Below are 56248 nucleotides of genomic sequence, written 5' to 3' on the forward strand. Positions count from 1 at the left end.
GGCCGTGCTGCATGTGGGAGCCGGTGTTCATCACGAAGGCACCGAACTGGAGGCGGGAGGGCTGAGCGGCGGTCATCCCCTCACGCTACCGGCAGGGGCTCAACCGAAGGTGCCCTCCAGGTAGACGTCCCCCTCGGGGCCGGAGGTGTGGATCTGGTAGTCGGCGGGGTACCCCGATGGACTCGTTCCGGCGAGCGCCGGGTCCTGCAGGATGGCGACGATCGCTGCGGCCTCCTCCGGGGTCACGTCGTTCACGTAGAGCTTCGGTTGGGCGTTGACCTCGATCTCGACATCGGGGTAGGCCTCGACGACGGCGAGGATGGCGTCGACCATCGGCACGCTCAGCCCGGCCGGGTCGTCCGCCATGGAGAAGCGTTCCGGCACACGGTAGTGCGCGCCGTCCGGGTAGATCCCGCGGAGTTCCCGGACCGCCGCGGGAAGGGCATCCATGGAGAAGACGGTGATGAGCGGTGCCCCCTCCGTGACGGCGATCGACACCTGCAGCCGCTCCGTCAGCATCAGCCGCTGCAGTTCGTCGGCGATCTCGTCCATGCTCTGATCGCTCGGCACGAGCTGCACCCGCCACGGTCCCCGTGGTGGATCCTGTTGCTGGGCGGCCGACGTCGGGTCCGGCTCGCGCTGGATGACGACGATCGCGATGCCCTCGAGGTCCTCCCCGGCACGCTTCGCCGCGTCGGCCGCGCCGAGCACCTGCCCGACGCCGGCATCGAGCGACATCGTCACCGTCGCGCCGTGACCGACGACCTCGATGTCGGCGATCCCGTCGATGTCCGCGAGCGCCCGAGTGAATCCGTCCTCGGCTTCGGACCGTTGCGCCGCGGCGACCTCACACGCGGGTGGCGGGCGGAACGCACCGGTCGACGCCACGATGACGGCGACGACGATGAGACCGGCGAGCACCGCAGTGACGACCCGTACCCGTCGCCGACCGATGGCGAAGGAGAGGAGCATGATGAGCGCGGCGACGATCAGCACGGGGGCTCCGTAGACGACGAGTCCGAAGACGAGTATCGCGAGTGCTGATCCGAGATTGCTCATCAGCCCACCAGCGGCTCCGCTGGCGATCAACCCCACGGGCGGTATCCCGAAGACCACCAGGACACCGAAGCCGATCCCGGCGACCGTGACCGCCGTCAGGCCGCTCACGTAGGCGAGCCCACGCGAGGGGGTCCTCCGACGGACGACCTCCATCACCGGTTGGACGATCACGAGCATGACGCCGACGGCGAGGAGGATCCACCCGCCGAGCGAGCCGAGCATCTGGTACCAGAGCTCCGCCCCCGACGGCCCGCCGAGCACGAGCGGCGCGTCGGGGCCGTACGACCCGGTCGACTGATCGACACGCATGGCGGCACCGACGATGTTGAACAGCGTCATGACGACGCCCCCGATGGCGATGATGAGGACGGCCGAGACGACGAGGTCGACGGAGCGGATGAGATACGCGATCAGGAACGCGACTCGGGGCGACCGGCGGGCAGGATCCTGGGGATCCGCGGATGCGTCGTCGGGGTCGGGCGAGGTCGCCACGGTCGAGGTCGCGTGGACGGATCCGGCGGCGCTGGCCTCGGCGTCATCGCGCTCAGGCGATGTCCCGGCTGCGCCCCCGTCGCTCATGGCTCCCCACTTCCGATGCGTCTCGATGACGCTCCCCCGGTCGTCAGTCTGGCACGACCCTTTCGAGATGCTGCCGCGACCGGGCCCGTCCCGGGTCAGCGCGCGTCGAGCGCCCGGAGCTGCCGCTGGAGGGCGACCTGCCGGTACGAGGTGTCGATCAACTCAGCGATGAGTGCCCAGTCGACGTCGTCGAGCGTGCGGCTGTCGTCGCCGTCGAGACCGGCGTCGAACGCGAGCTTGCCCGACGGGCCGTCGTACTTCGGCGACCAGAACCGGTCGTCCTCGAGCCAGGCGCCGCGCTCCTCCTCGGCCGGCGTGAACGTGATGCTGTGCGGGATGCGCATCTCCGACCCGACGGTCACGAACACGCGCTTGCCCGCCTTGAACCGCGGGCGTCCGTGGCCGAACGTCTCGACGGCCTCCGGATAGGCGAGGCACAACCGCCTGACGCGTTCGACGAACGGATCGTCGGGATCATGCACGATCGGATGCTCCATGCGCCGACGCTACTCCGCGCGGGCGTCACGCGACAGTGCTCACCGGATGGTATGCCCCGGGTGGGCGGCGTCGTACGCCGAACGCGACGCCGCGATCACCGGCCGCTGCTCGAGCGACCAGTCGGCGAGCGTCTTGATCAGGTGGGAGAGCCCAGCACCGGACGAGGTGAGCGCGTAGGACACCTGCGCGGGAACCGTCGGGTACACGGTCCGGTCGACGAGGCCGTCGCGTTCGAGGCGGCGGAGGGTCAGCGTCAGCATGCGTTGGGAGATCCCGTCGATCGCCCGCTGGAGCTCGCGGAACCGGCGGTCGCCCGACGCGAGCTCGACGACGACGAGGACCGACCAGGTGTCGCCGATGCGGTCGAGGACATCCCGGATGCCGCAGTCCGGGTGGTCCTCCTTGCCGCAGGGTTCGAGGTCGGCGGTTACCGCGGTGTGCGTGAGTGACATGGAAGTGCCTTCTTGTGGGGCCGGAACAGGGGACGCAGACTCGTCCGAGTCATCAGTCCGAACACCGAAAGGCCCTGAAATGATCCTCGTCACCGGAACCACCGGCCAACTCGGCGGCGCGATCCTCGATGCGCTCACCACCCGTGGGCCTGCACCGCTCGCGAGCAACCGCAGCGGACAGGACGGCGCGCGACGGATCGACTTCGACGACCCCGACACCGTCTCCTTCGTCGGGGTCGACACGCTCGTCCTCGTGTCGGCGGGTGAGGCCGAGGACGACATCGTGATCGCCCGACACGAGACGGCGATCTCCGCGGCTGAGCGGGACGGGGTACAGCACGTCGTGTACACGAGCCTCGCCTCGGCGGGAGACCACCTCGCGTTCGCGCTCGCGCACCGGTGGACCGAGCGTCGGCTGCAGCACAGCAGCCTGGCCTGGACGATCCTGCGGAACGGCCTGTACGCCGAACTGTTCGGGTCGCTCCTGGCGTGGTCGGGCGACTCGCTCGGTTCGGCGTTCGGCGACGGCGCGCTCGCCGCCGTCGCACGAGCCGACCTCGCCGAGGCCGCGGCCGTCGTCGCAGAGTCACCGTCGGACCACGTCGGTCGCAGTTACGACCTCGTGGGCGAACCGATCACGGCCGCGCAGGTGGCCGATCGGCTGGGCCTCCCACTCCATTCCGTCTCCCTCGCCGAGCAGCGGTCGACGCTGGCTGAGGCCGCGCTCAAGCCGTTCCAGCCCGCCATGCTCATGTCGATCTTCACCAGCGTCCGGCACGGATTCCTCGACGGCACGGGTGACGACCTCCGAACCCTGCTCGGACGCGAACCAGCGGACACGGTCGCGGTCGCTGCCGCCGCCGCCTCGCTCCCGCCCCGCTGAGTCGCCCGGATCTGCACGAATCCGAGCCGAAACCGTGCAGTTCCGGGCGACTCAGCGCTCAGGCGGCCGGCAGCGCAGCACCCCGCAACGGAACGACGCGACGCCAGGTGGCCATCCGCCAGACCCACTCGACCGGCCCGTAGCGGAAGTGCTGCAGCCAGAGGCGGCTGAGTACCGACTGCACCGCGATGAGCGCGGCCGCTGCGACGCTCACCGCGGCCAGGTCGTCGATCTCCCGGAAGGGGACGACCAGCCCGACGACCGCGAACACGGCGCTCGCGGCGAGGTAGTTGGTGAGGGCCATGCGACCGAGAGGTTCGAAGACGGCCGCGAGCACCCGACGCACCGGCGTCTGCCAGAGCAGCGCGAATCCGGTGACGTACACGACGGCGAGGATCCCGCCCGCGATCCCTCCGGCGGTCGTGAACCGTGGGTCGCCGGGTTCGGTGGTCTGCCAGACGACGGCCGGGACGGCGAGGGCCGCCGCCACGAGGAAGGTGATCCACACGGGCCGCCGCCCGGCGTCGAGCACCTTCGGCAAGCCGTACGCCGCCGCCCCCGCACCGGCGAGGAACAGTCCGGGCAGGGTCGCGAGGCCACCGCCCGTGAGCGCGTAGGCGGCGATCGTGAGCACGACACCGGACCCGAGCAGCGCCCAGCGCGGCAACCACAGCATGAGGGGGAGCATGAGGATCCCGCAGATCGCGTACTCGCGGAGGATCTCGCCCGGGTAGAGGAACCCGTGCGCGACACCGATCAGGAGCAACGCTCCGAGACGCAGCAGCATCGGGACGAGCGCGCCGGTGCCGCGACGGCGGGCGCCCTGGATCACGAGCATCGCGCTCAGCCCGAAGAGGAAGGCGAAGATGGGGACGAACCGCGTCTGCACCGCGAACTCGAGCACGGTGTCCATGAGCGTGGACTGTCGCTGGTCGAACGGGATGTCGCTACCGAGCCGGGTGATGTCGGGGACGTTGACGAAGAGGATGCCGACGAGCGCGAACCCGCGGAGGGCGTCGATGAGGTGCCAGCGACGCGAGGTGGCGTCGCCGGCGGACGAGACCGGCGGCGTGGAAGAAATGCTGACCTGAGGCATATCACCAGTTCAGCAGGCGTGGCGGAAGCCCGCATGCACCTGGAGGATGACGTCCTGCCACCCGGGATGGAGATCATCCTCAGGCGGCCGGCGCCTTCGGGCAGTGCAGCTGCGTGCGCGGGCCGGTCGTGCGATCGACGATGTGCTCGGACATGGCGTGGCCGCAGATCGGGCACCCCGACTGCGCGGCCGGAGGCAACGGCTCCTCGTTGTACGGACCGAGGGGCGGCGGACCGAGCACCTTCCACATGCGGCCGTTCACCCAACCGTACAGACCACCGGCCTCGCGCACGGACTCCCGGAAGGATCGTTTCTCGCTCATATTGATGAGTGTACTAATCATTTGGGTACGATGGGACCGTGACCGCCAACGAATCCACCACCGTCGCCACGGCCGACGACCTGCTCCAGCTCGAGAACCAGGTCTGCTTCGCGCTCGCCGTCGCGTCGCGCAGCGTCATCTCGCTCTACAGGCCGATCCTCGAACCGCTCGGTCTCACCCATCCGCAGTACCTCGTGATGCTCGCCCTCTGGCAGCACAGCCCGCGCTCGGTCAAGGACCTCGGCGGAGCGCTGCAGCTCGAGCCGGCGACGTTGTCCCCGCTCCTCAAGCGCCTCGAGACCGCCGGGCTCGTCCGACGCGACCGCAGCCGACTCGACGAACGCGTGCTCGACGTCTCACTCACCACCGCCGGCCGTGAGCTGCGCACCCAGGCGGAGGCCATCCCGCACCGGGTCATGAACGAGCTCCGGATGGACGCCGAGCACCTCACCCAGCTCCGCGAGATGCTCCACGCGGTGATCGGGGCGGCCACCACCGCGCCCGCCGTCACGGGTGTCGACCCGCGCTGACCGAGGGCTCGCCGCCAGGCGACAGCGTCAGGCCGGCGACGAGGCCGTCGTCTCCGGCGCGGTCGCGGTCCGCGGATTCCGGATGCCGACGAACGACACCACACCGCCGACGAACATGAACACGGCGGTCGCCAGGACCACCCGTGGGAACCCGTCGACGCCGAGCGCGCCACCGGCGATGATGCCGACCAGGGCGATCGAAACCAGGCCGGCCACGCGCGACACCGCGTTGTTGACCGCCGATCCGATGCCGGCATGGGCCGGGTCGATCGATCCGAGGATGCCCGCGGTGAGCGGCGCGACCGTGATCGCGAGGCCGAGACCGACGAGCAGGATGCCCGGGAACAGCTGCACCCAGTAGTTCAGGTCCTGCTGCGCACCCATCATCAGCAGGAAGCCGACGCCGGCGACGATCGGCCCGACCGTCATGAACAGCCGCGATCCGTGCTTGCCGGCCAGCTTGCCGAACCACGACGACAACGCGAGCATGACGAGCGTCGGCGGCAGCGTCGCGATGCCGGCCAGCGTGGCGCTGAAGCCCGCCGTCTGCTGGATGAAGACCGCGATGGCGAAGAAGCCGAGCGAGAGGGCGCCGTAGATGAAGACGGTCGCGATGTTGCCGTAGCCGAAGTTCCGCACGCGGAAGAGCGACAGCGGCAGCATCGGGTCGGGGTGGCGGCGCTCCCACCAGAGGAACGCGACGAAGGACACGACCCCGCCGATGAGCGGCACGAGCAGCATCGGGCTCGACCAGCTGTAGCGCTCCTGCTCGATGAGCGCGAAGACGGGACCACCCAGCCCGACGGCGCCGAGCACCGCACCGACGACGTCGATCCGGGGGCGGTGTTCGGGCTCGGGCACGCGGTCAGTACGCATCATGAGCCACAGGGTGACGAGGATCGGGATGATGTTGATGGCGAAGATGAGGCGCCAGGACAGCGTGTCGACGAGCACCCCGCCGAGCAGCGGGCCGGTGATGCCCGCGGCCCCCGTCCATGCCGTCCAGGTGCCGATCGCCTTGCCCTGCGCGACGCCGCTGAACGTCGAGATGATGATGGCGAGCGAACTCGGCACGAGCAGCGCGGCCGCGCCACCCTGGAGCAGCCGGGCGATGATGAGCACCTCGGCGGTCGGTGCGACCGCGCACAGGATCGAGGTGACGCCGAAGCCGATGAGCCCGATGCGGAGGATGCGGATGCGCCCGAACGCGTCGGAGAGCGAGCCCGCGAGCAGGATGAGCGAACCGAGGGTGATCAGGTAGGCGTCGACCACCCACTGCTGCACGATGAGGCCGCCGCCGAGTTCCTTCGTCATCGCGGGGAGCGCGACGTTCACGACCGAGCCGTCGAGGAACGCCACGAACGAGGAGAGGATCGCGATCGTGAGCACGAGGCGCTGCTGGCGGGTCATGGGTTCAGGGTAGCCCCGCGGACCGACGCGTCGAACGCGATCCCGAGGAAGCTCGACAGGCGTCGAAAAGCCGTCGACGCCCGACGCCCGACGCCACGTCCTTCCCAGCCGATCCCCGCTCCGCGTTCGTAGACTGGAGCCCATGGACGACCTGTGGTGGCTCCCCTCGCTGATCGTGTTCGGGGGCGTCGGCATCATCGTCTGGTTGCTCGTCACCCTGCTGCGTCGGCGCAACCCGAAGACCCCTGTCGCCTCCATCGACGACCTCCACCGCCGCGCGGGCATCGCCCTCGTCCGCACCGACGACGCGGTCCGCGAGGCCGAGGACGAGGTCGGATTCGCCGAAGCGGAGTTCGGACGCGAAGCCGCCCGAGGGTATGCGGCCGACGTCGCCTCGGCACGCTCGGCACTCGGGGAGGCGTTCCGGCTCCGCCAGTCGCTCGAGGACGAGATCGCCGACACGGAGGCGCAGCGTCGCACCTGGAACGAGCGGATCATCAGCGTCTGCGAGGACGTCGAGCGCACGCTGAGCGCCCGACTGCGCGGCTTCGACGAGCGGCGTGGAGCGGAGCGTTCAGCCCCCGACCTCCTCGACCAGCTCGAGCGACGCATCGACCGCGCGCGCGAACGACTCACCACCACCGGCCTCGCGATCGCCTCGGCCGCCGAGCGCTATGCGGCGAGCGCCGTCGAGGACGCCCGGGTGCTCCGCCGGACCGCGCAGGACGCAGTCGACCAGGCGACGGCCGATGCGGCGAAGACGAAGGATCGGATCGGCACCGCCCAGCCGGCCGCCGCGTCACTGCACGCCCTGGGGCGCGAGCTGCAGCAGGCGGAGGACCGGCTGGACGCCGTCGAGCGTTCGCTCGCGGGCATCGCTGCGGCGGAGACCGAACTCGCCGCAGCGGGGCGGGAGCTCCGCACGGTGATCGCCGAAGCGGAGGCATTGGGCGCGACGGTGGAACGCGCGGAGACGGCCGCCGTCATCGCGGCTGCCGTCGAGCGGGCGAACCGCGCGCTCCTGGAGGCGGAGTCGACCACGTCCACGGACGGCGACCGCGTCCTGCCCGATCCGATGCGACGCCTGGAGGCGGTTCGCGCCGCCGACATCGATCTCGACGCGGCCCTCGCGACCGCCCGGAGCGCACAGCAGCGCCTCGACAACGCACGCGAGGCGATGCGCGGGGCACTGTTCACCGCGGACAGCAACATCCGCGTCGCCGTCGACGTCATCTCCGCGCACCGAGGGAGGGTGGGTGCCGACGCGAGGACGCGCCTCGCCGAGGCACAGCGGCAGCTCGCGCTCGCGGAGGCGGCAGCGGTCGACGATCCGGTCGAGGCGCTCGACGCCGCCCGCCGGGCATCGCGGATCGCCCAGGACGCCGATGCATTGGCGCGATACGACGTCGGGTGACGGTGGCCACCTGACAGGTGGCGGCCGACACTCAGCATTCATGTTCTAGAATACGAGCACTGCTGTCGCGACGTACTCACCGTGATCGCGAAGCCCTCGCCGCCGACTCCCGAGAGGACCCCGTGCCCAGCTCGTCCGCGCGCCCGCCGCGCTCCGCGTCCCCGATCTTCACGACGCTCACCCACGGGTTCGACGCGCGGGCGGCGTCCTCTCCTCCGGAACAGGCCCCTCTGGCCGGAGCACCGACCCACCACGGGTCGCCGATCCCCTCACCCGACTGCCCGATCTTCGATCAGCTCGCGGGCCGACGCCTCGCCCGCCGCCGGAGCAACGTCGTCCACCCCTCCTGACCCCGCCCTTCGACAGGCTCAGGGACCGCAGGTGCGGAGCGCCGGTCGACGCGCCGCAGTGTAGGGACGATCGCCCGCCCGTGCAGCGCGTTTACGTTTCATCTCGAACGGTGACGGTCCGCGGTAACGCAACGGGCGTCCGTCCGCGTGCCTGTGGAAACTGGCTCCGTGCACGCACCAGTGCACCCACAGACAGAGCCGAGGACCATCATGAGTGAGCACACGGGACCAGAACCGAGCGAATTGCGGGCGTCGATCGCCTCCGGCAAACGGAAGCGCCGGAACCTGCTGATCGGCGGTGTCGCGGTCGTCGCCGTCGCCGCGATCGCCGTCGTCGTCTCGGTCGTCGTCGGTGGCCAGAACGGGGCAGCCGACGCGGCGACCGGTTCCGGTGCGCCCGCCGAGCGCCTCAGCGTGAAGATCGCGGTGTCGGAGGACACGCAGTTCCAGGACGCCGTCAAGGAGGTCGCCGCCGAGAAGGGCCTCGACGTCGAGTGGGTGAACGTGAAGGACTGGGTACTCCCGAACACCGAACTCGTCGCCGGCACCGTCGACGCGAACGCCTTCCAGCACATCCTCTACCTCTCGGCCTTCAACGCGGAGAACGACGCCGATCTGACGCCGGTGTTCTCGACCGTCATCACGCAGTGGGGGATCTTCTCGAAGACGCTCACCGACGTCAATGACCTCGCCGACGGCGCGCGCATCGCGATCCCGGACGACCCGTCCAACGGCGGTCGTGCGCTGAACATCCTGGCTGCGGCCGGACTCATCGAGATCGCGGCGGACGCGGGGAACTTCCCGACCGTCGAGGACGTCACCGCGAACGACAAGAACCTCCAGTTCGTGCCGCTGCCGGCGACGAGCATCCCGCAGCAGTTCGACGACCCGTCGCTCGCGGCCGTCGTCGTCGGGACCTCCTACTTCGACCCGAGCCAGGGCATCACGAAGGACGACGCACTCTTCCTCGACGACTCGCTCTCCGAGAAGAACCTGCCCTACGTCAACGTCATCGCCACCCGCGAGGAGGACAAGGACAACCCGGCCTGGAAGATCCTCGAGGACACCTACGCCGACCCGCGCGTCGCCGAGGCGCTCGACGACGAGTTCGCCGGGAACTCGATCCTCGTGAAGGTTCCGGTGAAGGACCTCCGCGACAAACTCGCCGAGCTCCAAGCCGAAGCCGAGTAGGACGACGGCGGCCGATCATCGCCTCCCGCGATGATCGGCCGCCACCACGCAGTGGCCGTCCGGGGTCTCCTGGACGGCCCTCCCGCGAGAGGAGCAGGTGATGAACACAGCAATCGTCTTCGAGGACGTCAGCAAGACGTTCGAGGTGAAGGGCCGTGCCTTCGAGGCGCTGCGCCGCGTCGACCTGACGGTCGAGCGGGGTGAGATCTTCGGCATCGTCGGATACTCCGGCGCCGGGAAGTCGACGCTCCTGCGCACCGTCAACGCCCTCGAGCGGCCGACGAGCGGGCGGGTGGTCGTCGAGGGGCTCGAGATCTCCGCACTCGCCGGGCAGGCGCTCTACGCCGCGCGTCAGCGGATCGGCATGATCTTCCAGCAGTTCAACCTCCTGGAGTCCCGGACCGTCTACAAGAACATCGCCTACCCGCTCAAACTCGCGAAGGTGCCGGACGCCGAGATCGTCGACCGCGTCGAAGAACTGCTCGCGTTCGTCGGGCTGAGCGACAAAGCGCTCGCCTACCCGTCGCAACTCTCCGGCGGGCAGAAGCAGCGGGTCGGCATCGCCCGCGCCCTCGCCACCCGCCCGGAGATCCTCATCTCCGACGAGGCCACCAGCGCCCTCGACCCGCAGACGACCGGCGAGGTCCTCGAGCTCCTCCGGCGCGTGAACGAGGAGTACGGCGTCACGATCCTGCTCGTCACCCACGAGATCGACGTCATCCGCGAACTCGCCGACCGGGTCGCCGTCATGGAGGACGGCGAGGTCGTGGAGCAGGGCAGTGTGTACGAGGTGTTCTCGGCACCACGCACCGCGACCGCGCGACGCTTCGTCTCGTCGGTGCTCCACCACATCCCCTCCGACGACGTGCTCGCGAAGATCCGGGCCGTCCACCACGGCCGCCTGGTCCAGCTGCACGTCGAGGACCGCGACACCAACCACCCGTTCCTCTCGCGGGTCGCACGCGACAACGACATCGACTTCAACGTCGTGTTCGGCGGCGTCGACGAACTCCAGGGGCGACTGTTCGGCAGTCTCACGGTCGAGCTGCTCGGACCGGACGACCGCGTGGACGCCGCCATCGCGGGGCTCCGAGCCACGGCGACCGTCACCGCGATCGACCCTGCGCCGACCGCGTCGTTCCCTAAGCCTGCACCGATTCCTGAGCCCACGCCGGTCCCTGAGCCTGCACCGGTCCCTGAGCCTGTCGAAGGGCATGAACCGCTCGCCGAGGACCCCACCACGCTGAAGGAGCACACCCATGCGTGACTTCGATCCCGACGCGTTCTTCCCGCGTCTCCTCAAGGCCATCGGGGAGACCGGCCTCATGGTCTCCGTGTCCTTCGCCGTCGCGACGGTCATCGGGATCCTGCTGGGCCTCCTGCTCTACGCGAGCCGGCCCGGCAACCTCCTGCAGAACCGCGTCGTGTTCGGCGTCCTCAACTTCGTCATCAACGTCATCCGACCGGTGCCCTTCCTCATCGTCGCGATCGCGCTCATCCCGCTCACGCGGCTCGTGTTCGGCACCGGCCTCGGACCGCTTCCGGCGACGATCCCGCTCATCCTCGTCGCGAGCGTCGCCATCGGTCGCGTCTCCGAGTCGAACCTCGTCGCCGTCTCACCGGGTGCCATCGAGGCAGGTGCGGCCATGGGGGCGAGCCCCGTGCGGGTGCTGTTCACGATCGTCGTGCCCGAGGCGCTCGGCCCACTCATCCTCGGACTGACCTACATCCTCGTCGCCCTCGTCGATGCGACGGCCGTGGCCGGTGTGCTCGGCGGCGGCGGCCTCGGCGACCTCGCCATGACCTACGGTTACCAGCGGTTCGACTGGATCGTCGTCGGGCTCGTGGTCGTCACGCTCGTCCTGCTCGTGCAGCTCGCCCAGTTGCTCGGCAACGTGCTGGCGAAGCGGGTGCTGCACCGATGAGCGCCGACGACTTCGACTCGTTCCTCTCCTCCATCCGCGGCGGCGCCGTGTCGCGCGAGACCGACCGGCGGCTCCTGTTCGACGAGGTCACCGAGCTCAAGCACCTGGGCTTCGCCGCAGCCAGAGTCCCCGTCGCGTCCGGCGGCGACGGGCTCACGCTCGAGCAGCTGTTCGCGCGACTCATCGCGCTCTCGGCGGCGGACTCGAGCCTCGGGCACGTCTGGCGGGGACACATTCTGTTCGTCGAGGCGCTGCTCGCTTCGCCCGACGCCGCCTATCGGGAGCACTGGTTCACCCGGCTGAGCGCCGGCGACCTCGTCGGGAACGCACAGTCGGAGCGGCACGCGACCGCGCACCTCGAGACCGTCCTCGACCGCGACGGCGAACTCCTCACGGTGACCGGCACGAAGTACTACACGACCGGCAGCATCTACGCCGACTGGATCTACCTGTCCGCGCTCGACGGGACCGACCGCGTCGCCGTGACCGTCTCCGCGCACGATCCTGGCACCCGCTCGGTGGACGACTGGGACGGCTTCGGACAACCGTTGACCGGAAGCGGGACGACCACCTTCGACCGCGTACCGGTGGACCCGCGCGACCTCGTCGTCCACAGCGGCGACGCGGCGGGGTGGCACCGGACGGGAGCCCTCCAACAGCTCATCCTGCTCGGTGTGGTGGCGGGCATCGCGCAACGTGCCCTCGAGGACACCGTCGACTACGTGCGTGCCAGGCGACGGACCGTCGGCCACGCGGGCGAGCACCTGCCGCGGGAGGATCCGCTCGTGCAGTCGATCGTGGGTCAGCTGAGCAGCGTCGTGCACACGGCCCGCGCGCTCGTCCTCGCGTCCGCTCGAACCTTGGACGGGCCGGCCACCGATCCCGACGCCGTGCGTTCGGCGCTCCTGGAGGTCTTCCGCGTCCAGCAGGTCGTCCTCCCGCTCGTCCTCGATGCGCTCAGTCGCCTGTTCGAGGTCGGTGGTGCCTCCGCCGTCGGCCGGTCGACCGCGCTGGACCGGCACTGGCGGAACGTCCGGACGATCGCCTCCCACAATCCCGCCGTGCAGCGTTCGGCGGCACTCGGGCAGTTCGAACTCAACGGCACCCTGCCCGAGTGGCAGGCTCCGGGGGCGCGGCCCGAGACCGAGTCCGTTCCGGCGGATGGAGAGCAGGCATGAGCGAGACGGCGACGATCGACCGGGACCTGGCGCAGCGGTTCGCACCGCTCTTCGACGAGCTCGGGCGGGACACCGTCGAGCGGGAGCACGAGCGCCGTCTGCCGTATGCCGAGGTGGAGGCACTGCGGCAAGCAGGCTTCACCCGAGTGACGCTGCCACGACGATATGGTGGCGAGGAGGCCACGCACGGCGAGCTGTTCGAGCTGCTCGCCGAGCTGGCCAGACGCGACCCGAACCTCGCGCAGCTGTTCCGCTCCCACTTCTCCTACATCGACCGCACCCTGCACGCGCCGGCGTCTGCGGACCGCGAGGCGCGCCTGGCCCGGCTGGCCGACGGAGCCATCGTCGGCAACGCGAGCCACGAGCGGTCGACCGCGAAGGTGGGATCCCTCGCCACCCGACTCACCGAGACGCCGGGCGGTCTCCGACTGAACGGCACCAAGTTCTACAGCACGGGCACCCTGTTCGCCGACCTCGTCGGGGTCGCCGCCGAACAGGACGGCGAGTTCGTCTCGGTGCTCGTGGAGACGGACGCCACGGGTGTCGATCGGATCGACGATTGGACCGGGTTCGGACAACGACTGACGGGCAGCGGGACCACCGTCTTCACGGAGGTCGCCGTCGACGCGTCGGCGGTGACCCGGCGCGAGCCGGAACGCCCCTCGCACGGCGGCGCGTTCGTGCAGTTGGTCCTGCTGGCGGCGGTGACGGGCATCGGCCGCGCCATCGTCGACGACGCCGGTGTGTTCGTCCGCACGCGGACCAGGACCTACAGCCACGGTGCGGCGTCGACCGCCCAGGCCGACCCGATCGTGCAGGAGGTCGTCGGTGAGCTGTCGGCGAAGTCGTTCGCCGCCGATGCCGCGCTGGCCGCCGCGACGACCGCACTGGGGCGTTCGAGCGCGGCGATCCTCGGTGCCGAACCGGATCTCGTCCAGGAACGGATCGCCGCCGTCGAACTCGCGACGGCGCGCGCGCAGCTCGTGATCCTGCCCGCCGTGCTCGACGCCGCGACCGCCCTGTTCGACGTCGGCGGTGCGAGCGCCGTCGAGACGCACCGGGCGCTCGACCGGCACTGGCGGAACGCCCGCACGATCGCCTCGCACAACCCGTCCCGCTTCAAGGCCAGGTCGATCGGCGACCACGTCGTGAACGGGACGCCGATCGCCTCCTGGTGGAGCACCGGCGAGGCCTGACGCCCCGCCGGTCACACCCGTCGACAAGCGGTTCCTGAGCCTGTCGAAGGGCAGGAACCACTTGTCGAGGGGCTACTTCAGCCCGGAGAACGCCAGCCCGTCGATCACCCGGCGCTGGAGCACGATGAACAGGATGAGTACCGGTGCCATCGCGAGGATCGACGCCGCCATCATCACCGGGTAGTCCGTCGTCTTGTCGCTCGAGAGCGTCGCGAGACCGGCGGCGAGCGGCATCGAGTTCGCGTACGTGGAGACCACGAGCGGCCAGAGCAGTTCGTTCCACGACCAGAGCACGGTCGTGATCGCGAGGACGCTGATGCTGGGCCTCGCGAGCGGCAGCATGATCTTCCAGAAGATCTGGAAGGGCCCGGCGCCGTCGATCCGCGCCGCCTCCTCGAGCTCCGTCGGCAGGTTCAGGAACGCCGTCCGCATGAGGAACGTGCCGAACGCGCTGAACAGGCCGGGTGCGACGATGCCGAGCGTGGTGTTCAGCCAGCCGAAGCCCTGCACGATCTGGTACTGCGAGATGAGATACGCCTGCGACGGCACCATGAGGATCGACAGCGTCACGGCGAGCAGCACCGCGCGCCCGCGGAACCGCATCCGCGCGAACGCGTACCCCGCCATCGTGCAGAGGACGATCTGCGCGAGCGTCCTGATCACGGTGATGACGATCGACGTGCGCAGCTGGTCGAGGAACGGGAGGCGCTCGAACACCGCGGCGTAGTTCTGCCACTGCAGTTCGGCCGGCCAGAACGTGGGGACCACGCTCTGCACCTCCGCGTTCGTCGACAGCGACATGATGATCTGCCAGATGAACGGGAACGCCATGATGAGGCCACCGACGCCGAGCACGATGTGGGCGACGACGTGCGACCCGCGACGCTGGCCGGGGCGACCGGCCTCGCGGCGTCGCGCGGACGCAGCGGACGGACGACCCGAACCCGGAACGGTGACGGCACGGGTGGTGAGCGGTGCTGTGGCCGTGAGTTGCTCAGTCATTGTTCACCCATCGTTTCTGGAGCCGGAACTGGAGGAGCGTCACGAGTCCGATGATCAGGAAGATCACGATCGCGATCGCCGCCGCGTACCCCTTGTCGTTCTGGACGAAGCCCTGGTCGTAGAAGAAGTAGACGAGCGACATGCTCTTCGGGAGCACCGGGTTGGTGCTGCCGAGGATCGCGTACAGCAGGTCGAAGAGCTGGAAGCTCGAGATGACCGTGATGATCGTGACGAAGAAGATGCTCGGAGTGAGCAGCGGCACCGTGATCGAGCGGAACTGCCGCCACCGGGTGGCGCCGTCGAGCTCGGCCGCCTCGTAGAGCTCCGGTGCGATGTTCTTGAGTCCAGACGCCAGGATGATCATCGAGAAGCCGAGCGACGACCAGAGGCCGACGATCGCCACGGCGAACATCGCGGTGCCCGGCGTGCTGATCCAGTAGGGGCCGTCGATGCCGACGAGCGACAGCGTGTAGTTGAGGATGCCGAAGTCACCGTTGAAGATGATCCGCCAGACGATGGCCACGGCGGTCGGCATCGCGACGTACGGCAGGAAGAACAGCACCCGGTAGAAACTCGCGAACCGCAGGCCGGGGAGGTTCAACAGGCTCGCGAGGTAGACGGCGATCGGAATGCCGAGGAGGACCACCGCCGTGTAGATCAGCGTGTTGCCGAGGGAGGCGTAGAGCCGCGGGTCGGCGAACAACCGGACGTAGTTCTCGACACCCGTGAAGGTGGTTCCGCCGAAGACGCCCCACTCGGTGAACGAGTAGTAGGCGGTCTGGATCATCGGCCAGATGAAGAAGACGCCGATGCCGGTGAGGAGCGGGAGGACGAAGACCCACGGCCAGGCACCCTCGCCCCGGGCGGCACCCCGCCGGGCCACTCTCCGTGAGGAGAGCGGCGCCGACGGGGTGCGCAGCACGGTCTGACCGGTCACTTCTTGGCCAGCGCTGCGTTCATCTGCTCGGCGATGTCCTTCGCCACATCGGCGACGGGCTTGTCGCCGCTGAACGCGTCGGGCAGGAGCTCGACCTCGAGCGCGTTCCACGCGGCGGTGTTCTCCGACACCGGCAGCGGCTTGGCGTAGTCGAGGGCGTCGAGGAAGACCTGCAGGTTCATCGTCGGGTAGGAGTCGACGAAGGACTGCTGCGTGCCGGTGAAGGCGGGGATGACGGCGCCGAGGTCGCCCTGCTGCTGCTGGGCATCCTCGCTCGCCAGGAACACCTGCAGTGCCTGAGCGGCCTGCTTGTTTTTGCTCGCCGCCGCGACGACGTTCGAGACGCCGTGGATGACCGTCGCCTGCTCCTTGCCGGTGGGCAGCGGGAAGGCCTGCGTGGTGGCGGCGACATCGGACTCACCGACGAGGGGTCGCAGCCAGCTGCCGCCCCAGTACATGGCGACCTTGCCCGAGGTGAACCACTGGTCGGCCGGCGTGTCCGTCAGCTGCTGCATGCTGGGCGAGGAGCCGTTCGCGATGAGGTCGGTCCAGAACTGGAGCCCTTCCTGGGCCTCGGGGCTGTCGTACTCGGACTCGGTCTGGTCGGCGTTGATGACCTCGCCGCCGGCCTGCAGGATCGTGTTGTAGTAGGTGGTTTGTCCGTCCATGCCGCCGGCGGCACCGTAGACGCCCTGGTCCTTGAGGTTCGTCGAGATCGTCTGCGCGGCGGTGTCGAAGTCGTCCCAGGTCCAGTCGTCGGCGGGCAGCGCGACGCCGGCCTGCTCGAAGAGCGCCGTGTTGACCCAGACGCCGACGGTGTCGAAGTCCTTCGGCACGCCGTACTGGGTGTCGTCGAGCGAGTACAGCTCGTTCAGGGCCTCGGGGTAGTTCTTCGGGTCGATGTCGCCCGCCTTCACGGCGCCGGTGATCGGCTCGATCTTGCCGTTCGCCGCGTAGACCTGGAAGTTCGGCCCGTTCAACCAGAAGAGGTCGGGCAGGGTGTCGCTCGAGGCCTGCGTCTGGAGCTTCGACCAGTACGAGGCCCAGGGCGTGACGTTCACGTTGACGGTGATGTCGGGGTAGACCTTGTTGAAGGCCTCGATGTTGGCGTCGATCGCCTCGACCTGGGCCTGATCCCAGACACCGTAGGTGATCTCGGCCTTGAGGTCCTTCGGGGCGGCGGCGTACTCGCCACCGGTGGCGCCCCCTCCCCCGGTGCTGCAGCCGGCGGTGAGCGCGGCGGCGGCGAGGAGGCCGATGCCGCTGAGGATGGCACGGCGTCGGTTGCGACCGCCGGGTGCGGCGTTGCGGTTCATGAACGGCGAAGGCATGACTGGAGTCCTTTCGAGGTGCGCTACCGGGCGGCGGCGTCGAGGGAGTGCGGTGCGGTGCGGGCGGTGAGGGAGGAGAAGTACTCGACGAGTGCGGGGTCGAGTGGCGGGACGTCGAGCGGGATCGAACCGTTGCGGAGGGAGTGTGCGGCGAGGGCACCGGCGGCGACGGCCTGGCGTGCGGCGACCGGCGACAAGGTGGTCGGGGTGCCGTCGGCGACGAAGGCGAGGAACTCGTTCATCGTGTCGAGATCGGCGTCGGCGTGCCCCTCCTCGACGCCCGCGATCGGGTACTCGACGTCGCCCTCGGTGCTCCAGGTGCGACGACGGTTCCAGACCTTGACGGTGCCACCGGCGGTGTCGCCGATGTTCTCGAGCCGGCCGTGCGTCCCGATGACAGTGTAGTTCCGCCAGTAGTCGGGGGTGAAGTGGCACTGCTCGTAGCTGGCGGTGATCCCGTGCTCGAGGGTCATGAGCATCATCGAGACGTCTTCGACGTCGACCACGGGGTTCAGGCCTCGCTGCGCCTCGGGCGGCCAGTTGTCGTACGAGAACCAGTCGGCCATGGTCTGGCCGCTGCGGTCCTCGTGATCGTCGATGTCGCCGTAGACCGCGAGGTCGCCCATCGCGACGACGCGCTGCGTGTACGCGCCGGCGAGGAAGTGGACGACGTCGATGTCGTGGCTCGCCTTCTGCAGGAGCAGGGTGTTCACGCGCGAGCGGTCGGCGTGCCAGTCCTTGAAGTAGTAGTCGCCGCCGTTGCCGACGAAGTGGCGCACCCAGACGGACTTGACCGCGCCGATCTCGCCGCGCTCGATGACCTCGTGCATGAGCCGGACGACCGCCGCATGCCGGAAGTTGTGCCCGACGTAGAGCGGCGTCCGCGACTCGTAGGCGGCCTGGAGGACCGCGTCGGCGTCGTCGAGCGTGATCGCGAGCGGCTTCTCCAAGTAGACCGCGATGCCGGCGCGCAGCAGGTCGACCGCGATCTCCTTGTGGGTCCAGTCGGGCGTCGTCACGATCGCCGCGTCGACACCGCCCTGCGCGATGAGCGCCTCGTGGGAGTCGAACACCTCGATGTCGTCGCCGAACAGCTGCCGTGCCCGACCGCGACCGATCTCGGTGGTGTCGACCGCCGCGACGACCGATGCGGACGTGGGGCTCGTGGCGACGTGTTCGGCGATGTAGGCCCGCTGGCCGGTGCCGATGACGGCGACCCGGAGGCCTTCTGGGGTGGTGGCTGGTGCAGTGCTCACTCGATCACATCCGCTTCCTTGCGTGAAGTTGATTCATATGATGCCAAAACGATCATGAAATGACAATAGGCGATCACAGCGCCGACGCAAGTGCTGGGCGGCCGATGTGGAGAGGTTTTACCGCGCGGAAACATGGGGAGCGGAGTCGCACTTCGACAGACTCAGTGACCGGGAGGGGATGGCTCAGCGGCCGAGAGGGGGCTCAACGAGCGGGAGGGTGGGGCACTTCGACAGGCTCAGTGACCGGGAGGGGCCGCTCAGTGACCGGGAAGGGGCGGCTCAGCGACCGGAAGGAGAGGACTCAGGCGGCGATGATGAGCTCGACGCCGGCCGCGGCCAGGGCGTCGGCGAGTGTCGGATCCACCGGCTGGTCGGTGACGAGCACGTCGATGCGGTCGAGCGGGCAGATGCGAGCGAAGGTCGCCTTCGTCATCTTGGTGCTGTCGGCGACCACGATGACCCGCTTCGCGACCTTGACGAACTCCTGACTCACCGAGGCCTCACCCTCGTGGAGGGTGGTGGCGCCGAACTGCGCGCTCAGGCCGTCGACGCCCAGGATCGCGACGTCGAGGGCGATCTCGGCGAGCGCCCCAGCGACGAGCGATCCCACGAGTTCATAGGACTGGCGTCGTGCGACGCCACCCGTCACGACGATCTTCACGTGCGAGCGCACGGACAGTTCGAAGGCGATGTTGAGCGCGTTCGTCACGATCGTGACCGAAGCGTCGCCGTCCGAACGGACGAGGTGCTCACTCCGCCCGATCACGCGCGCGACCTCACTCGTGGTGGTGCCGCCGTTGAGTCCGACGGCGTCGCCGACGTTGATCAGGGCGGCCGTGGCCTTCGCGATGGCCATCTTGGCGTCGGCCTGGCGGGCGATCTTGTACTGCAGCGGCAGCTCGTAGCCGGTGCCGAGGGCGGCGGCACCGCCGTGGGTCCGCGTGACGAGTCGCTGTTCGGCGAGCGCCGTCAGGTCGCGGCGGGCGGTGGCCGCGGAGATGCCGAGCGCTTCGCCGATCTCGGCGATCGTCACGTTGCCGCGTTCGCTCACGAGCTCGAGCAGGGCGTTGAGTCGCTGTTGCTGCGTCATCTGTCCTGCTTTTCCGGTCGGGTCGGGCGTACTGTGACCATCATATGGGCGCCCAGCTAGCGTCCGTCTGATTGATTCTGACGATTTGCACTGGTATCGATCAGATTCGATCCGGTATGGTTGCGGCAATGCATCGCCACGCTGCGATCGCGTCCCCTCACGTGAAAGGCACGTCATGCCCGAGACCTTCGTCGCCGCCGAACTGGCGTCGCAGCCCGAATCCTGGCGCACCGCCGCCGCCCTCGTGCCGGAGGCCGCCGCCGTACTGCCGCAGCCAGGTGAGCGCGTCGCGGTGGTCGGGTGCGGCACCAGCTGGTTCATCGCGATGAGCTACGCCGTGCTGCGCGAACAGGCGGGGCTCGGCATCACGGACGCGTTCGCGGGCTCGGAGTTCCCCGGCATCCGCGACTACGACCGTATCGTCGCCATCTCACGCTCCGGCACGACCACGGAGATCGTGCACCTGCTGGAGGCGGTGGGCGACTCGGTCACCACCGTCCTCATCACCGCGGTCGACGACTCCCCCGCGACCGTTCCGGCGGCACACGTCATCGCCCTCCCCTTCGCCGACGAGCGTTCCGTGGTCCAGACCCGCTTCGCCACGACGACGCTCGCGCTCCTCCGCGGCTCGCTCGGCCACGACGTCGAGGCACTCGCTGTGGAAGCCGAGCGGGCGCTGCAGATCCCGATCGACGAGTACCTCGCCGCCGACCAGGTCTCCTTCATCGGACTCGGGCACGCCGTGGGCCTCACCTTCGAGGCCGCGCTCAAGACCCGGGAGGCGGCACAGTTCTGGGCGGAGTCCTACCCCGCCATGGACTACCGCCACGGTCCTATCGCGATCGCGCAGCCCGGCCGACTCGTCTGGTCCCTCGGTCCGACGCCCGCCGGCCTGCCGGAGGACGTCGCGGCCACTGGAGCGGCCTTCGTGCAGCACGACCTCGACCCCATCGCCGGGCTCGTCGTCGCCCAGCGCTTCGCGGTCGCGTTGGCTGAGGCCCGCGGCCTCGACGCCGACCACCCCCGTTCGCTCACGCGCTCCGTCATCCTGACGCCGTGACCGAGCGGGCGGTCCTCGGCATCGACGTCGGCGGGACCGGGATCAAAGCCGCATTGACGGATGCCGACGGCACGGTCCTCGGGCGCTGGCGCGAGGCGACGCCTTCGGGCGACACCTCGGGTGTCCTGACTCGCGACATCGTCCTCGGACTCGTCGCCGCCGCGAGCCGCGTCGCAGCCCCAGCGGCCGTCGGGGTGGTCGTGCCCGGCGTCGTCGACGAGGAGCACGGCGTCTGCATCCACGCGGTCAACCTCGGTTGGCGCGACCTCGCCTTCCCCGAGCTCCTCCGTCCCGCGCTCGAGGTGCCGCTCGCCTTCGGGCAGGACGTCCGCGCCGGGGCGCTGGCGGAGGCGGTCTCGGGCGCTGCAGCCGACGTCACGGGCACGATCGCGTTCGTACCGGTCGGAACCGGTCTGGCCTCGGCGCTGGTCATCGACGGCATCCCCTTCGCCGGCGGCGGCTGGGCCGGCGAGATCGGCCAGCGCGTGATCCAGGACGGCCCGCATCGCGGGCTCCGGGTCGAGGAACTCGCTTCAGCGGGCGGCATCGCACGACGCGCGGGCGCCCGCGACGCGAAGACCGTCGCCGACGCCGTCGCCAGCGGTGACGCCGCCGCCATCGTCATCTGGAACGACGCCGTCGATGCACTCGCCGAGGCCCTCGCCGGCATCACCGTCGTCGTCGCACCCACCGCCATCGTGATCGGCGGTGGGCTCGCCCTCGCCGGAGCCGCCCTCTTCGAGCCACTCGAGCACGGACTCCGCGAGCGGCTCGACGTGGTCCGCGTCCCGCAGCTCCTGCCCGCTCGTCACGGCGACGAGGCGGCCACGGTCGGTGCGGGGATCCTCGCTCGCCGACTGGTGGCAGCCCGATGACGACCGCCCCCGCACAGCGTCGCGTCGTGGTCGTGACGCCGAACCCCGCCGTCGACATCACCTACGCGGTCGCCGAGCAGCAGCTCGGGGTCACGCAACGCGTCCACTCCGTCGTGCGGCGTGCCGGCGGGAAGGGCGTGAACGTCGCTCGCGTCCTCGAGTCGCTCAGCGTCCCGACCCTGCAGGTGCTCCCCCTCGGTGGCGCCTCCGGCACCTGGCTCGCGGACGCCCTCGCGGCCGACGACCTCCCCACCCGGGTCGTGGAGCTCCGCGCCGAGACACGCTCGACGGTCGCGGTCGTCGACGGCATCCACCATCCGACCCTCTTCGCCGAGGCCGGTCCGGTCGTGACGACCGAGGAGTGGACCACCGTGACGACCGAGCTCCGGCGCGCCCTCAGCGACGCGAGCGCCCTCGTCATCTCGGGCTCACTCCCGCCGGCCACGCCCGACACCGTCGTCGAAGCCCTCGTCCGAACCGGGCACGACGCCGGCGTCCCGGTGATCGTCGACGTCAGCGGCACGGCGCTCCTCGCCGCGGCCCGCGCCGGTGCGACGATCCTCAAACCCAACCTCGACGAGGCCCTCGAGGCGACTGGCGCGGCCGACCTCGCATCCGCTCGCGCAGCACTCCTCGCGCTCGGGGCCCGCGCGGTCGTCATCTCCCGTGGGGCCGACGGCCTCACCGCCGGCGACGCCGATGGTGCCCACGAGGTCCCGGCCGTCCCCGGCGTCAGCGGCAACCCGACCGGCGCCGGCGATGCCGCCACGGCCGGCCTGGTCGCAGCACTCCGCGCGGGAGCCACACTTCCCGAGGCACTCCGCACGGCGGCGGCCGCAGGCGCGGCGGCCGTGCTCGAACCGATCGCCGGCGCGATCGACCTCGCCGCCTTCCACCGATTCATCGACGCACCCGCCGCACCCGACCCCATTGGAGCAACCGAATGACCACCGCCCTCGACTTGACCGCGCTCCTCGCCAACGCCTCGGCCTCGAACGCCGGCATCGCGGCGTGCAACGTGGTCCTCCTCGAACACGCGGAGGCGATCGTCGCCGGCGCCGAGGAGGCCGGGCTGCCGGTCATCCTGCAGATCAGCGAGAACTGCGTGCGGTACCACGGGTCGCTCGCCCCCATCACGCTCGCCTCGCTGGCCATCGCCCGCGCAGCGACGGTCCCGGTCCTCGTCCACCTCGACCACGTGGAGTCGGCCGAGCTCGTTCGTGAGGGCGTCGAGCTCGGCGTGGACAGCGTGATGTTCGACGCCTCGACCCTGCCGTACGACGAGAACGTCCGCGCGACGAAGGAGATCGTGGACTTCTGCCACGCGCGCGGCGTGGCCGTCGAAGCGGAGCTCGGCGAGGTAGGCGGGAAGGACGGCGTCCACGCTCCGGGCGCACGCACGGTGCCGGCAGAGGCCGTCGCGTTCGTCGCAGCGACCGGCATCGACGCCCTGGCCGTGGCCGTCGGCACCTCGCACGCGATGACGAGCCGGGAGGCCGCCGTCGACCACGCGCTGATCGCGCAGCTCCGCCGCGAGGTGCCCGTTCCGCTCGTGCTGCACGGCTCCTCCGGGCTCCCCGACGACGAGCTCCGCGCGGCGGTCCGTTCCGGGATGACGAAGATCAACCTCTCGACGCACCTCAACGGCTTGTTCACCCGGGCGGTGCGCGACGTCCTCGACGAGCAGCCGAAGCTCGTCGACCCCCGCACCTACGTCCGGGCCGGTCGCAGCGCGATCGCGGCCGAGACCGCTCGGATCCTGCGCCTCCTTGCGACCGATTGAGCACTCCCAGCAATCCCACAGCAACACGCAACGCTGAGCTGTTAATATATATTGTGTTGGAGTTCTTCCAGCGCCTCCACCGGTAACCGATCGTCCCCCGCGATCACCCTCCGGCCTCCCGAGCCCGATATCCCTTCGGGTGCGCGGGAGATACGGCCACCCCTCCCCTAGGTGCGGTGGCCCGAAGCTCTGCGACACCGCCGGTCGATGCTCGGGTCCAATCTCGGGCATCGACCCGCGCAAGCACTGAAGTCTGGCGTTCCCAGGTCGTTCTCAGCTTGGTCGCGTACGTTCGCTCCCCGAGTGCCGATGTCACAACCGGCTTCCGTGTGCAGAGTCCACACCTCCACGGATACGCCGATGCTCCCGACACGACACCACCAGCCGTCATCCAGAACGGCGAAGAACGATCCACCGGACGGCCCCAGCCGACCAGCGCAGCCGAATCTCGGCGCAGCTGCACTCCGGACGGTCTCGTCGCTCCATCCATGCGACCAGCACCGATCGTCATCGCATTCCCCCTCTGGAACCGGCCCATCCATCATCCGCAACACCAGAATCGAGAACCACCATGTCCATCACTCAGACTCGGACCCCAGCGTCCTCCAACCGTTCCGCGGGCACCGCCGTCCACGGCCGCGGTCACTCCACCGAGAAGCTCACCTACCGCTTCGGTCTCCGCACCCGGGAGACCGGAGCGGAGCAGCGCGGATCCAGCAGCACGGCCAACCGCCGCGGCTGAGCTCCCTCGCCGTTCCAACCGACGCCCCCGCACAGCTTGACCATGCGGGGGCGTCGTGCGTCCGGAACCGGCGCCGATCCCGGCCGCTCCGGAGTTCGGACGATCGTACGGACGACCACGGCCTCCCAGGTGGGAGAATCCCCACATGGATCCCGTCGCGCTCATCTCGTGGATCGTCGTGTTCGTCGTCGTCACCGTCATCGTCTCCGGCCTGTCCGGCCGAGCGGGCGTCTCCGCCCCGGTGGCCCTGGTGCTCGTCGGCGGCGTCGCGTCGTTCATCCCCGCCGTCCCGACCGTCGAGATCGAACCCGACCTGATCCTCTACGGACTGTTGCCGCCGCTGCTCTTCGCGTCGGCGATCCGGATCTCCCTCATCGACATCCGTGCCCGTAACGACGGCATCATCCTGCTCTCGGTGGGAGCGGTCGCGTTCACCGTCGTGTCGGTCGGGTTCGCCAGTTGGCTCCTCATCCCGTCGATCACCCTCGCGGCGGCGTTCGCGTTCGCAGCGGTCATCGCTCCGACCGACGCCGTCGCCGTGAGCGCGATCGCCGGACGACTCGGCCTCCCCCGCCGCGTGCTGACGATCCTCGAGGGCGAGAGCCTGCTCAACGACGCCACCGCACTCGTGGCACTCAACGCCTCGATCCTCGCCATCACGAGCGTCGTCAACCCGGTCATGATCGCCGGCGAGTTCGTCATCGAGGTCGTCGCCGGTGTCGGCGTCGGTCTCGCGGTCGGCTGGGTGCTGTCCGAGGTCCGCCGACGCCTGCGCGCCCCAGTCCTCGACACCTGCCTCTCCCTCATCACCCCGTTCCTCGCGTTCCTCCTGGCGCAGGCGATCCACGGTTCGGGCGTCCTCGCGGTGGTCACCGCCGGGCTACTGCTCGGCTATCGGGCGCCCATCGTGCAGTCGGCCGAGGCGCGCATCGCCGAGTCGCTCAACTGGCGCACCATCCAGTTCCTCCTCGAGAACGCCGTCTTCCTGTTCATCGGGCTCAACCTGGCCGGCATCCTCGAGGGGGCGATCCAGACCGGTCCGGGGCTCTGGCCGACCGTGTTCATCAGCGTCGGGGTCCTCGCGGCGCTCATCGTCTCGCGGTTCGTGTGGGAGATGACGGTCACGGCGATCTACCGGCTCGGGCCGAGACGGCTCCGTGAGCGGAGCTGGTCGTGGGGCAACGGGATAGCCGTCTCCGCAGCCGGCGTCCGCGGCGTGGTGACCCTGGCGGCCGTGTTCCTGCTGCCCGAGGACACCCCGTCGCGCGAGTTCCTGCAGTTCCTGGCGTTCGTCGTCGTGGTCGGCACGCTCCTCTCGGGGCTCGCGCTCCCCCGGATCATCCGCGCACTGCACCTCCCGCCGCCGAACCACAGCCAGGAGCGCGTCGAACAACTGATGCTCATGGCGGAGGTCCAGACGGCCGGCCTGGACCGCCTCGACGAACTGACGACCGAGGCGGACGAGGAACAGGTGCTCAACCGTCTGCGGACCAATGCGAGCTTCGTGGCCAACGCCCTCGAGCAGTACACGGGTGACGGCTCCGAACTCCGCACGGTCGCGTTCGCCCGGCTCCGCCGCCAGATGATCGCGGCGGAACGCGAGGCGCTCCTCTCGGCGCGCGCCGAGGGTCGCTACCAGGAACCGGCGGTCGCCGCGGTCCTGGCGGCGATCGACGCCGAGGAGGCGACACTCAAGGCGATGACGCCGAAGCCGCCGCGGTCATAGCACCCCGGACGCGCTGCCCGCATGCCCCATCCGAACGACCGGTACAGGACGATCGGTCGGGCAGGATGAGGGCATGATCATGTTGTTCCCGGCCGCCGTCTTCGCGGTGCTCTACGTCGCGAGCCGACGCCGCGACGCCCGCCGCCTGCGCAACGGGGTCTTTCTGGTCTCCGCGATCGCCTGCGGGCTGGTGGCGCTCCTCTCGGAGGCGTCCCGCACGACGCCGTTCACCGTGCTCCTCGCCGCGTTCGGCACGGTCCTGCTGGTGGGCGTGCTCGGGGTCCTCCTCATCGGCAACGGCATCACGATGCTCCGGCTCGAAGGACGCAGCCTGGGCAACCTGCTCTCGCTGTTCGCCGGGGTCGCGATCCTCGTCCTGCCCGTGCTGGCCGTGCTGCTGGTCCTCGGAGCGCACCCGCAGTCCCTGCCCTCCTGGCTGACGATCGTCCTCGTCGCGCTGGGTCTCCTGCTCGGGTTCGCGTGCTTCTACGCGGCGGCGACCTTCGCGGCCTTCGGCGTCTACTCACTCGTCTACAGCCGCTACCGTCACACCCAGACGCCCGACGCCCTCGTCGTCCTCGGTTCCGGCCTCATCCACGGCGAGGTCCCGCCGTTACTGCGCAGTCGCCTGGACCTGGCACTCCGCATCTACCGGGCGACAGCACCGGGGACGACGCGACCGATCCTGATCCCGTCCGGCGGCCAGGGCGACGACGAACCGCGCCCGGAGGGGACGGCCATGGCCGAGTACCTCGTCGCGAACGGCGCGGACCCGACGGACGTGCTCCCGGAGACCGCGTCCACGAGCACGCGCGAGAACCTGTTGCTCTCCCGGGACCTGCAGCAGTCGGCCGGGCGGGACGGCGAGACGATCGTGGTGACGAACAACTACCACGTCCTCCGCGCGGCGCTCCTCGCACGTTCGATCGGGAGCGAGGCACAGGTCATCGGCTCCCCGACGGCGGCCTACTACGTGCCGAGCGCGTTCCTCCGCGAGTACGTCGCCATCATGGTCGAGCACCGTCAGCTGAACGCGCTGGCGATCGCGGGCGTCGCGGGCCTGATCGCCCTCGCCGTGGTCTGGTCGCTCCTGCCGATCTGAGCCGCCGTCTCACTCGAACACGGCGACCGCAACGCGCGACGGGCCGTCGTCCGAGTGGATCGGAGGACGGCCCGTCGGTCGTGTGGTGTCCGACTCAGTCGGGTGCGGTGTCGTAGACCTCGCGGGCGTCGTCGGTGGCCTCGGAGGCCGGACCGGAGTCGGGCTGGTGGTCGGCCGAGCCGTCGGCGTCGCCACCCTCGCCCTCGGCCAGCGGTGCGTCGAGTTCGGTCGAGGGCTCCGGGGTCTCGACGGCCTCCTCGGTCGCCTGCTCCTCGTCGGGAGCCGCGTCCTCCGAGCCGGTGCCGTCGACGGTCTGACTCGACCCGTCCGAGCCCGGTCCGGCGGTCGTCTGGTCGGAGCTCACGAGCTCTGCGGTGTCGATGTCGGCACCCTCCCAGGCTTCCTGGTCCGCTCCGGCCGCACCGGTCGCGAGGTCGTCGCTTGAACGCTGGTCCTGCTGATCCGTCATGATGCACTCCTCTCCGCGGAACGCGTCGCGCTCCGTGTCCTCGGACTCTACGTCGTGATCCTCCACGGTCTCCCGGGGTTGACAGCCACCGACGGGCGCCCGAGCCGGTCGCGATAGCGTGGGGACATGAGCCTCCCCGTCACGGACACGCGCGTCACCTATCCCTCCGGAGCCCTCGTCTCGACGGGCACGGTGCTGCACGTCGAACCCGCCGGCGACCACCTCGCCGTCGTGCTCGACGAGACGGCCTGCCACCCGGTCGACGCCGCGTGGCCCGACCAGCCCGCCGACACGGCGACCATCACCTTCGGTGCGGGCACGAGTGCCGTGGAGGTCGCCGTGACGGACTGCGTCGTCGCCGCGACCGACGGCACTCAGTTGTACCTCGGCGCCAACATCCCCGTGAAGAAGGGCACCGAGGGGTGGGCCTTCCTCGTCGCCCACCTGGTCTCCGCCGAGGCGACCCCGAGCGCCGTCGAGGGCGAGACGGCCCGCGTCGAGGTGGACGCGTCCACCCGACACGCGCTCTCCGCCGGACACACCGGTTGCCACCTCGCATCACTCGCCCTGAACGCCGCGCTCGCCGACGCCTGGCGCAAGGAGGTCGTCCCCGACGCCCTCGGGGCTCCGGATTTCGACGCGCTCGCCTGCGAGTCGTCGCGGATCGCTCCGAACGCGTCGACCGACCGTTACCGCATCGGCAAGTCGCTTCGACGGAAGGGGTTCGACCCGGCCGCCCTCGACGACCTCGACGCGCTCGGGTCACGCATCCGGAACACCCTCGACGGTTGGTTGGACAGCGGCGCCGCCGTCCGGATCGATCGCGAGGGTGAGCTGCTCACCGATCGGCGCAGCTGGCACTGCGAGCTGCCGGGCGGCCCCGCGGTCATCGCCTGCGGCGGCACCCACGCGGCGTCGTTGGGCGAGTTCTCGAACATCGCCGTCTGGCTGGAACGTGAAGACGTCGACGGCGCCGTGGTGCTGTCGATGGTCAGCACGGTCGTCCCGGCCGGCTGACCGGCGGCTCGGCGGTTGACCGGCGACTAGGCGGCGATGCCGGTGGAGGCCGCGCTGCCGACGCCGGCGAGCAGGCCACCCATGACGAACACCCAGAGCAGCACGAGCGCCGCCCAGCCGAGCAGGAACAGCCCGTTGAGCACGACGCCCGTGATGGCCATCGCGCGACCGGCGGGCTCGCGGCGGAGCCCCATGAGGCCGAGGACGAATCCGACGACCGGGAGCACGAAGGTGAACCCGAAGAACAGCGACACCAGGCCGATGACCATGCTGGAGATGCTGAGCCCCTTCGGCGGCGACGCCGGGTACGGGTACGGCGCGGGGTACACGGGCGCATACGGCTGCGCGTACGGCTGCATGCCGTACTGCGGCGGGTAGGGCTGCTGCTGCGGGTAGGGCGCCTGCTGGGCGTACGGCTGCACCCCGTACTGCTGCGGCTGGAGCTGCTGTTGCGGGTACGGCTGCGGCGGAACCGAATGCTGCGAGTACGCCTGCTGCGGCGCAGAGGGCTGCGGCTTGGATCCGTCCGGTGTGCTCATGCCCGTCAGCCTACCGACCGGCCCGCGCTCGATGCCCGACCCCTCGCCCCGACGGCAGCCTCCAGCTCTCTGGGAGCTCACGCTCAAGGGCGGTGAGGGGCCCGGAAAGCGACTACCGTATTCGTGCGGTCCTCGCAGTGAACCCGGAACACGGACCGCGCCACACCCAGAAGGAGCACCGTGCAGAACGACGCGATCGCCGAGGAACAGGACCATCTCGATCGGCTGCACGACGTGATCCGGTCGCAGTCGGACCTCGAGGAACGACGCTCCGAACTCGCCCTCCGCGCCTTCGACGGCGACGACGACTCGAGCTTCTCGGAACGCGACGCCCTGGTCGCCCACCACCGCCAGCGGATGGTCGAGCTGCGTTCGTCCAGCTACGGACTCCTCTTCGGCCTCCTCGAACGCGAGACCGACGAACGGCACCACATCGGGCGCATCGGCCTGCGCGACCCGGAGAGCGGCGACCAGCTCCTGTTGGACTGGCGCGCACCGGCCTCGCGCCCGTTCTACACTGCGACGCCACTCCGACCCGAAGGCCTCCGCCTACGCCGCCGCATCGGCACGGCCGGTCGCCGCGTCACGGAAGTGCACGACGAGGTCCTCGACACGACCATGCTCAGCGACGACGAGCCGAGCGGCATCGGCGAGTCCGGTGCGCTGCTGGCGGCCCTCGGTCGCGCCCGGACCAAGCACATGGCGGACATCGTCGACACCATCCAAGCCGAGCAGGATGCGATCATCCGCGCGCCGCTCCCCGGCACGCTCCTCGTCCAGGGCGGTCCGGGCACCGGGAAGACCGCCGTCGCGCTGCACCGCGCCGCCTACCTCCTCTACGAGCACCGCGAGCGGCTCATGCGCAGTGTCGTGCTCATCGTCGGACCGAACTCGACCTTCCTCGACTACATCAGCCGCGTGCTGCCGTCGCTCGGCGAGACCGCCGTCGTCCTCGTCACGCCCGCGACCCTCGTGCCCGGACTCGACGCACACGCGGAGGACTCGCTCGAGGCCGCCGAACTCAAGGGTCGACTGCGGATGGCCGACGTCGTCGCCCGGGCCGTCCGCGAGCGCCAGGTGCCGCTCGACGAGCCGGTCACGATCCGCATCGCCGGTGACGGCCCGCTCCGCGTCACGCCGGGCGTCCTGCGCCGGATCAAGGCCGGCATCGAGCGCTCGGGCACGCCGCACAACGAGGCGAAGCTGCGGTTCGACCGCGCCGTGCTGACGCACCTCATCGGGCTCGAGGCGAAGCGCGACGGCTTCGAGCCCCGCACGGGCGAGGACGCCGACGAGCGTCGACAGGAGCTGAGCGAGGAGCCCGAGGTCGAGGAGCTGCTCGACACGATGTGGCCGATCCTCGAGCCGGCCGAGATCATCGACCGCCTCTTCACCGATCCAGAGCTGCTCACTCGCGTCGCGCCCGACCACACCGAGGAGGAGCGTCGCCTCCTGCTCCGCGAACCCGTCGCCGGAACGGACGGCGCAGGTGAGACCGACTGGGCGGCCCGGCTCACGCCCGGCGACATCGCCCTCGTCGACGAGGCCGCCGAGCTCATCGGCGAGGACCAGCGTCCCGAGCTGGAACGCCAGCGCCGCGCCGCCTACGAGCGCCGGCACGACGTCGAGTACGCGCGCAGTGTGCTCGAGATGATCGGTGACATCAGCATCGACGACGAGGCCCAGGACGACGACTACCTCCGTTCCGCCCAGGACCTCGCCGACCGCCAGACCGTGGAGGACGACCGCAGCCCCGCGGAACGCGCCGCGAGCGACCGTACCTGGGTCTACGGGCACGTCATCATCGACGAGGCGCAGGAGCTCACCCCCATGCTGCTGCGGGCCGTCCTGCGACGCGGTCCCAACCGCTCGATGACGCTCGTCGGCGACATCAACCAGCAGAGCACCTCCGCCACCCGCTCCAGCTGGCAGGAGCTGCTCGGCCCCCAGCTCCCGCGCTGGACCGAGGAGCTGCTCACCGTCAACTACCGGACGCCCGAGCAGATCATGGCGCTCGCCGATCCCGTCCGGCTCGAACTCGACCCGGACTCCCCGGCGCCCGTGTCGATCCGACGCGGCGAGGAGGAGCCCGTGCAACTCACGGTCGAACCCGCCGCGCTGGCCCCGACGGCGGTCCGCGCCGCCGTCGACGCGATCACCGCACACGCCGGTATCGCGGGCGTCATCGCACCCCGCGCGCTCCTGGCGGAGATCGACACCCTCCTCGCCGACGCCGGAGCCGATCGCGCGCGGGTGTGGACCGGCACCGCGCGTGAGAGCAAGGGCCTCGAGTTCGACAGCGTCGTCCTCGTGCAGCCCGACGCGCTGGGCGGGACGGGCCACGCGGCCCTGTCACTCCGGTACGTCGCGCTCACCCGTGCCACCCAACGGCTCACGGTCGTCGACTCGTCGAGCTGATCGTGGGCAACCGGCGACGCACCGTCGTCCGGACCCCTCCAGAGCACCGGGCGACGGGAAGGACCGTAGGCTTGGGCTCTGCCAACAGAATGTGAGGCTGGGATGAAGGTCATCAGCTACAACCTCCGCAAGAACAAGGCCAGCGGCGAGCTCGTCGCACTCACCGAAGAGTTCGGCCCGGACGTCCTCGCGTTGCAGGAGGCCGACACCCTGCAGCTGCCCGCCGAGCTCGGCGGCCTGCACCTCGCCGACAGCACCCACCGCAACCGGCTCGGCCTCGCGATCTACTACCGCCGCGACCGGTTCACCGCCGAGTCGACGCAGACGTTCGCGCTGAAGAAGTCGCTGCACGACATGGTGCTCGCGCCGGCGCACGAGCGGCTCATCGGCACTCGCCTCACCGATGTCGAGGCCGGGCGCGAACTCATCGTCGCCTCGTTCCACGCGGCCCCGCTCACCGCGCTCAACTCACTGCGTCGGCACCAGATCAAGGCCGCGCATGAGCAGCTGCACGCGATGGGCGACGTCCCGACGCTCATGGTCGGCGACTACAACTACCCGCTCTTCCAGAAGGGCCTCGGCACCAAGATGCAGGAGAGCGGCTATGACCTGAGCCTCAGCGACCGCAGCACCTACACCCGCTACAAGATGTTCCGTGGGCACTTCGACTTCGCGACGTCCGTGGGCCTGAAGATCGACCGGGTGCAGACGCTCCGCCGCGGTATCTCGGACCACCTGCCGATCCTCGTGGACGCGAGCTACGGGTTCGCCGTGCCCGAGGACGACGACGCGCCGGAGTCCGCCGCCCGCTGACCCGGTCGCCTGCCCCTGCGCGCGCCCCATCCGGTTCGTAATTCAGGATGCGCTCGGCGCGGCGCCCTCTTTCCGCGGCGTGTCACGCGGGAAACGCCGCGCTCGTCCTGAGTTGTGAACTCGGAAGCGACGTCAGATGAGGCCGCGGAGGAACTCCTGGACGCTCGTCCCGGCCTCGCGGGCGCGACGGACCAGGCGCTCGTGCTCGTCGGACGTGAGGTCGAGGGTGAGCTGGTGCCACGTCGGTTCGACGTCGAGCGAGAACAGCGCGCCGTCGTCCTCCGCGTCGAACACGGGGGCGGTGCGTTCCTCCTCGACCTCGAGGTCGGCGAACAGCTCCGGCTCGGTCGTCTCGGGAGCGTCTTCAGCGTCGGCATCAGCCTCGGGGATCGACGGGGTCACCGCAGCTCCGGCGCCGGTCCACCCTGGTCCCTCCGGCACCGGCGTCTTGCGCTGGAACGCCTCGGCGGCCGTCCGCGCCCGGATGTCGGCGGCCTCGTTGAGTCGGTGACCGACGTGCCCCTTCACCCACTCGAACCGGTAGCGCCGCCCGGCGATGGCGGCGTCGATCTCCTGCATGAGCTCGAGGTTCATGACGGGCTTGCCGTCGCCCTTCTTCCAACCCTTCTTCTTCCAGCCCGGCATCCACTTCGTGATCGAGTCGATGACGTACTTGCTGTCGCAGAGGATGTGCAGGTCCTCGTCGAGGTGCTCGGTGGCGCGGAACAGCTCGAGGACGGCGCGCAGCTCGCCCATGTTGTTCGTGCCGTGCGGCCATCCCCCGGCTGCCCAGCAATCGTCGTCGACATACCAGGCCCAGCCTGCGGGTCCGGGGTTGCCGAGGGCGGAGCCGTCTGCGGCAGCGGTGATCGTCATGAGCGCCTTTCGATGAGTGCCCTCCATCGTATCGACGCACCACCGACGCCCCGACGCCGGTCCCGTGGTGCCGCTGTCGGGCTGGCCCGGCGTCGGGCGGGCGACGTCAGGCGGGCGCGAAGACGCTGAGCGTGACGGCGACCGTGACCGTCGTGTAGCCGGGCAGGTCGGCGATCGCCTGTTCGAAGACGTCGTCGTCGAGGTGGTGGGCGCTCGGCCCCATGCGGACCTCGTCGCGCACCTCCTCCGGCATGAGTTCGACGGCGTAGTCGAGCGTGTCGCGGGAGCGGAGCTCGAACCCGTCGAGCTGCGCGTCGAGGCGGGCGTCCTTGCGCTCGGCGATCCCGATCATGCCGAGCCGGTCGCGCAGCTCTGCCAGGTGACCGGATTGCGGCGTCACGACGGTGAGCAGGCCGTCCGGGCGGAGCACCCGACGCATCTCGGGACCGTTGCGTGGGCCGAAGATGCTCAACAGGTGGTCGACCGAGGCGGTCCGGAGCGGGAAGGGTGCCCAGGCGTCGGCCGTGGCGGCTGCCGCTCGTCCGTGCGCGCGGGCGGCGCGACGTGCAGCGAGCGGCGACAGGTCGAACCCGAACCCGCGCCAGGCCGGCCGGGCGTCGAGGATCCGGCCCAGGTAGTAGCCGGTCCCGCCGGCGATGTCCACGACGAGCGGGGCGCTGTCGTCGTCGACCGAGCCGTCCGGGAGGAAGCGCGCGAGCGGCAGGGTCGTGGCGACGTGGTCGGCGATCGGCTCGTAGTGCTCGGCCTCGAGGAACGCTGCGCGGGCCGCGACCATCTCCTGCGTGTCGCCGGTCTTCGGCGTCCGACCGCCGACGACGAGCGAAGCGTACCCCTGCCGGGCGATGTCGAAGCTGTGACCGGCGGGGCAGCGGAGCACGCGGTCGCCGAGCTCGAGGGTCGCGGTGCAGATCGTGCACGCGAGATCGGGGGCGACGAGGCTCAGCCGATCGTGCTGCGGGACGTCAGCGAGGATCGGCATGCCTTCGAAACGCTCCGCTTCCAGCTGCTGTGTCCGTCGCCGCCGCGATGCTTCCGGTTGTCGCACTTCACCCACACGGTGAGTCTAGGCGCGTGCCGCATGGTGCGTGCGCCGGAACGTTCGAGCAGCGATCCGTCGCGGCGGGCTTCGGCACCGCGGTGACTCGATCGGCTCGGTGACTCAGTCCTCGAGCGCGCTCCGCAGACGCTCGACGTCCTCGTGTGCTGCGTCGCTCGCACGCTGCGCCCGGTCAGCCTCTCGTCGGCGTCGGGCCCACTCGCGATCGGCGTCGGCGATGTCCGCGTCGAGCTCCTCGAGCCGCCGTGCGAGGTCCTCGCGGTCACGCTGCAGTCCCGATCGCCGGACCGCCGACTCGTCCAGGAAGGCGGTCGCCTCCTCACTCGCGCTGGACGCTGCCTCCTCGTCGCGCTCGGCCGCCTCCAGCCGGGCCCGAAGGCGTCGGCGTCGGTCGTCGTCATCGTCGGAATGGTCGCCGTCTCCGTCGCCCCACGTCCCGAGGGAGCCGTCGGCGGTGGAGCGCCCACTGGGGGATCCTGGACCGCCGACCACACCACCCCACCCCGCTCCGCTCGAGGTCGGGGCGTCGGTCAGCCGCCCGGACGACACCTGCGCGGCGAGGTCGGCGTCGGCACTCGCCGCTTGCAGACTCTGGCGGACGGTCTCGATCACCGCTCCGGAGAGGGACACCCCCTCCGCTGCTGCGGCCTCGACGGTGGCGGTGACGAGCGTCGCGATCAGCGAGCGACGTTCGGTGCCGAGCGTGCGGAGCGCTGTGGCGTCGCCGGAGCGTTGAGCGTCGCCGAGCGCGGAGCCGAGTTGTTCCAGTTCGCTGAGCAGGTCCGGGCGGTGCGCCGTCAACACGTTGAGCGCCCAGGCGGCGACCGACGGTTTGCGGAGCGCGAGGATCGCCGTCGCCAGGTCGTCGTCCCCGTCGTCGCGCGCTGCGACGGCCAGGCGTTTGCGCTCCGCCACGAAGCCGCTGAGGGGGACGCGCAGCAACTCGACGGCGGCGGAGGCGAGGCCAGTCGGGGCCGGCGTTCCGGTGTCGCGGTCATCGGGCACGGTGCCGCTCCCTCGCATCATTTCACGTCAGGCTAGCGCCCTCTTGCGCCAGAACGGAGTCCGACTGTCGCCTTTTCGGGGGTCGATACCGACAATGTGGACATGGATGCCAGACCTTACCCCGACACAGCGGAGCCGCCAGAAACAGCGGCCTGCACCGACTTGAAGACCCTCCTCAGGACCGTGGACTTCCCGATCTCACGCCGCGAACTGCAGTCGATCGCCGTCCGTTCCGGACTCGACCGCGGGACGCTCGCCGCGCTCAACACGCTCACCGAAGAGCACTACGCCGGCTCGTTCAGCATCCTCCGCGAACTCCGCCACCACGGCGAGCTCCGTCGCTCCGCCTGACCACCCCGTCCGACACCTGGTGGTCTCCCCAGCGCGGTGCGCTGACGTGAGCGCGGGTCACAGACGCGGGCGCGGGTCTCCGGAGGGGCGCGCTCACGCGTGTGGGGCGCGGTGGTGTCAGCGCACCGCGTGGCGGCTCGGCCGGGCAGGCTCTCGGCACGGTGCGTGACGTCCTTGCTGCTCGCGCTCGGGCTCCTAGACTGGCCCGATGGGGAAACGCACATGGTCCGCAGCTGTCGGAATCGTCATCGCGCTCGGAGTCGCACTCACCGGCTGCGCGCCGAGTGCACCGGCACCCACCGGCACGCCCGTCGGCTCCCCGACCATGTCGGCCACGCCGGAACCGACTGCCCCTCCTGCGGAGGACGTCGTCGCCATCGTCGTCGGCCCGTTGGCACTCGAACTCGTCGATACGACCGGGACGCCACTGGAGAGCTTCGCCTACGACGACCCGTCGGAGGAGGCGCGTACCAAGCTCACGAACCTGTTCGGAGAGGAACCCGTCGTCGAGGACAACTCGACGGGCAAAGTCCCGAACACCACCTATCAATGGGCGGGTATCAGCATCTTCGACCGCCAGGGCGACGGCGGCGAGTTCATCCCTGATTGGTCGGTCGCCGTGACGGCGTCGGCCCTCGGCGAGGTCGATTTCCGGTCCATCGAGGGGACGGTGGTCGGGGCATCGGTCAGTACCGTCCGCGAACGCTATCCGGAGCACCCCGACCAGGTTGGTGCGAACGGCGGACGTCACTTCAGCATCTCGGTGGCGGAGACACCGGTCGGTACCGACGACCAAGGCAACGAGCACACGTACTCCGTCTTCATTTCCGCGCAGGATCCCGACAGCCCCATCGAGAGCATCGGCGCACCGTACACGAACTTCGGCGACTGAGCTCACCGCCACCTGGTGGATTCCCCAGCGCGGTGCGCTGACGTGAGCGCGGGTCACAGTCGCGGGCGCGGGTCTCCGGAGGGGCGCGCTCACGCGTGCGGGGCGCGGTGACGTCAGCGCACCGCGCTGGCGATTCCGACAGACATCGTGCAACGCAGAAACCCCCGGCGAACCGAGGGTTTCGAACTGAGATCCAGTGCGGAGACGGCGGGATTTGAACCCGCGGTCCCCTTACGGGGACTCCACCTTAGCAGGGTGGTGCACTAGGCCGAACTATGCGACGTCTCCATGTGCGCTCGCAAGCGGACGCACGACGACCAGCATAACCGGTGATGGGCGTGGTGACGAATCCCCGGGTCCGAACCCGGGTCCGAGACGCCCTTCGACAAGCTCAGGGACCGAACCAGGTTGGGACCGGGCCGCTGACGGACCGGGACGCCTACTGGTCGTCGAGGGCGCGACCGCGGGAGCAGGTGCGCTGGTCGGCGGTCTGGCCCGTCACGGACGACGGGAGGACCACTGCACCACCGGCGGAGGGGTCGGTCGCATCGGCAGGCGGGGCCGTCGCGGCAGGATCGCCACCGGCATCCGCACCCTCGGCGGGATCGACCGCGGTCGGGTCGGTCGGGTTCGCCACCGCGCCCGCGCCGGTCGCGCCCGAGAGCTGGATGGGCTGATCGTTGCCGAGCGCCTCGAAGAGCGCGGCCGCCGCATCGTCGATCGGCTCGACCCCACCCTCCACGGCGGCGTTGGGGTACTGCACGAAGGCGATGTTCGCGAGGTCGACCTCACGCAGCGTCATGGCGATCGCGATCATCGTGTCGAGGCTCGTCAGGCTGTCGGACAGCTGCATGTTCTTCGCCGCCGCTTTGGCCAGGGAGTACAGGATTCCAGGATTGGTCAGTGTCTCGGCGCTCTTGACCTGCTGCATCATCGCCGACAGGAACACCTGCTGGTTGCTGATGCGACTGAGGTCGCTGCCGTCGCCGACACCGTGCCTGGTGCGGAGGAACTGCAGTGCCTCGTACCCCTCGAGCGTGTGCTCGCCCGCCGAGAGGAAGGTGTTCGTGTACTCGTCCTCGATCGGGTCGGCGACGCACACCGTCACCCCGCCGAGCGCGGTCGACATCGCCATCACGCCACTGAACTGGACCTCTGCGGCGAACGGGATCTCGAGCCCCGTGAGCTGCGACACCGTCAGCGCCGTGCAGGCGAGCCCGCCGTAGCTGAGCGAGGTGTTGATCTTCTGCCGGCTCATCGAGTCGAACGAGCCACCGGACGGGTCGGGGCAGGACGGGATCGGGACGAACATGTCGCGCGGGAAGCTGACGACGGTCGCGTTGCTGTGGTCCTCGGAGATGTGCACGAGCATCGTGACGTCGTTGAGGTTGCCTGTCTCCTCTTCGGCATCACCGAAGACGGGATCCTGACCGGCGCGCGAGTCGCTGCCGACGATCAGGAGGTTGACGCCACCGGGATACGCTCCGATCGCGGGTAGATCGGTGACCGCCTCACCCTGCGAGTCGACGAGCGCGACGCCGGGTTTCACGGTCGCGGCGACGTCCCAGAGGGCGATGCCGGCGACGATGCCACCGCTGACCAGCGCGACCGCGAGCGTCGAGGCGACGATCTTCAGGGCGGTCGCGATCGGGTTCGACCGCTTGAGTCGTCCGTGGCGGGCGATGGTCGCGAGCTTCTTCGGGCGGGGCCCACGAGCTGCCGTTCGGCGTGCCGCGGCGTCGCCGGCGGGCTCGTCGATGTCGGTCGAATGCGGGGGCATCCGTCGATTCAACCATGGGTTCATGTGAAGCGCACAGCCCGGAACCGTGGGCTCCGAGGCGCGGGAGTCTCTCGGGGCGGTGAAAGCAGTGCGGAGGGCGTGGGATTCGAACCCCGCAACGCGCCAGCGTTGCGCCGCCAGGCCCAACCAGCCATCTGATGAACGTGCGGAGGGCGTGGGATTCGAACCCACGAGACATTTCTGCCCACCAGTTTTCAAGACTGGCTCCATCGGCCGCTCGGACAGCCCTCCTGATGGTCGATCGCCCGCGATGACGCAGCTGACGACCAGGATCGAGTGTATCGGATGGGGCCAGCGGTGAAGCGGCCCCATCCGATCATGCGGTGACTACTGGTCTTCCTCCGGACGACCGGCCGTGCAGGTGTTCTGCGCGGCGTTCTGGCCCGTGATCGTGTCGGGCAAGGCGACCGGGCCGGCGGCGGACGGGTCCGCGGGCGCTGCCGGGTCCGCCGTGGCAGCGGGATCGGCAGCCGCGTCGGTGGTCGCCGGGTCTGGCGTGACCGGCGCGTTCGGGTCGGTCACGACGTACTTGCCGGTGGCGGACAGGGCGACGGCCTGGTCGCTCTGCAGCGCCGTCCACAGGACGTCGGCATCGGACGTCGCCTCGACTCCGCCCTCGACCGTGGCCGTCGGCGTCTGGACGAACGCGACGCGGTCGAGCGGGATGTCCTTGAGCGCTGCGGCGATCGACACCATCGTGTCGATGTTGTTCAGGCTGCTCGACAGGGTCACGTTCTTCAGCGCGGCGCGGGCGATCGAGTAGAGCTTGATCGGATCGGAGAGCGTGTCGCTGCTCTTCAGCGTGCGGACGAGCGAGGAGAGGAAGACCTGCTGGTTCGAGATCCGCGAGAGGTCGCTGCCGTCGCCGACGCCGTGACGTGAGCGGAGGAAGGCGAGGGCGGACGCGCCCGAGAGGTCGTGGGTGCCGACGTCGAGGTTGATGCCGCTCCAGGCGTCGTTGAGGGGCTCGGTGACACACACCGGCACGCCGCCGACCGCGTTCGACATCGAGATGACGCCGTCGAAGCCGATCTGCGCGGCGAACGGGATGGAGAGGCCGGTGATGCCCTCGACCGTGGAGACCGCGCAGGCGAGCCCGCCGTCGGCCCCGCCGTACATGAGGGCGGTGTTCATCTTGTCGCGACCATTGCCGCCGTCGGCGCAGTCGCCGATCTGCACGTACATGTCGCGTGGGAAGCTCACCACGGTCGCGCTCGAGTGGTCTGCCGAGATGTGCATGAGGATCGTGACGTCGTTGAGATTCTCGTCTCGTTCGCCGTACGCCTGGTTGCCGTCGCCCGAGTCGCTGCCGACGAGGAGCAGGTTGACGCCGCCCTCGATCGCGCCGATGTTGGGCGGCGGCGCACCCGGCGTCTCGTTGTCGAGGTGGGCGACGGGCTTGACGCTGTTGGCGAGGTCGAGCGCGGCCACACCGGCGACCGCGATGCCACTCACGCCGACGACGGCGGCCGTCGCGGCGACGATCTTCGCGACGGTGACGAACGGGTTCGACTTGCGGAGTCTGCCGTGACGGACGGCGGCGCGCGGTTTGGACGCGTCGGCGTTGCGGGTCATGGATCTCGCTCTCGTCTCAGGAACAGGGGTGGCCGGAACCCAGGAGACCGGGCTGCGGCGAGTCGTCCGGCGACACCTGGAGCAGGCGCGCACCGACGCCCCGTGCCCACCGGACACGGCGTATCGGCACGGAGCTTTGGACGATGCTAACCCGAAATGCTCCTCAGGAGCTGAGAGAGACCGTCGTCGGTGACCGTGCCGGTGACCTCCGACGCGACCGCGAGGACCTCCTCGGGCGCCTGGCCCATGGCGACACCGCGCCCTCCGGCTGCGGCCCAGCCGAGCATGTCGACGTCGTTGCGGCCGTCGCCGACGGCGACCATCTGCGAGCGCTCGAGCCCCAGCCACTCCCGGACACGCTCCAGCGCGGTCGCCTTGTTGACGCCCTTCGGCGCGATGTCGAGCCATGCCGTCCACCCGATCGCATAGCTCACCTGGCTGAGCCCGATCCTGTCGACGATGCGGAGGAACTCCTCCTCGTCGTGGCTCGGGGACACGACGACCACGCGTGTCACGGGGCTCGTGACGAGCTCCTCGAACGACACCTCGATCGCGTTCTCGAGGTTCCAGTCCTCCATGCCGACCGTGTACTTGCGGAAGCCGTCGGGGTACTCGACCATGTAGCTGCCCTCGGAGAGGTGCGGCTGGATGAGCCCGAGGACCTCGGTCGGGTCGAAGGTCTCCATGAAGAAGCGCTCGTAGGAGTCGGGCTTCGACTCGTCGCGCTTCATGATGAGCGCACCGTTCGCGCAGACGACGTACTGCGGCGTCAGCTCGAGCTCCTCGAGCACCGGGCGCGTGCTCTCCCAGCTGCGACCGGTGGCCAAGGTGACGATGTGGCCGAGCGAGACCACGCGGCGCACCTCGTCGGCGACCGACAGGCTGAGCGAACCGTCCTCGTGCAGCACGGTGCCGTCGATGTCGAGGGCGACGAGCAGCGGGTTCGCGGTGGTGGTCGTCTCGTCCGTCATCGGATCGGCCTCGCGACCTCGATGCCGCCCAGGTACGGACGCAGCACCTCGGGGATGACGACGCTGCCGTCCTCCTGCTGGTGCGTCTCGAGGATCGCGACGATCCAGCGGGTGGTCGCGAGCGTTCCGTTGAGCGTCGCGACCGGCGTGGTCTTGCCCGACTCCCCGCGGTACCGGGTGTCGAGGCGACGCGCCTGGTAGGTGGTGCAGTTCGAGGTGCTGGTGAGCTCGCGGTACGCGTCCTGCGTCGGCACCCAGGCCTCGACGTCGAACTTGCGTGCCGCGCTCGACCCGAGGTCGCCGGCGGCCGTGTCGATGACCCGGTAGCTGAGGCCGAGCGACTGCAGCATCGCCTCCTGGTACGACAGCAGGCGCTCGTGCTCGGCGGCGGCGTCCTCCGGCTTGGTGTAGACGAACATCTCGAGCTTGTTGAACTGGTGCACCCGGATGATGCCGCGGGTGTCGCGCCCGTAGGACCCGGCCTCCTTGCGGTAGCAGGTCGACCAGCCGGCGTAGCGGAGCGCGCCCTCCTCGAGGTCGAGGATCTCGTCGGAGTGGTACCCGGCGAGCGCCACCTCGCTCGTGCCGGTGAGGAAGAGGTCTTCACCGGCGATCTGGTAGACCTCGTCGGCGTGCTCACCGAGGAAGCCGGTGCCCTTCATGATCTCGGGGCGCACGAGCGTCGGCGTGATGAGCGGGACGAAGCCGGCCTCGATCGCGCGGTCGAGCGCGAGGTTCATGAGGGCGATCTCGAGACGGGCGCCGATGCCGCGGAGGAAGTAGAAGCGCGAGCCGCTGACCTTGGTGCCGCGCTGCATGTCGATGGCGCCGAGGAGCTCCCCGAGCTCGAGGTGGTCGCGCGGGGCGAAGTCGAAGGAGGGGCGTTCGCCGACCTCGCGGAGCGTGATGAAGTCGGCCTCGCCGCCGGCGGGCACGCCGTCGAGCACCGGGTTCTGGATGCGACCGGCGACGTCGGCGAAGTAGGCCTCGGCCTCGGTCGCGACCTGCTGGGCCTCCTTGACGCGGGCGGCGAGCTGCTGCGCCTGGGCGACGAGGGCGGCCTTCTCCTCCTTGGGGGCCTTGGCGACCTGCTTGCCGAACGCGTTCTGCTCGGCACGGAGTTCCTCGAACCCGGTGATCGCAGCGCGGCGTGCGGTGTCGGCGTCGATCGCCTGGTCGACGAGGTCGACGGAGGACCCTCGCTTCTGCTGCGACGCTCGGAGGACTTCTGGCTGTTCGCGGAGGAGTACGGGATCGATCACCCGGCAAGTCTAGCGATCGAGGTCGGTGACGAGGCCCCGGGACAGTACCGTTGGGCCATGCCGACTCCCCCGCACGCCGCGCTCGTGTACAACCCGGTGAAGGTCGACGCCACCCGGCTGCGGAGCGCGTTGGAGGCACGGTCGCAGGACGCGGGATGGGCGGCTCCGCACCTCTACGAGACGAGTGTCGACGACCCCGGTGTCGGTCAGGCGCGGCGCGCGGTCCTCGACGGTGCTCAGGTGGTGCTCGTGGCCGGCGGCGACGGGACCGTGCGGGCCGTCGCCGAAGGCCTTCGCGGGAGCGGTGTGCCCCTGACCCTCATCCCCTCGGGCACCGGCAACCTGCTCGCGAGGAACCTGAAGCTGCCGCTCGGCGACCAGCTGGCCGCGATCGGGACGGCGTTCACGGGCGACACGCGCGCGATCGACATCGGCGTCGCCATGATCACCCGCGCCGACGGGTCGGAGGAGGAGCACGCGTTCGTCGTGATGGCCGGCATGGGCATCGACGCGATGATGATCGCCACCGCGAACCCCGACCTCAAGAAGTCGCTCGGCTGGCTCGCCTACGTCGAGTCCGGTCTCCGCTCGATCGCCACGGCCGCGCCGTTCCGCATCCATTACCAGTTGCGCGGGCACCGTCAGCATGCGGCGACCGTGAGCTCGGTGCTCGTCGGGAACTGCGGCACGCTGCAGGGCGGGGTGCAGCTCATGCCGGACGCCGAACTCGACGACGGGTTCCTCGACGTCGCGGTGCTGCAACCGAAGGGTGCCTTCGGCTGGCTGCTCGTGTGGCGGAAGGTCACGTGGGAGAACCGGGTCCTGCGGCGGACTGCCGTGGGGCGACGGATGATCCGTTTCACCGAGGGCCGGGGTGGGAACACCGTGACGAACCTGCGTGCTGAGGCCCTGACCGTGCGGGTCGACGAGGCCCAGGACCTGGAGCTGGACGGCGACGCGTTCGGCATGGCGACCATGGTCGCGTTCGACGCGCACCGCGGCGGGTTGCTCGTCAAGCTCCCGTAGCCGGCGACACCGCTGAGTCCGGCTACCGTCCCTCGACGAGGTCCGCGATCTCGGTGAGGAGTGCCGTCGCCCGCTCGAGGTCGGGGCGGAGGTCGCGGTCGGCGTCGTCCGTGCCGAGCGACGCCGACGCCCGGGCGAACACGTCGGCCAGCGCCCCGGTCAGTCGGCCGGCGACACCACGGCGCCGCACGAGCCGGACCGCACCGAGGAGTTCGCAGGCGATGAGCGTCCTCGTGGCGACGACCGCGTCCTCCAGCTGGGCGACGGCCTGCGCGGCGAACGGTGCGTCCTCCTCGGCGCCGCGCGACAGGACGACCGTGCCGAGCGCCGCCGGTTGCGCCGCGTGCCGGATGTCGGCGACCGCGCCCGCAGCGACGTACTCGACCATCATCAGTCCTGACGCACCCGGTTCCCCGTCGCCGAGGAACGGCGGCAGGCCCGTGAACGCGGGTTCGTTCAACAGCCGCAGGCGAGAGAGGGTGACCGTCGACGTCTGCGCGAGCGCGAGCGCGGTCGCGTCCAGTTCCGCTGCCAGCTGCGCCTGGAAGAAGGCGCCGTGGTGGAGGACCGCCCGTGATCCGGCACCGGCACCGAGGACGTACAGCGGGTTCTCCTGCGCAGCACCGATGAGCGCCGCCACCTGGTCCGCGAGCCGGTCCGTCGCCGTCGCCACGACGCCCTGCGTGATCGCCGCGATGCGGAGCGCGAACGGGTCCTGGATCCGGGCCGGTTCCGGCGCGGGTCCGATGAGCGCGCGCAACGCCACAGCAGCAGCTTCGACACCGGGTGCGGCGGACGCACCCGCGGCCGCCTCGGCGAAGGCCTGCGCGTTGCCGTCCAGCGCGTGGAAGCTGAGCGCACAGACCCCCGACCAAGCTCGGTCGAGCACCCGAAGCTCCGTGACCGCGAGCGCCGCGCGCGCGATGGTCAGGGCGCTGCTGCTGATGAACGACAGGGCACTCTCCGAGCCCCACGCGTCCAACGGCTCGAGCGGCGTCGACGCCGGTCGTTCGCCGAGCAGGGTCAGCGCCGTCCCGGCGAGCGCGGTGAGGTCGCCGGTCCCGATCGACCCGAAGGTCCGGACGGTCGGCAGTGCGTCGCGGCGCAGCATCTCGGCGAGCGCCGCGACGACCGCGGGCTCGACACCCGATCCGCCGGCGGCGAGCTGGTTGAGCCGGACCGCGAGCATCGCCCGCACGACCCGGTCGGGGACGACCTCACCCGCGTCGACCGCGTGGCTGCGGAGCAGGCGGCGGGCGTGGGCATCGCCGTCGTCGGCGACCGCGGTGTCCTTGTTCGCCCCCACGCCCGTGCTCCTGCCGTAGACGGCCGCGTGCTCGGCGAGGTCCTGTGCTGCGTCGTGCGATGTCGCCAGCCGGTCGAGCACGACGCGAGGCACGAAGGCCTCCTCCTCGAGGTCCGCGATCCGCCGCAGCTCGTCGATGCCCAGTGCTCCCGCGATCTCGATCATCCCGACACCCTCTCTTGCGCTCCGCCGTCGTGTGCACCATCCTTGCTCACACAGCGAGCGTCCCACCAGATGAAATTCGAGTTTTACCTGACGGAAACATTCGAGGCGGTTCGCTGAAACGGCGGAGCCATAGCGTGGTGGCTCGACAGAGAGGGATCTGATGGCTGAATCATCGACTCGAACCGTGGAGCGTGCACTCTCGCTCCTCGCCGTGGTGTGCGACCGCGGCCGCACGACCCTCGCCGAGAGCGCGCGACTCGTCGACCTCTCGCCGAGCACCGCCCTCCGGCTCCTCCGCACCCTGGAGTCCACGGGCTTCGTCCGGAAGGACGCCGACGGCAGCTACCGACCCGGCAGCCGCGTCGTCCAGCTCGGCACGCAGGCACTCAGCAACGAGTCGCTCGTCGGCTTCTGCCACACGGAGATGCTCGACCTCGTCGAACGCACCGGCGAGTCCGCCTATCTGAGCGTCGAGGGTCACGCGTCGACCGCGCTCTACCTCGCGATCACCGAGGGCACCCACTCCGTCCGTCACGCGAGCTGGGTCGGTCGCACGATCCCCCTCGACGGGTCGGCCGCGGGTGCCGCACTCACCGGGCGGACCCCCACCGCCGGCTACGTCACGGTCGAGCGGGGCGTCGAGTCGGACGTCACCGCGATCGCCGCTCCCGTCCGCTCGGGAGCACGGATCGTCGCGGCGCTGAGCCTCGTCATCCCGAGCTACCGGATGACCGACGACCTCATCGCCTCCTACGGCGAGCTCCTCGTCGCCGCCACGGACCGGCTCTCCAGCGGGCTCGCCTCGTACACCGGACCCACCGACAACACACCCGCGACCGTCCCCGACGACGCCGCGGACCTCCTGGAGGGACGCGCATGATCCGCTTCACGAACGTCAAGAAGGCCTACCCGGACGGCACGGTCGCCGTCCACGACCTCTCCTTCGAGGTGCCGACCGGATCCCTCACGGTGCTCGTCGGCCCGTCCGGCTGCGGCAAGACGACCTCGCTCCGGATGATCAACCGCCTCATCGATCCGACCTCGGGGTCGATCCTGCTCGACGACGTCGAGACCCAGTCGCTCGACCGCGTCACCCTCCGTCGTCGGATCGGCTACGTCATCCAGAACGCCGGTCTGTTCCCGCACCGCACCGTCGTCGACAACGTCGCAGCCCTCCCCCGCCTGCTCGGCGGCTCGCGTCGGGAGACGCGCACGGCGGCCCTCGAGCTGCTGGAGCGCGTCGGTCTCGAGGAGAAGTTCGCGAAGAAGTACCCGTGGCAGCTCTCCGGCGGTCAGCAGCAGCGCGTCGGCGTCGCCCGCGCCCTCGCGACGAACCCGCCGTTCCTCCTCATGGACGAGCCCTTCAGCGCGGTCGACCCGATCGTCCGGACGCAGCTCCAGGACGAGTTCCTGCGCCTGCAGGCCGACATCTCGAAGACGATCGTGATGGTCACCCACGACATCGACGAGGCGCTCAAGCTCGGCGACCAGGTCGCGGTCCTGCGCGAGGGCGGTCTCCTCGCGCAGATCGCGCCGCCGGTGGACCTCCTGACCCGCCCCCACGACGCGTTCGTCGCCGACTTCGTGGGTGAGGCCCGCGGCTACCGTGCACTCGGCTTCCTCGGCCTCGACCATGACGACGCCCTCCACCGCGAGCCCGTCGCCCGGCTCGGCGACACCGCCGTGACCGGCGTGCACGCGAGCGGCTGGGTGGTGGTGACGGACGACGAACGCCGTCCCCTCGGCTGGTTCGACACCGCAGCCGGTCACGGCTCCGTCTCGACCGACAGCCTCAGCGGCCACGGCCTGTTCGTCCCGCGCACGGCGTCGCTCCGCATCGCGCTCAACGCAGCGCTCGCGCACCCGAGTCGACGCGTCGGGCTCCTCGACGAGGACGGCCGGCTCACCGGCACCATCGCCGCCAGCGAACTGCTCGAGCGCCCCGCCCCCGAGCGGAGCCTCCGATGACGATCGACTGGATCTGGGAGAACCTCCCACTCATCGGCGACCTCACGCTCAACCACCTCTGGTTGACGCTCACCCCGACGGTGCTCGGACTCTTCGTCGCCCTCCCGTTCGGCTGGTGGGCGCACCGCTCGCGTCGCGGCCGACCGTTCATCGTCGGTACCGCCGGGCTGCTGTACACGATCCCGTCACTCGCACTGTTCATCATCCTGCCGACGATCCTCGGCACGAAGATCCTCGACCCGATCAACATCGTCATCGCCCTGACCGTCTACACGGTGTCGCTCCTCGTCCGTGTCGTCTCCGACGGGCTGTCCTCGGTGCCGGTGGACGCGGTGCAGGCGGCCGAGGCCATGGGCTACCGGTCCTGGCAGCGACTCGTGCTGGTCGAACTGCCCGTGGCCGTCCCGGTGATCGCAGCCGGCCTGCGCGTCGCGGTCGTCTCCAACGTCAGCATCGTCACGATGGCCGCCCTGCTCGGCATCCCGCAACTCGGGACCCTGTTCACCCAGGGCTTCCAGCTCCGCCTGTTCGTGCCGCTCGTCACCGGCATCCTACTCTGCGTCGTCCTCGCCGTGATCCTCGACCTGATCATCGTCCGGCTCGGCTCGCTCGCGACGCCCTGGCGTGATCGGACGGTGGCAGCATGAGCGTCATCGACTGGCTGACCGACCCCGCCAACTGGACCGGTGCGGACGGCATCCCCTCGCAAATGGGCTACCACCTGCTGTACACGGGCATCGCGCTCGTCATCGCCGCAGCGATCGCCGTGCCGCTCGGCGTCCTCGTCGGCTACACCGGCAAGGGCGAGCGCCTCGTCGCCGGATCGGCCAACGCCCTCCGCGCCCTGCCGACCCTCGGCCTCCTCATCCTGCTGTTCCTCCTCATCTCGCCGGTGGTCCCCGGGCAGCTCGTCTACGTCATCCCGACGATCGTCGTCCTCGTGCTCCTCGCCGTCCCGCCCATCCTGACCGGGACGTACACGGGCATCCAGAGCGCCGATCCCGACGCGGTGGGCGCCGCCCGCGGCATGGGCTACACGAAGCTGCAGATCCTCTGGCACGTCCAGCTCCCCTGCGCCCTCCCCCTGCTGCTGTCCGGCATCCGCTCGTCCACCCTCCAGGTCGTCTCGACCGCGACGGTCGCCGCCTACCTCGGCCTCCAGGGGCTCGGCCGGTACATCATCGACGGCCGCGCCCAGGCCGACTTCTTCCAGATGGCCGGCGGCGCGATCCTCGTCGCCGCCCTCGCCTTCGCGCTGGAGATCGCCTTCACCCTCCTCGGCACTCTCATCGTCTCCCCCGGTCTGCGGCGCACCAGCCGCAGACGGCGGACGGCGGCCCCGACCACCGTCACCGGGGCGATCCCCCGGCCGGCCTGAGCCGCACCCGCACCGCACGACCACCTCCGCACGACCGCACCACCGATCCGTCCATCTCACCGAATCGAGGTCCTCATGCCCTTCCCCACCCTCCCCCGTCGACTCGCGGCCATCGCCGCGACCACCGCAGCCGCCGCTCTCGTCCTCACCGGCTGCGGCGGCCAGGACGCCCTCAGCAGCGACGGCGCGTCCGGCTCCTCCGGCGACGCCGTCATCATCGGCTCAGCCGACTTCACCGAGAGCCAGCTCATCGCCACCATCTACTCCCAGGCGTTGCAAGCCGAGGGCGTGAAGGTGAAGGAGCAGTTCAACATCGGCAGCCGCGAGGTCTACATGGCCGCGCTGCAGGACGGCTCCATCGACCTCCTCCCCGAGTACTCGGGCGCACTGCTCAAGTACCTCGACTCCGAGTCGAAGGCCAGCACGAGCGAGGACGTCGTCGCGGAACTCGGCGACAAGCTCCCGAAGGGTGTCAGCATGCTCGACATCTCGCCCGCGGAGGACAAGGACGTGCTCGCCGTCACCCAGGAGACGGCCGACAAGTACGACCTCAAGACGATCTCCGACCTCGTGCCGTACATGTCCGAGCTCAGCCTCGGCGGCCCGCCGGAGTGGAAGACGCGCGTCAACGGCGTCGTCGGTCTCGAGCAGGTCTACGGGCTCACCTTCAAGGAGTTCGTCAGCCTCGACGCCGGCGGACCGCTCACGATGACCGCGCTCACGAGCGGCCAGGTGCAGGTCGGCGACATCTTCAGCACCGACCCCGGGCTCACCGCGAACAAGCTCGTCGCCCTCGAGGACGACAAGTCGCTCTTCGCGGCCGAGAACATCGTCCCCGTCATCAGCACGAGCAAGCTCGACGACACGATCTCGAAGACGCTCGACAAGGTGTCCGCGGCCCTCACCACCGAGGACCTCATCGAGATGAACGGCAAGGCGTCCGACGGCACGAGCCTGAAGAGCATCGCCGAGGAGTGGCTGAAGGACGCCGACCTCGGCTAGCAGCACCCTTCGACGGGCTCAGGGGTCGAGAAGCAATCCAGGGGCCGAGAACCGGTTCAAGGACGGCGACCCGCCCCTGAGCCCGTCGGAACAGCACCACCACCACCGCACCGCAGACGTAAAGGACCAGCGCATGCCGACCACCACCCGGACCATCCGTGCCGCTCGCGGCACCACCCTCACCGCCAAGAGCTGGCAGACCGAGGGGCCGCTCCGGATGCTCATGAACAACCTCGACCCCGAGGTCGCCGAGCACCCCGAGGACCTCGTCGTCTACGGCGGCACCGGGAAGGCCGCGCGCAACTGGGAGGCGTACGACGCGATCGTCCGCACGCTCGAAGGACTGGAGGCCGACGAGACCCTGCTCGTGCAGTCCGGCAAGCCCGTCGGCGTCTTCCGCACGCACGAGTGGGCACCGCGCGTGCTCATCGCGAACTCCAACCTCGTCGGCGACTGGGCGACGTGGCCCGAGTTCCGCAAGCTCGAGGCCGAGGGTCTCACCATGTACGGGCAGATGACCGCCGGCTCGTGGATCTACATCGGCACGCAGGGCATCCTCCAGGGCACCTACGAGACCTTCGCCGCCATCGCCGACAAGCGGTTCGGTGGCACCCTCGCCGGGACGCTGACCCTCACCGGCGGCGCCGGCGGCATGGGCGGGGCACAGCCGCTCGCCGTGACGCTCAACGAGGGCGTCGTGCTCATCGTCGACGTCGACCCGAGCCGACTGGAGCGACGCGTCGAGCACCGCTACCTCGACGAGATGACGGACGACCTCGACGACGCCGTCGAACGCGTGCTCGCCGCCAAGGCCGAACGGCGCCCGCTGTCGGTCGGTCTCGTCGGCAACGCCGCGACCGTCTTCCCCGAACTGCTGCGGCGCGGTGTCGCCATCGACATCGTCACCGACCAGACGAGCGCTCACGACCCGCTCGCCTACCTGCCCGAGGACACGGCGCTCGCCGACTGGCAGACCGAGGCGGCGGCCGACCCGGTCGACTTCACGCGCCGCTCGCGACTCGCCATGGCGAAGCAGGTGCAGGCGATGGTCGACTTCCAGGACGCCGGCGCCGAGGTCTTCGACTACGGCAACTCCATCCGCGCCGAGGCGAAACTCGGCGGTTGCGAGCGCGCCTTCGACTTCCCCGGCTTCGTGCCCGCCTACATCCGGCCGCTCTTCGCCGAGGGCAAGGGCCCGTTCCGCTGGGCGGCCCTGTCCGGCGACCCGGCGGACATCGCCGCGACCGACCGCGCCATCCTCGAACTGTTCCCCGAGGACGAGAAGCTGCGCCGCTGGATCACCTCGGCCGGCGAGAAGATCGCCTTCGAGGGGCTGCCCGCCCGCATCTGCTGGCTCGGCTACCAGGAGCGCCACCTCGCCGGCCTGAAGTTCAACGAGATGGTCGCCTCGGGCGAGCTGAGCGCGCCCGTGGTCATCGGCCGCGACCACCTCGACTCCGGTTCCGTCGCCTCGCCGTACCGCGAGACGGAGGCCATGGCCGACGGCTCCGACGCGATCGCCGACTGGCCGCTGCTCAACGCCCTGCTCAACACGGCGTCCGGCGCGACCTGGGTGTCGATCCACCACGGCGGCGGGGTCGGCATCGGCCGGTCCATCCACGCCGGTCAAGTGATCGTCGCCGACGGGACGCCGCTCGCCGCCGAGAAGATTGCGCGCGTGCTCGTCAACGACCCGGGCACCGGCGTCATGCGTCACGTCGACGCCGGCTATGAGCGGGCGGCCGAGGTCGCCCGCGAACGCGGCCTGCGGGTGCCGATGTGGGAGGGCGAGTGACCGACGGCCTGATCGCCCACGGTCGGCTCGCCGGGCTCGACGAGATCACCGGCGTCGGCGTCGATCCGGCACGCGGCGGGTACTCCCGGCACGTCTGGACGCCGGCCGAGTTCGAGCTGCGCGAGTGGTTCACCGCTCGCGCCGCCCGACTCGGGCTCGACGTCGAGACGGACCGGAACGGCAACCTGTGGGCGTGGTGGGGCGCGCCTGGGCCCGACGCGGTCGTCACCGGCAGCCACCTCGACTCCGTCCCGGGCGGCGGCGCCTTCGACGGGCCGCTCGGCGTCGTCTCAGCGCTGGACGCCGTCGCGCGTCTGCAGGCCACCGGGTTCCAGCCGTCGCGTCCCGTCGCCGTCGTGGTGTTCGCCGAGGAGGAGGGGTCCCGGTTCGGGGTCGCCTGCCTCGGATCCCGGCTCCTGTCCGGGGCGATCACCGCTGACGCCGCCCGAGCGCTGACGGACGCTGACGGGGTCACCGTGGCGGAGGCCGCAGCGGCCGCCGGGCTCGCTCCCGAGCACCTCGGCCGCGACGGCGAGGCGCTCGGCCGCGTCGGACTCTTCATCGAGTTGCACGTGGAACAGGGTCGCGGCCTCATCGACCTCGGCTCGCCCACCGCCGTCGCCTCGTCGATCCTCGCCCACGGCCGCTGGCGCCTCCGGGTGAGTGGTCAGGGGAACCACGCCGGCGCGACCGGCATGCGCGAGCGTCGTGATCCCGTGGTCGCGGCAGCACGCGCCGTCCTCGCGGTCGAGCAGGCAGCCCTCGCGACGGACGACGCCCGCGCCACCGTCGGCCGCCTGCGCATCGTGCCGGGCGGCACCAACGTCATCGCCTCCGAGGTCGACGCCTGGGTGGACGCGCGCGCGGCCACCGATGCCGCCACGCGCGCCCTCGTCGCGGACATCGAGAGCCGGGTGCAAGAGGCCGTCGCCGGTTCCGGCTGTACAGCTGAGCTGGTCGAGGAGTCGTGGTCGGGCGTCGTCGAGTTCGACCCAGAGCTCGCCGCGCGGCTGGCGGGCACGCTCGGCGGGGTCCCCTTGCTGCCGACGGGTGCCGGTCACGACGCCGGTGTCCTGAACGGAGCCGTGCCGACGGCGATGGTCTTCGTGCGGAACCCGACGGGCGTCTCGCACTCGCCGGAGGAGTTCGCCGAGGCGGACGACTGCGTCGCCGGTGTCGAGGCGCTCGAGACCCTACTCCGGAGCGTCCTGTGACGGTCGCGAGCGTCGACGCCGGCGCGGCGGACGTGCGGCGTCCCATCTGGGCCGCGACGGCGATCATCGACGGTCGCCCGACCGGCCGCGTGCGCTTCACGGCCGACGACTCCGGACGGATCACCGCCGTCGAGCGGGGCGTCGAGCCGGAAGCGGGCGACCGACGCCTCGGAACGGTCGTCCCCGGCATGGGGAACGCCCACTCCCACGCGTTCCACCGTCTGCTCCGCGGACGCACCCACGCCGACGGCGGCGACTTCTGGCAGTGGCGCGAGGCGATGTACGCGGCGGCCGCCAGCCTCGACCCGGACCACTACGGCCGGGTCGCTCGCGCCGTGTTCGGCGAGATGCTCGTCTGCGGCTGGACGGCGGTCGGCGAGTTCCACTACGTGCACCACCAGGCCGACGGCACCCCGTACCCGACCGCCCACGCGATGGAACTGGCGGTCACCGAAGCCGCCGCCGACGTCGGCATCCGGCTCACCCTCCTCGACACGGCCTACCTCGCGAGTGGCCTCGGGCCCGCCGGGGGTCCCGCCGCTCCGCTGCTCACCGAACAGCTCGCGTTCGGCGACGGCGACGCGTCCGGCTGGCTCGCCCGCTGGCATCGACTGCGCGACGCGCTCTCCGGCTCGGTCGGCGCCACCGGGCTCGTCACGCTCGGTGCCGCGCTGCACTCCGTGCGCGCCGTGCCCGTCGACGCCATGCGCACGATCCTCGCCGGCCTGCCCGACGACGTCCCGCTGCACGTCCACCTGTCGGAGCAACCGCAGGAGAACGTCGACACGCTCGCGAAGACGGGCAGGACGCCGACGGGCGTGCTCGCCGCGCTCGGTGCGCTCGCCCCACGCATCAGCCTCGTCCACGCGACGCACCTGACCGACGCGGACGTCACGGCGATCGGGCGGTCCGGCGCGACCGTCGTGATGTGCCCGACGACCGAGGCGGACCTCGGCGACGGCATCGGACCGGCCCGCCGCCTCGCGGACGCGGGGGCCCGGATCGCCGTCGGCTCCGACCAGAACGCGGTGGTCGACCCCCTGCTCGAACTGCGTGGCCTCGAAGCCGGGGAACGGCTCGCCTCAGGCAGACGCGGCCGGTTCTCGCCCGCCGAGCTCCTCGAGGCGGGCACGGACAACGGATACCGTTCGCTCGGACTCGGGCGGCACACGCTGGATGTCGGCGACCCGCTCGACCTCGTCGAGGTGTCGACGTCGAGCCTCCGCACGACCGGCATGGATCCGGCACAACTCGCCCTCGTCGCGACCGCGTCCGACGTCGAGCGGGTCGTCGTCGGCGGACGGCTCGTGGCGGAGCGAGGCCGGCTGCTCGCGACGTCACGGGAGCCGACGCCGGAACAGCTCCTCGCGGTGGCGCTCGCCCAGCTGGCAGCATCGACGGAGACGCCCCGGACGGCCACCTTGTCCCCGACACCTGATCACCACTCGCAGGAGATGCAGCCATGACCAGCGAACTCATCACCGGCATCGCCGAGCTCACGACCAACGCGGGCTCCGGGCCGGGTGACGTCGACGGCAACCGGATCACCGATGCGGCGCTCATCATCGAAGACGGCCGGATCGCGTGGCTCGGCGCAGCGGTCGACGCGCCCGACGCCGACGCGCGGACCGACGTGGGCGGGCGCGCCGTGCTCCCGGGTTGGGTCGACACGCACACGCATCTCGTATTCGCGGGCGACCGCTCGGCGGAGTTCGAGGCGCGCATGGCCGGCGGCCGGTATGCGGCGGGCGGGATCGCGACGACCGTGGCGGCCACCCGGGCTGCTTCCGAGGAGCAGCTCGTCACGGGTGCGCGGCGGTTGCGGGCGGAGGCGCTCGCGCAGGGGACGACGTTCCTCGAGGCGAAGACCGGCTACGCGCTCGACGTGGAGGGCGAGGCGCGATCCGCTCGGGCGGCGGCCGAGGTCGCCGACGTCGTCACCTTCCTCGGAGCCCATCTCGTGCCGGCCGGTGTCGACCGCCGCGACTACCTCGACCTCGTGACCGGGCCGATGCTCGCGGCGGTGGCTCCGTTCGCGTCCTACATAGACGCGTTCTGCGAGGTCGGTGCCTTCGACGTCGAGGAGTCGCGCGAGGTGCTGCTCGCCGGTCGCGCCGCTGGCTTGGGTGTCCGGGTGCACGGGAACCAGCTCGGCGAGAGCGGCGGGGTGCGCCTCGCGGTCGAGTTGGAGGCGGCGAGTGTCGACCACTGCAACCACCTCTCTGACGCCGACGTCGACCTTCTGGCGGGCTCGTCGACGGTCGCCACCCTGCTGCCCGCCTGCGACCTGTCCACGCGCGAACCGTTCCCGCCGGCGCGCGCACTCATCGACGCCGGTGCTTCGATCGCCCTCGCGACCAATTGCAACCCGGGCACCTCGTACACGACGTCGATGGCGTACTGCGTGGCGACCGCCGTGCTGCAGATGCGGCTGACGATCGCCGAGGCGGTGTGGGCGGCGACGCGAGGGGCCGCGGTAGCGGTCGGCCGCGAGCACGGTGTCGACGCCGTCGGATCGCTTCGCGTGGGTGGTCTCGCGGACCTGCAGGTGCTCGACGCGCCCTCGGTCTCGCACCTCGCCTACCGGCCCGGTGTGCCGTTGACGGTCGGCGTCCGGCAGCGCGGCGAGCGCGTCACGATCGGTGAACGGCGATGAGCGGCGAGGCTGACGAGCGTGCCGTCGTGTGGTTGCCCGCGTCCGGGCATCGGAGCTACCGGTGGCGGAACGGGCTGGGGACGGCGGCGGAGATCGCGGCGGAACCGGTCGAGGCTGGAAACGGCGGTGACGGGACCGCGACCAGGGACGGGCGCGGGGACGCGCCGACCGGGCCGGGTTGGACGCTGAGCATCGCGACGGTCGACGCGGACGTCGTCTTCTCGTCGTTCCCGGGTGTCGACCGACAACTGATGGCGTTGTCGGTGGGCGGACTCGGACTCCTGATCGACGGTGAGCCGGTCGCCTTGGACCGGTGGCAGGTCGCCGCCTTTGACGGGGCCTCAGCGGTGTCGTCGAGGGGTGTGGTCGGGCCGACGCTCGATCTCAACCTGATGGTGTCGCGCGACCGGTTCCGCGGGTCGCTCGAGGTCGGCGTCGTCGACGGCTCGAGGCTCGTCACCACGACGCCGGGAGCCACCACGTTCGTCGTGTTCCTCGACGGGCTGCTGTCGGCGGAGGGGCCAGGCCTAGGCCCTGGTGCCCTCCAGCGGCACGACACCCTCCGACTCGAGGCCGGCACCCTGTCCCTGACCGGCGACGCCACGATCGCGCTCGCCCAGGTCCTCCCCCACTTGTGATGGATGCCAGCGCGGTGCGCTGACGCGAGCGCGCCCCGCAGCCGCGAGCGCGGGTCTCCAGAGGGGTGCGCTCACCTCCCAGACCCGCGCCCACGCCGATTCGGCAGGTCTCGCGCCAGCGCACCGCGCTGACCTGAGACCTCCCCACCGGGTGCCGGCGCGGTGCGCCCGCTTGAATGACGCACACCCGGCGTGAGCGCTCCCCGCGCACGCGAGCGCGGGTCTCCGGAGGGGCGCGCTCACGTCACAGACCCGCGCTCACGCCAGCGCACCGCGCTGGCGCACACCCCGGCGGCGACGGCTACTTCGTTCGGTCGAGGACCGCGAAGCGGAAGGTGTAGGTGGCGTCGAGCGTGTCCTCGAGGCCCGTCACGTTCTTCTGGGCGAGGACCGTCTCGGTGCCCTGGAGCAGCGGGATGATCGGAGCCGCGGTCGCGGTCAGCGCCTGGATCTGCTCGATCGCCGCGATGCGCGCCGCCGGGTCGGTCGCCGTCGCCTCGGTGTCGATGAGCGCGTCGACGGCCGGGTCGGAGTACCCGTTGGCGACGGACGCGCCGGTCGTCGAGTACGCCGATCGCAGGAAGTTGTCGGGGTCCGGGTAGTCCGGGAAGAACCCCAGCTGGTACGCCGGGTAACCCGACTCCGGGTTCAGCTCCTTCACGTAGCTCGTCCACTCCGTCGACTGCAGGTCGACGGTGAACAGGCCGGACGTCTCCAGCTGCGACTTGATGAGCGCGTACTCCTGGTCGGAGTCGGGGCCGTAGTGGTCGCTCGTGTACTGGATCGGCAGGGCGACCGGAGTGCTGACGCCCGCGGCCGCGAGGATCGCCGCGGCCTTCGCCGGGTCCGGCGCGTCACCGTACGCGGTCTGGAACGCGGGCGTCGCACCCGTCTGCCCGTCGAGGACGACCGAGTAGGCCGGCGCGTAGGTGCCCTTGTAGACCTGATCGGCGATCTCCTCACGATCGACGAGCGACGCGACCGCCTGCCGGATGGCGAGCTTCTGCGCGTCGTTCGCGCCCGGCTGGGTGTTCAGGTTGAACGTG

55 protein-coding genes and 2 tRNA genes (2 of these 57 only partly in view) are annotated in these 56248 nt (G+C 70.4%); 32 read left to right on the plus strand and 25 right to left on the minus strand.

The features are described 5' to 3' along the window. The 4 genes from IFU30_RS16585 to IFU30_RS16600 form a co-directional block, all read right to left on the minus strand. Positions 1–76: the beginning of an LLM class flavin-dependent oxidoreductase gene (locus IFU30_RS16585; protein WP_192006183.1), read on the minus strand. It extends 1307 nt beyond the left edge of the window; only the first 76 of its 1383 coding nucleotides appear in the window; it begins with the start codon at positions 74–76; the stop codon falls past the left edge of the window. Between the two features lie 23 nt (positions 77–99). Then, complete coding sequence (locus tag IFU30_RS16590; protein ID WP_192006185.1) at positions 100–1638, minus strand: hypothetical protein; 1539 nt, start codon at positions 1636–1638, stop codon at positions 100–102. A gap of 95 nt (positions 1639–1733) precedes the next feature. Next, the gene (locus IFU30_RS16595; RefSeq protein WP_124767541.1) at positions 1734–2135 is read right to left on the minus strand and encodes an MmcQ/YjbR family DNA-binding protein; all 402 of its coding nucleotides are present in this window, start codon (positions 2133–2135) and stop codon (positions 1734–1736) included. A gap of 39 nt (positions 2136–2174) precedes the next feature. Further along, entirely contained in the window at positions 2175–2588 is a 414-nt protein-coding gene (locus IFU30_RS16600) for a winged helix-turn-helix transcriptional regulator (protein ID WP_192006187.1), read from the minus strand. A 79-nt stretch (positions 2589–2667) separates the two neighbouring features. On the opposite strand from IFU30_RS16600, the gene IFU30_RS16605 reads away from it, so the two are divergent. Beyond that, the gene (locus IFU30_RS16605) at positions 2668–3471 is read left to right on the plus strand and encodes an NAD(P)H-binding protein (protein WP_192006189.1); all 804 of its coding nucleotides are present in this window, start codon (positions 2668–2670) and stop codon (positions 3469–3471) included. A gap of 58 nt (positions 3472–3529) precedes the next feature. On the opposite strand, the gene IFU30_RS16610 is transcribed toward IFU30_RS16605, so the two are convergent. Both IFU30_RS16610 and IFU30_RS16615 read right to left on the minus strand, forming a co-directional pair. Next, positions 3530–4567: a DUF418 domain-containing protein gene (locus IFU30_RS16610; protein WP_192006191.1), complete on the minus strand. Its 1038-nt coding sequence runs from the start codon at positions 4565–4567 to the stop codon at positions 3530–3532. Positions 4568–4646: 79 nt separating this feature from the next. After that, positions 4647–4889, minus strand: a complete 243-nt coding sequence (locus tag IFU30_RS16615; protein ID WP_064296841.1) for a hypothetical protein — start codon at positions 4887–4889, stop codon at positions 4647–4649. 38 nt (positions 4890–4927) lie between these two features. On the opposite strand from IFU30_RS16615, the gene IFU30_RS16620 reads away from it, so the two are divergent. Continuing rightward, positions 4928–5419 carry a MarR family winged helix-turn-helix transcriptional regulator gene (locus IFU30_RS16620; protein ID WP_191941939.1) on the plus strand — a complete coding sequence of 164 codons (492 nt, stop codon included), beginning with the start codon at positions 4928–4930 and terminating at the stop codon, positions 5417–5419. Positions 5420–5446: 27 nt separating this feature from the next. On the opposite strand, the gene IFU30_RS16625 is transcribed toward IFU30_RS16620, so the two are convergent. After that, positions 5447–6829, minus strand: coding sequence for an MFS transporter (locus tag IFU30_RS16625; protein WP_192006193.1), 1383 nt, complete (start codon positions 6827–6829; stop codon positions 5447–5449). A 142-nt stretch (positions 6830–6971) separates the two neighbouring features. On the opposite strand from IFU30_RS16625, the gene IFU30_RS16630 reads away from it, so the two are divergent. The 7 genes from IFU30_RS16630 (at position 6972) to IFU30_RS16660 (ending at position 14083) form a co-directional block, all read left to right on the plus strand. Beyond that, complete coding sequence (locus IFU30_RS16630) at positions 6972–8243, plus strand: hypothetical protein (protein ID WP_192006195.1); 1272 nt, start codon at positions 6972–6974, stop codon at positions 8241–8243. A gap of 122 nt (positions 8244–8365) precedes the next feature. Then, the gene (locus IFU30_RS16635) at positions 8366–8593 is read left to right on the plus strand and encodes a hypothetical protein (RefSeq protein WP_192006197.1); all 228 of its coding nucleotides are present in this window, start codon (positions 8366–8368) and stop codon (positions 8591–8593) included. A gap of 210 nt (positions 8594–8803) precedes the next feature. Next, the gene (locus IFU30_RS16640) at positions 8804–9784 is read left to right on the plus strand and encodes a MetQ/NlpA family ABC transporter substrate-binding protein (RefSeq protein ID WP_192006199.1); all 981 of its coding nucleotides are present in this window, start codon (positions 8804–8806) and stop codon (positions 9782–9784) included. Positions 9785–9884: 100 nt separating this feature from the next. Next, positions 9885–11051: a methionine ABC transporter ATP-binding protein gene (locus IFU30_RS16645; protein WP_192006201.1), complete on the plus strand. Its 1167-nt coding sequence runs from the start codon at positions 9885–9887 to the stop codon at positions 11049–11051. Next, positions 11044–11709: a methionine ABC transporter permease gene (locus tag IFU30_RS16650; RefSeq protein WP_079706489.1), complete on the plus strand. Its 666-nt coding sequence runs from the start codon at positions 11044–11046 to the stop codon at positions 11707–11709. The genes IFU30_RS16645 and IFU30_RS16650 overlap by 8 nt, the downstream gene beginning before the upstream one ends. Next, entirely contained in the window at positions 11706–12887 is a 1182-nt protein-coding gene (locus tag IFU30_RS16655; RefSeq protein WP_192006202.1) for a hypothetical protein, read from the plus strand. The genes IFU30_RS16650 and IFU30_RS16655 overlap by 4 nt, the downstream gene beginning before the upstream one ends. Then, entirely contained in the window at positions 12884–14083 is a 1200-nt protein-coding gene (locus IFU30_RS16660) for an acyl-CoA dehydrogenase family protein (protein ID WP_192006204.1), read from the plus strand. The genes IFU30_RS16655 and IFU30_RS16660 overlap by 4 nt, the downstream gene beginning before the upstream one ends. Positions 14084–14155: 72 nt before the next feature. On the opposite strand, the gene IFU30_RS16665 is transcribed toward IFU30_RS16660, so the two are convergent. The 5 genes from IFU30_RS16665 to IFU30_RS16685 form a co-directional block, all read right to left on the minus strand. After that, a complete protein-coding gene (locus tag IFU30_RS16665; RefSeq protein ID WP_079706486.1) occupies positions 14156–15085 on the minus strand; it encodes a carbohydrate ABC transporter permease in 930 nt (309 codons plus the stop codon). Next, positions 15078–16022: a carbohydrate ABC transporter permease gene (locus IFU30_RS16670; RefSeq protein ID WP_236555274.1), complete on the minus strand. Its 945-nt coding sequence runs from the start codon at positions 16020–16022 to the stop codon at positions 15078–15080. The genes IFU30_RS16665 and IFU30_RS16670 overlap by 8 nt, the downstream gene beginning before the upstream one ends. Beyond that, positions 16019–17353, minus strand: coding sequence for an ABC transporter substrate-binding protein (locus IFU30_RS16675; protein ID WP_249404844.1), 1335 nt, complete (start codon positions 17351–17353; stop codon positions 16019–16021). The genes IFU30_RS16670 and IFU30_RS16675 overlap by 4 nt, the downstream gene beginning before the upstream one ends. A 23-nt stretch (positions 17354–17376) precedes the next feature. Continuing rightward, positions 17377–18609, minus strand: coding sequence for a Gfo/Idh/MocA family protein (locus IFU30_RS16680; RefSeq protein ID WP_124767554.1), 1233 nt, complete (start codon positions 18607–18609; stop codon positions 17377–17379). A gap of 301 nt (positions 18610–18910) precedes the next feature. After that, positions 18911–19699 (minus strand): DeoR/GlpR family DNA-binding transcription regulator, encoded by a 789-nt coding sequence (locus IFU30_RS16685; protein WP_079706484.1) that lies wholly within the window; start codon positions 19697–19699, stop codon positions 18911–18913. A 175-nt stretch (positions 19700–19874) separates the two neighbouring features. Between IFU30_RS16685 and IFU30_RS16690 the strand changes: the two genes are divergently transcribed. From IFU30_RS16690 to IFU30_RS16720, 7 genes are all read left to right on the plus strand, one after another. After that, on the plus strand, positions 19875–20759 hold the full coding sequence (locus tag IFU30_RS16690; RefSeq protein ID WP_192006206.1) for an SIS domain-containing protein: 885 nt from the start codon (positions 19875–19877) through the stop codon (positions 20757–20759). Next, complete coding sequence (locus IFU30_RS16695) at positions 20756–21634, plus strand: ROK family protein (RefSeq protein WP_192006208.1); 879 nt, start codon at positions 20756–20758, stop codon at positions 21632–21634. Before IFU30_RS16690 ends, IFU30_RS16695 begins: the two co-directional genes overlap by 4 nt. Next, positions 21631–22581 carry a 1-phosphofructokinase family hexose kinase gene (locus IFU30_RS16700; RefSeq protein WP_192006210.1) on the plus strand — a complete coding sequence of 317 codons (951 nt, stop codon included), beginning with the start codon at positions 21631–21633 and terminating at the stop codon, positions 22579–22581. Before IFU30_RS16695 ends, IFU30_RS16700 begins: the two co-directional genes overlap by 4 nt. Next, positions 22578–23417, plus strand: a complete 840-nt coding sequence (locus tag IFU30_RS16705; RefSeq protein ID WP_192006212.1) for a class II fructose-bisphosphate aldolase — start codon at positions 22578–22580, stop codon at positions 23415–23417. Before IFU30_RS16700 ends, IFU30_RS16705 begins: the two co-directional genes overlap by 4 nt. Before the next feature lie 571 nt (positions 23418–23988). Beyond that, a complete protein-coding gene (locus IFU30_RS16710) occupies positions 23989–24159 on the plus strand; it encodes a hypothetical protein (RefSeq protein ID WP_159876045.1) in 171 nt (56 codons plus the stop codon). Between the two features lie 145 nt (positions 24160–24304). Next, positions 24305–25885: a cation:proton antiporter gene (locus IFU30_RS16715; protein WP_192006214.1), complete on the plus strand. Its 1581-nt coding sequence runs from the start codon at positions 24305–24307 to the stop codon at positions 25883–25885. 73 nt (positions 25886–25958) lie between these two features. After that, complete coding sequence (locus tag IFU30_RS16720; RefSeq protein ID WP_192006215.1) at positions 25959–26987, plus strand: YdcF family protein; 1029 nt, start codon at positions 25959–25961, stop codon at positions 26985–26987. 94 nt (positions 26988–27081) lie between these two features. On the opposite strand, the gene IFU30_RS16725 is transcribed toward IFU30_RS16720, so the two are convergent. Beyond that, entirely contained in the window at positions 27082–27456 is a 375-nt protein-coding gene (locus IFU30_RS16725; RefSeq protein ID WP_124767560.1) for a hypothetical protein, read from the minus strand. Between the two features lie 126 nt (positions 27457–27582). Here IFU30_RS16725 and IFU30_RS16730 point away from each other — a divergent pair, with 126 nt between their 5' ends. Next, entirely contained in the window at positions 27583–28473 is an 891-nt protein-coding gene (locus IFU30_RS16730) for a metal-dependent hydrolase (RefSeq protein WP_192006217.1), read from the plus strand. 26 nt (positions 28474–28499) lie between these two features. Here the strand turns inward: IFU30_RS16730 and IFU30_RS16735 are convergent, their stop codons facing one another. Then, entirely contained in the window at positions 28500–29012 is a 513-nt protein-coding gene (locus tag IFU30_RS16735) for a DUF4190 domain-containing protein (protein ID WP_159876053.1), read from the minus strand. Between the two features lie 180 nt (positions 29013–29192). Here IFU30_RS16735 and IFU30_RS16740 point away from each other — a divergent pair, with 180 nt between their 5' ends. Beyond that, entirely contained in the window at positions 29193–31430 is a 2238-nt protein-coding gene (locus IFU30_RS16740; RefSeq protein WP_192006219.1) for a UvrD-helicase domain-containing protein, read from the plus strand. Positions 31431–31532: 102 nt separating this feature from the next. Beyond that, a complete protein-coding gene (locus IFU30_RS16745) occupies positions 31533–32243 on the plus strand; it encodes an endonuclease/exonuclease/phosphatase family protein (RefSeq protein WP_079706474.1) in 711 nt (236 codons plus the stop codon). Positions 32244–32375: 132 nt separating this feature from the next. Here the strand turns inward: IFU30_RS16745 and IFU30_RS16750 are convergent, their stop codons facing one another. From IFU30_RS16750 to IFU30_RS16760, 3 genes are all read right to left on the minus strand, one after another. Next, a complete protein-coding gene (locus IFU30_RS16750) occupies positions 32376–33119 on the minus strand; it encodes an RNase H family protein (protein ID WP_192006221.1) in 744 nt (247 codons plus the stop codon). Positions 33120–33225: 106 nt separating this feature from the next. Then, positions 33226–34119 carry a putative RNA methyltransferase gene (locus IFU30_RS16755; protein WP_192006223.1) on the minus strand — a complete coding sequence of 298 codons (894 nt, stop codon included), beginning with the start codon at positions 34117–34119 and terminating at the stop codon, positions 33226–33228. Between the two features lie 180 nt (positions 34120–34299). Then, positions 34300–35202, minus strand: a complete 903-nt coding sequence (locus IFU30_RS16760; protein WP_192006225.1) for a hypothetical protein — start codon at positions 35200–35202, stop codon at positions 34300–34302. A 102-nt stretch (positions 35203–35304) separates the two neighbouring features. Here IFU30_RS16760 and IFU30_RS16765 point away from each other — a divergent pair, with 102 nt between their 5' ends. Both IFU30_RS16765 and IFU30_RS16770 read left to right on the plus strand, forming a co-directional pair. After that, positions 35305–35553 (plus strand): DUF2795 domain-containing protein, encoded by a 249-nt coding sequence (locus IFU30_RS16765; protein WP_139382499.1) that lies wholly within the window; start codon positions 35305–35307, stop codon positions 35551–35553. A gap of 208 nt (positions 35554–35761) precedes the next feature. Beyond that, positions 35762–36445, plus strand: a complete 684-nt coding sequence (locus IFU30_RS16770; protein ID WP_192006227.1) for a hypothetical protein — start codon at positions 35762–35764, stop codon at positions 36443–36445. A 199-nt stretch (positions 36446–36644) separates the two neighbouring features. Here IFU30_RS16770 and IFU30_RS16775 read toward each other — a convergent pair. From IFU30_RS16775 to serS, 6 genes are all read right to left on the minus strand, one after another. Next, positions 36645–36733: transfer RNA gene (locus IFU30_RS16775), tRNA-Ser, on the minus strand. Positions 36734–36884: 151 nt separating this feature from the next. Next, the gene (locus IFU30_RS16780) at positions 36885–38225 is read right to left on the minus strand and encodes an LCP family protein (protein WP_192006229.1); all 1341 of its coding nucleotides are present in this window, start codon (positions 38223–38225) and stop codon (positions 36885–36887) included. A gap of 167 nt (positions 38226–38392) precedes the next feature. Continuing rightward, positions 38393–38477, minus strand: a tRNA-Ser gene (locus tag IFU30_RS16785). 96 nt (positions 38478–38573) lie between these two features. Continuing rightward, the gene (locus IFU30_RS16790; protein WP_079706469.1) at positions 38574–39821 is read right to left on the minus strand and encodes an LCP family protein; all 1248 of its coding nucleotides are present in this window, start codon (positions 39819–39821) and stop codon (positions 38574–38576) included. Positions 39822–39967: 146 nt separating this feature from the next. Then, the gene (locus IFU30_RS16795) at positions 39968–40792 is read right to left on the minus strand and encodes an HAD family hydrolase (RefSeq protein WP_192006231.1); all 825 of its coding nucleotides are present in this window, start codon (positions 40790–40792) and stop codon (positions 39968–39970) included. Beyond that, complete coding sequence (serS, locus tag IFU30_RS16800; protein ID WP_124767571.1) at positions 40789–42054, minus strand: serine--tRNA ligase; 1266 nt, start codon at positions 42052–42054, stop codon at positions 40789–40791. Before serS ends, IFU30_RS16795 begins: the two co-directional genes overlap by 4 nt. A 57-nt stretch (positions 42055–42111) precedes the next feature. On the opposite strand from serS, the gene IFU30_RS16805 reads away from it, so the two are divergent. Further along, on the plus strand, positions 42112–43080 hold the full coding sequence (locus IFU30_RS16805; RefSeq protein WP_192006233.1) for a diacylglycerol/lipid kinase family protein: 969 nt from the start codon (positions 42112–42114) through the stop codon (positions 43078–43080). A gap of 22 nt (positions 43081–43102) precedes the next feature. Here the strand turns inward: IFU30_RS16805 and IFU30_RS16810 are convergent, their stop codons facing one another. After that, complete coding sequence (locus IFU30_RS16810) at positions 43103–44551, minus strand: aromatic amino acid lyase (RefSeq protein WP_192006235.1); 1449 nt, start codon at positions 44549–44551, stop codon at positions 43103–43105. A gap of 184 nt (positions 44552–44735) precedes the next feature. On the opposite strand from IFU30_RS16810, the gene IFU30_RS16815 reads away from it, so the two are divergent. The 10 genes from IFU30_RS16815 (at position 44736) to IFU30_RS16860 (ending at position 55202) form a co-directional block, all read left to right on the plus strand. Beyond that, a complete protein-coding gene (locus IFU30_RS16815; RefSeq protein WP_236555278.1) occupies positions 44736–45431 on the plus strand; it encodes an IclR family transcriptional regulator in 696 nt (231 codons plus the stop codon). Then, on the plus strand, positions 45428–46519 hold the full coding sequence (locus IFU30_RS16820) for an ABC transporter ATP-binding protein (protein ID WP_192006237.1): 1092 nt from the start codon (positions 45428–45430) through the stop codon (positions 46517–46519). Before IFU30_RS16815 ends, IFU30_RS16820 begins: the two co-directional genes overlap by 4 nt. Continuing rightward, positions 46516–47166 carry an ABC transporter permease gene (locus IFU30_RS16825; RefSeq protein ID WP_192006239.1) on the plus strand — a complete coding sequence of 217 codons (651 nt, stop codon included), beginning with the start codon at positions 46516–46518 and terminating at the stop codon, positions 47164–47166. The genes IFU30_RS16820 and IFU30_RS16825 overlap by 4 nt, the downstream gene beginning before the upstream one ends. Next, the gene (locus tag IFU30_RS16830) at positions 47163–47897 is read left to right on the plus strand and encodes an ABC transporter permease (protein WP_192006241.1); all 735 of its coding nucleotides are present in this window, start codon (positions 47163–47165) and stop codon (positions 47895–47897) included. Before IFU30_RS16825 ends, IFU30_RS16830 begins: the two co-directional genes overlap by 4 nt. 75 nt (positions 47898–47972) lie before the next feature. Then, entirely contained in the window at positions 47973–48899 is a 927-nt protein-coding gene (locus tag IFU30_RS16835) for an ABC transporter substrate-binding protein (RefSeq protein WP_192006243.1), read from the plus strand. A gap of 133 nt (positions 48900–49032) precedes the next feature. Further along, positions 49033–50694 carry a urocanate hydratase gene (gene hutU, locus IFU30_RS16840; RefSeq protein ID WP_159876082.1) on the plus strand — a complete coding sequence of 554 codons (1662 nt, stop codon included), beginning with the start codon at positions 49033–49035 and terminating at the stop codon, positions 50692–50694. After that, positions 50691–51908 (plus strand): allantoate amidohydrolase, encoded by a 1218-nt coding sequence (locus IFU30_RS16845; protein WP_192006244.1) that lies wholly within the window; start codon positions 50691–50693, stop codon positions 51906–51908. The genes hutU and IFU30_RS16845 overlap by 4 nt, the downstream gene beginning before the upstream one ends. Then, positions 51905–53374 carry a formimidoylglutamate deiminase gene (locus tag IFU30_RS16850; protein ID WP_342450886.1) on the plus strand — a complete coding sequence of 490 codons (1470 nt, stop codon included), beginning with the start codon at positions 51905–51907 and terminating at the stop codon, positions 53372–53374. Before IFU30_RS16845 ends, IFU30_RS16850 begins: the two co-directional genes overlap by 4 nt. After that, the gene (gene hutI, locus IFU30_RS16855; RefSeq protein ID WP_192006246.1) at positions 53371–54564 is read left to right on the plus strand and encodes an imidazolonepropionase; all 1194 of its coding nucleotides are present in this window, start codon (positions 53371–53373) and stop codon (positions 54562–54564) included. The genes IFU30_RS16850 and hutI overlap by 4 nt, the downstream gene beginning before the upstream one ends. After that, positions 54561–55202 carry a HutD/Ves family protein gene (locus IFU30_RS16860; protein ID WP_192006248.1) on the plus strand — a complete coding sequence of 214 codons (642 nt, stop codon included), beginning with the start codon at positions 54561–54563 and terminating at the stop codon, positions 55200–55202. The genes hutI and IFU30_RS16860 overlap by 4 nt, the downstream gene beginning before the upstream one ends. 301 nt (positions 55203–55503) lie before the next feature. On the opposite strand, the gene IFU30_RS16865 is transcribed toward IFU30_RS16860, so the two are convergent. Beyond that, a protein-coding gene (locus IFU30_RS16865; protein ID WP_192006250.1) for an ABC transporter substrate-binding protein crosses the window boundary here: on the minus strand, positions 55504–56248 show its final stretch. Its footprint extends 830 nt past the window's final position; the window shows 745 of its 1575 coding nt (coding positions 831–1575); its start codon lies off the right edge, out of view; its stop codon occupies positions 55504–55506.

It is taken from the genome of Plantibacter sp. CFBP 8798 (assembly GCF_014841195.1).
GTDB lineage: Bacteria > Actinomycetota > Actinomycetes > Actinomycetales > Microbacteriaceae > Plantibacter > Plantibacter auratus.

Bases quoted from the DNA above. Each gene is read 5' to 3' on its own strand.
- IFU30_RS16590 (WP_192006185.1), bottom strand. From the start codon at position 1,638: ATGAGCGACGGGGGCGCAGCCGGGACATCGCCTGAGCGCGATGACGCC.
- IFU30_RS16595 (WP_124767541.1), bottom strand. From the start codon at position 2,135: ATGGAGCATCCGATCGTGCATGATCCCGACGATCCGTTCGTCGAACGC.
- IFU30_RS16600 (WP_192006187.1), bottom strand. From the start codon at position 2,588: ATGTCACTCACGCACACCGCGGTAACCGCCGACCTCGAACCCTGCGGC.
- IFU30_RS16605 (WP_192006189.1), top strand. From the start codon at position 2,668: ATGATCCTCGTCACCGGAACCACCGGCCAACTCGGCGGCGCGATCCTC.
- IFU30_RS16610 (WP_192006191.1), bottom strand. From the start codon at position 4,567: ATGCCTCAGGTCAGCATTTCTTCCACGCCGCCGGTCTCGTCCGCCGGC.
- IFU30_RS16615 (WP_064296841.1), bottom strand. From the start codon at position 4,889: ATGAGCGAGAAACGATCCTTCCGGGAGTCCGTGCGCGAGGCCGGTGGT.
- IFU30_RS16625 (WP_192006193.1), bottom strand. From the start codon at position 6,829: ATGACCCGCCAGCAGCGCCTCGTGCTCACGATCGCGATCCTCTCCTCG.
- IFU30_RS16630 (WP_192006195.1), top strand. From the start codon at position 6,972: ATGGACGACCTGTGGTGGCTCCCCTCGCTGATCGTGTTCGGGGGCGTC.
- IFU30_RS16640 (WP_192006199.1), top strand. From the start codon at position 8,804: ATGAGTGAGCACACGGGACCAGAACCGAGCGAATTGCGGGCGTCGATC.
- IFU30_RS16645 (WP_192006201.1), top strand. From the start codon at position 9,885: ATGAACACAGCAATCGTCTTCGAGGACGTCAGCAAGACGTTCGAGGTG.
- IFU30_RS16650 (WP_079706489.1), top strand. From the start codon at position 11,044: ATGCGTGACTTCGATCCCGACGCGTTCTTCCCGCGTCTCCTCAAGGCC.
- IFU30_RS16655 (WP_192006202.1), top strand. From the start codon at position 11,706: ATGAGCGCCGACGACTTCGACTCGTTCCTCTCCTCCATCCGCGGCGGC.
- IFU30_RS16660 (WP_192006204.1), top strand. From the start codon at position 12,884: ATGAGCGAGACGGCGACGATCGACCGGGACCTGGCGCAGCGGTTCGCA.
- IFU30_RS16665 (WP_079706486.1), bottom strand. From the start codon at position 15,085: ATGACTGAGCAACTCACGGCCACAGCACCGCTCACCACCCGTGCCGTC.
- IFU30_RS16675 (WP_249404844.1), bottom strand. From the start codon at position 17,353: ATGCCTTCGCCGTTCATGAACCGCAACGCCGCACCCGGCGGTCGCAAC.
- IFU30_RS16685 (WP_079706484.1), bottom strand. From the start codon at position 19,699: ATGACGCAGCAACAGCGACTCAACGCCCTGCTCGAGCTCGTGAGCGAA.
- IFU30_RS16690 (WP_192006206.1), top strand. From the start codon at position 19,875: ATGCCCGAGACCTTCGTCGCCGCCGAACTGGCGTCGCAGCCCGAATCC.
- IFU30_RS16700 (WP_192006210.1), top strand. From the start codon at position 21,631: ATGACGACCGCCCCCGCACAGCGTCGCGTCGTGGTCGTGACGCCGAAC.
- IFU30_RS16705 (WP_192006212.1), top strand. From the start codon at position 22,578: ATGACCACCGCCCTCGACTTGACCGCGCTCCTCGCCAACGCCTCGGCC.
- IFU30_RS16710 (WP_159876045.1), top strand. From the start codon at position 23,989: ATGTCCATCACTCAGACTCGGACCCCAGCGTCCTCCAACCGTTCCGCG.
- IFU30_RS16715 (WP_192006214.1), top strand. From the start codon at position 24,305: ATGGATCCCGTCGCGCTCATCTCGTGGATCGTCGTGTTCGTCGTCGTC.
- IFU30_RS16720 (WP_192006215.1), top strand. From the start codon at position 25,959: ATGATCATGTTGTTCCCGGCCGCCGTCTTCGCGGTGCTCTACGTCGCG.
- IFU30_RS16725 (WP_124767560.1), bottom strand. From the start codon at position 27,456: ATGACGGATCAGCAGGACCAGCGTTCAAGCGACGACCTCGCGACCGGT.
- IFU30_RS16730 (WP_192006217.1), top strand. From the start codon at position 27,583: ATGAGCCTCCCCGTCACGGACACGCGCGTCACCTATCCCTCCGGAGCC.
- IFU30_RS16735 (WP_159876053.1), bottom strand. From the start codon at position 29,012: ATGAGCACACCGGACGGATCCAAGCCGCAGCCCTCTGCGCCGCAGCAG.
- IFU30_RS16745 (WP_079706474.1), top strand. From the start codon at position 31,533: ATGAAGGTCATCAGCTACAACCTCCGCAAGAACAAGGCCAGCGGCGAG.
- IFU30_RS16750 (WP_192006221.1), bottom strand. From the start codon at position 33,119: ATGACGATCACCGCTGCCGCAGACGGCTCCGCCCTCGGCAACCCCGGA.
- IFU30_RS16755 (WP_192006223.1), bottom strand. From the start codon at position 34,119: ATGCCGATCCTCGCTGACGTCCCGCAGCACGATCGGCTGAGCCTCGTC.
- IFU30_RS16765 (WP_139382499.1), top strand. From the start codon at position 35,305: ATGGATGCCAGACCTTACCCCGACACAGCGGAGCCGCCAGAAACAGCG.
- IFU30_RS16770 (WP_192006227.1), top strand. From the start codon at position 35,762: ATGGGGAAACGCACATGGTCCGCAGCTGTCGGAATCGTCATCGCGCTC.
- IFU30_RS16780 (WP_192006229.1), bottom strand. From the start codon at position 38,225: ATGCCCCCGCATTCGACCGACATCGACGAGCCCGCCGGCGACGCCGCG.
- IFU30_RS16790 (WP_079706469.1), bottom strand. From the start codon at position 39,821: ATGACCCGCAACGCCGACGCGTCCAAACCGCGCGCCGCCGTCCGTCAC.
- IFU30_RS16795 (WP_192006231.1), bottom strand. From the start codon at position 40,792: ATGACGGACGAGACGACCACCACCGCGAACCCGCTGCTCGTCGCCCTC.
- IFU30_RS16805 (WP_192006233.1), top strand. From the start codon at position 42,112: ATGCCGACTCCCCCGCACGCCGCGCTCGTGTACAACCCGGTGAAGGTC.
- IFU30_RS16810 (WP_192006235.1), bottom strand. From the start codon at position 44,551: ATGATCGAGATCGCGGGAGCACTGGGCATCGACGAGCTGCGGCGGATC.
- IFU30_RS16820 (WP_192006237.1), top strand. From the start codon at position 45,428: ATGATCCGCTTCACGAACGTCAAGAAGGCCTACCCGGACGGCACGGTC.
- IFU30_RS16825 (WP_192006239.1), top strand. From the start codon at position 46,516: ATGACGATCGACTGGATCTGGGAGAACCTCCCACTCATCGGCGACCTC.
- IFU30_RS16830 (WP_192006241.1), top strand. From the start codon at position 47,163: ATGAGCGTCATCGACTGGCTGACCGACCCCGCCAACTGGACCGGTGCG.
- IFU30_RS16835 (WP_192006243.1), top strand. From the start codon at position 47,973: ATGCCCTTCCCCACCCTCCCCCGTCGACTCGCGGCCATCGCCGCGACC.
- hutU (WP_159876082.1), top strand. From the start codon at position 49,033: ATGCCGACCACCACCCGGACCATCCGTGCCGCTCGCGGCACCACCCTC.
- hutI (WP_192006246.1), top strand. From the start codon at position 53,371: ATGACCAGCGAACTCATCACCGGCATCGCCGAGCTCACGACCAACGCG.
- IFU30_RS16860 (WP_192006248.1), top strand. From the start codon at position 54,561: ATGAGCGGCGAGGCTGACGAGCGTGCCGTCGTGTGGTTGCCCGCGTCC.